Origin of the sequence: Halomonas litopenaei (genome assembly GCF_003045775.1) — a bacterium.
Classification (GTDB): domain Bacteria; phylum Pseudomonadota; class Gammaproteobacteria; order Pseudomonadales; family Halomonadaceae; genus Halomonas; species Halomonas litopenaei.
Genome location: NZ_PXNS01000002.1, coordinates 57,672 through 115,342, shown reverse-complemented (window position 1 = coordinate 115,342; position 57,671 = coordinate 57,672). Strand labels below are relative to the sequence as shown.

Genomic DNA, 57,671 nt, shown 5'->3' with positions numbered 1-57,671 from the left:
AGGATCGCAAGGCATTTGATCGCGTTCGGGTATCATTTGACACCATCGAATGGGAATCAGGAATCGATCTTGACCCAGAGTTTGTCTATGCCAAAAGCCAGCGTACTGACGTGCCACATGGAGAGACAAGCGAAGAACAGGGCACACACAGCTAAGCACGCCACCAGGCCAGACAGCTGGGCTGTCCATGTGCAGATAAAGAACACTCGCTCGGGAATACCTTCCTAATCTTCCGAGTCCCGAGCCACTCAGCGACCCACTTCAAACTATCCTGGAGGGCCGCGCTCGGGCACGCCAGCACTCCCCCGCACCCCTATTGGCTCCCCTCGAACATGCGATGCCGGGCGTTGTCGATATGGGCGCGCATGGCGGCTTCGGCGCGCTCGCCATCCTTGTCGCTGATCGCCTCGACGATCGCCAGGTGCTCATCCTGGACCAGCTTCAAGCGCTCCTGAGAGGCCATCAATGACAGCCCCCGGGTCAGGTTCATGCCTTCCTTGATGCTCTCGTTGAGCGACTTCAGCACGGTGATGTAGTAGTGGTTGCTGGCCGCCTCGGTGATCGCCAGGTGGAAGCGATAGTCCTCGTCGGTGGCCAGATCGTGGCGGGCGTTGGCCTCATCGATGATGTCGTAGCAGCGACGGATCTGGTCGAGCTGGTCCTGGGTGCGTCGCAACGCCGCCAGGTGCGCCGCCCGCGCCTCGACATTGGTACGAAACTCGAAGCAGCGCTGGATATCGGCGATGCTCGAGATCGGCGCGAACTTGAGCACCGCACTGTCGGGCTGACGGATCACGAAACTGCCGGAGCCCCGCCGGGATACCACCAGCTCGTCTTCCTTGAGGCGCGCCAGGGCATCGCGCAGCACCGGCCGGGACACTTCGTAGCGCTGGCACAGTTGCGCTTCGGTCGGCAGCTTCTTGTTGACCGGATACTGGCCCTCGATGATCGCTTCCAGAATCTTCTCGTAGACCGCCGAAGCCAGTGAAAATTTTTCGTCTTGTGCCATCTTGCCCTGCTCCGGTTCTCTGTTCCCTGGAAGCCGCCTGGCTTGTACCATCAGGCGCCACCTCCCTTTTACCACTGCAAAAGGCGCCCCGCATTGGGCCTTTAGGCCACACAGGGCGCCTCTCGCCTCTTCCTGCCCTATCCGGGCGGATCACCACCGCCTGCGGATCAGGATGCCTCGGTGGTGACTCCGCCGCCCTTGCCGGCCTTGCGGCCCTTCCACACGCCGTTGGCGATGATCAGGGTCCAGGTCAGGATCGCCAGCCCCGCCAGCACCATGGCGATGGGTCGGTCGACGAAGGCCATCAGGTCACCGTCTGACTTGAGGATCGAGCGCATGAAATTGCTCTCGATGATCGGGCCGAGAATAAAGGCCAGAATCAGCGGGCCCAGCGGGAAATCATTCTCCATCAGGAATACGCCGACCAGTCCCAGACCGAGCATCACCCAGACATCGAACATGCTGTTATTGGCGGAGAAGGCCCCCACGATACAAAACATCAGGATCAATGGGTAGAGAACGCCAGTGGGCACGGCCAGCAGCCTGCCGGCGCCCTTGATCGCCATCAGCCCCAGCGGCAGCAGCAACAGGTTGGCCAGCACGAACACCATGAAGATGGCGTTGACCAGAGCCCCCTGCTCGGTGAAGACGTCGGGGCCCGGGGTAATGCCCTTGGTGGTCAGCACGCCGATGATGATGGCGGTGACGGTATCCCCCGGAATGCCGAACACCAGGGCCGGGATATAGGCGCCGGACAGGGCCGCGTTGTTGGCGGCGCTGGCCGAGACCAGCCCTTCCGGATGGCCGGTGCCGTACTTCTGCGGCTCCCGCGACAGCTTGCGGCTGATGGCATAGCTGATCCAGGAGGCGATGTCGGCGCCGGCGCCCGGCAGTGCACCGATCATGGTGCCGAGCAGCCCGCCGCGGGCGACGCCGCCCTTGTAGCGCCAGGTGGTACGGGCCACGCCGTCGAGCAGCTTGCCCTTGGGCGTTTCCACCCTTGAGGCGCGCTGCCCGGCGTTGGGCAGGCTGCGCAGCAGCTCGGTGATGGCGAACAGGCCGATCAGCACCGGCAGCAACGAGATACCCGCGAGCAGGTCATAGCTGCCCATGGTGAAGCGCATCTGGCCGGATACACTGTCCATGCCGATCATCGCCAGCGACAGGCCGATCAGCATCGAGATGGCGCCCTTGAGCGGATCACCGCCGGCGACCAGGATCGCACAGGACAACCCCAGCAGCGCCAGCCAGAAGTACTCGTCGCTGGTGAACTGCAGGGCAAATTCGGCGATCCGCGGGGCAAACAGCGCCAGCACCGCGACCCCGATGATGCCGCCGAGCATCGAACAGGTGACGTTGATACCAAGTGCCAGGCCAAGCTTGCCCTTCTTGCCCATCAGGTAGGCTTCGTCGGCGTAGACCGCCGACGCTGGCGTCCCCGGCATGCGCAGCAAGGCACCGGGAATGTCACCGGCGACGATCGCCATGGCGGTGGCGGAGACGATGGCGGCGATGGCCGGCAGCGGCTCCATGAAAAAGGTCACCGGCACCAGCAAGGCGGTTGCCATGGTGGCGGTGAGACCAGGGATAGCTCCCATGAAGAGTCCGAACAACGAGGCGGCGACAATCACCAAAAGCACCTCGCCGTCGAGCACCATGGCAGCGGCTTGCATCAATTCATTCATCAGTAGAGCACCCGTTCAAGCAGTCCTGCCTCCAGCGGCACGTGCAGAAGCTGTGCGAACAGCATCCAGATCACGGTCGTGGCAATCACCGCGATCAACAGCGCACGCCCCCAACCACGACGGTGATAGGCGCGAAACAACAGCGTCAGAAGCGCCACCGCAACGATCGGAAAACCCAGCAGCGGCGTGAGCACCACGTAGGCGATGACACTGGTGACCACCGCCGCCAGCGCCAGCACAAACGCTCGGCCGGTTACCTTGGAGGTCCACCGCGCCCAGGGCTGGCGTTGGCGCAGGCCCTTGAGCACCAATAGCCCTCCCATCAACAGCAGCAGGGCCCCCACCACCTTGGGGAAGGTGCCGGCGCCATAGACCTGGCGCGGCAGCGGACTCAAGTCCGCGGAAGCGACGATGAGGGCGGCCCCGAGGGCCGCCGCCATGGTTCCCGATACCGCGTCACTGGTACGCATGATGACGATCTCCCGGGCGTTACCGCACCTTTGTCAGTGCGCCGCCGATGCGGCGCTCAATCGGGTGTATTGCAGACTGTGCCAGCCGACCGCTCGATGAGCTTTCTGTCACCGAGCGGTCTGTCACTGGGCTCTCGTTTACTGGGCCTTCAGTTTCTGGACTCTCGGTTACTGGGCCAGGCCAAGCTTGTCGATGATGGAGGCGTTGTTGGCATCCTGTTCGGCCATGAATGCCTCAAAGCCTTCCGGTCCTTCCCACACGGCGCCGAAGCCGCGGCCTTCCATGAACGACTGGAAGTCCTCGGAGTTCCACACCGTCTCGGCGGCGCTCAACAGGCGCTCGGAGATGTCTTCAGGCAGTCCCTCGGGGCCGACCAGGCCACGCCAGGACCCGTGGGACCAGTCATCACCGGTCACCTCGCCGGCCGCCGGGATATCCGGGAAGGCTTCTTCGCGTTCACTGGACAGCACCGCCAGAGTGCGGACGCGATCGGATTCACGCATGGACTCGGTTTCCGGCAGCGACGAGAAGACGATGTCGACACCGCCCGCCGCCAGCTCCTGCAGGCCCGGCGCGGCGCCTTCGCTGGGTACCAGATTGACGGTATTCGGATCGATGCCCTGCTGGTCGAGGAAGCCTGCGAACGACAGGTGGTAGGCAGCACCTGGCGCAGAACCCGATACGGTGTACTCGTTGGGTGACGCGGCCAGGTCGGACAGGGCGTCATCCAGGTTCTGCCAGGGCGACTCTGCGTTGACAGTGAAGGCCGCATAATCGAGGTTGAGCAGCGCGATCGGGGTAAAGTCCTCATAGGACAGGTCGGCGGTGCCGATATGGCGATAGGTCGCGATCTCGGCGGTGCCCAGGCCCAGGGTATAGCCATCGGGACGCGCCATCTTCATCGCCATGTGGCCGACCACACCGGAGCCACCGGTACGGTTGACCACGTTGACCGGCTGCCCCAGCTCTTCCTGCAGACCGGCGGCAAACTGACGACCGACGGCGTCGGTGCCGCCACCGGCGGACCAGGGCACGATCAGGGTGATCGGCTTGGAGGGATAGTCGTCACCGACGGCAACCGTGGAGGTGGCCACCAGCAGGGAGGCGCAAAGCAGGCGTGGGAGCGTTCGCATGAGTTATCTCTCTTGTCGTCGAGCGTCTGGGGATCCGGTCAAGGTCGTGGCGACCCGCCACCGGAAAGAACGCTTGCAAGAGTGCCGCCACGGCGCCAACTAGACAAGTTATTACAACTTATACTTTATGCTAACGGGCCCCGTAGACGAGCCGTCACCGCCACCTGTCGAGAGGAAAAATCGATCGCCGACACCCCGCTAAAACCTTTTATTTACAAAGATTTAACAAAACTCTCAATCGTAAGCACCGAGCTTTCCAAAGTTCTCTTTGACAGCAGCTCCCTGCCCACAAGACCAAAGTACCATGCCCACTTGTTAGTATTTGTTTGAAGTCCATCAAGCGCTAGGCTAAGGTTTATCCCACAATCCCAGGCTGGTCGCGCTGCGCCCTCCTTTCTCCTATCAACATCCATGATGCGGCCTGTTGCAGGCCCGATTCGTTCAGGAGCACTTCATGTTCGCCGATCTCAACGACAAGACCGTCCTTATCACTGGCTCCACCAAGGGCATCGGTCGTGCCGCCGCGGTGGCCTTCGCCCGCCAGGGTGCCATCGTCGGCATCAACAGCAGCCAGAAGGACAGCGCCGCCGAGGAGCTGATCGCCCAGCTGGAGTCCGAGGGTGCGCGCTTCGCCTACTATGAGCGCGACCTGACCAAGAGCGGCGAGTGCGAGACCCTGGTCAACGAATTTGTCGATCAGTTCGGCAGCCTTGACGTGCTGGTGAACAACGCCGGCGGCCTCGGCGTGCGCAAGGGCCTCGAGTCCCTCGAGGACGACGACTTCAACCTGGTGATGGACCTGAACCTGCGCTCGGTGATCATGACCACCCGCTTCGCCATGCCGCACCTGAAGGCCTCCGCCGAGAAGCGCGGCGAGACCGCCAGCGTCATCAGCACCGGTTCTATCGCCGGTCGCGAAGGCGGTGGCCTCGGCGCCTCCCTGTACGGCGGCTCCAAGGCCATGCTGCACAACCTGCATCGCAACTGGGTGAAGGAATTCACCAAGGACAACGTGCGCTTCAACATCGTCGCACCGGGCACCATCGACACCGCCTTCCACGCAGACAAGAGCGCTGAGGTGAAAGAGAAGATCGCCTCCACTATCGCCATGGGCCGCCTTGGCACCTCCGAGGAGGTTGCACCGTCCTTCCTGTTCCTGGCCTCCCACGCTGCCAGCGGCTACATCACCGGCCAGGTGATCGACGTCAACGGCGGCCAGATGTGCCCCTGAGGCATATCGCAGCATCCCGGGCCACCGGCGTGACGGCGCTATCGACGTCTACCCCTTGAGCCCCGAGCGGCCGGACATGCTTCCGGCCGCTTCGCTATCCACTCCCCTACTCGGCGTTCGTGCGCGTCGACCCCGGTTTGGCAGCGGCCGCCCCTTGCCACCTTTCATCATCTTCACTGCGCAATAACAGGAGTCCCCATGACACTCGAAGGTCATCATCTGATCGGCTTCGCCTCGGTGGCCGGTGCCACCGACGGACGCACCATCTCGGCGGTCAACCCCGCCTCCGGCGAGACCCTTGCCCCGGCCTACCCCCTGGCGGGCCAGGCCGAGGTCGAGCGCGCCTGCCAGCTGGCCGAGGACGCCTTCCTGGCCTACCGCCGCCTGCCGCTTGCAGACCGCGCGGCCTTTCTCGAGGCGGCAGCCGACAATATCGATGCCCTCGGCGATACCCTGACCGAGCGCGGCATGGCCGAGACCGGCCTGCCCAGGGCACGTCTTGAAGGCGAGCGTGGCCGCACCTGCGGACAGCTCAGACTGTTCGCCGAGGTCCTGCGCAGCGGTGACTATCTCGACGTGCGCATCGAGGACGCCCTGCCCGAGCGCGCGCCCATGCCACGCCCCTCCCTCGCCCAGCAGCAGGTGCCGCTGGGTCCGGTGGCGGTGTTTGGCGCCAGCAACTTCCCGCTGGCGTTCTCGGTGGCCGGCGGCGATACCGCCGCCGCGCTGGCCGCGGGCTGCCCGGTGATCGTCAAGGCCCACTCCGCCCACCCCGGCACCTCGGAGCTGGTCGGGCGCGCCCTGCAGCAGGCCGCCAAGAGCAGCAACATGCCCGAGGGCGTGTTCTCGCTGCTCTACGGCAGCGGCAGCGAGCTCGGCCAGGCCCTGGTCAAGGACCCGCGCATCCAGGCGGTGGGCTTCACCGGCTCGCGCAACGGCGGCACCGCCCTGCTGCGCACCGCCCAGGCACGCCCCCAGCCGATCCCGGTCTACGCCGAGATGAGCAGCATCAATCCGGTGCTGCTGCTGCCGCAGCACCTGGAAGCCAACGCCGAGGCCCTGGGCGACGCCTTCGTCGCGTCGCTGACCATGGGCGCCGGTCAGTTCTGCACCAACCCGGGGCTGATTCTGGCACTGTCCGGCGCCGCGCTTGAGCGCTTCGTCGAGCAGGCCGGTGCCGCGGTACGCGAAGCCGCCCCACAGCTGATGCTGACCCCCGGCATCCACGCCGCCTACGAGCAGGGAGTCGCCCAACTCGTCGACCAGCCGGGCGTCAGCCTGGTCGCCAAGGGCAAGGCCACCGGCCATCTGGCCTGCCCCTGCCAGCCGCACCTGCTGCGCACCAGCGCCAGTGACTTCATCGGCAACGCCGCTCTGCATGACGAGGTCTTTGGAGCCTGCGCGCTGATCGTCGAGTGCGACTCGGTAGCACAGATGCAGCAGGTGCTGACCGCGCTGGAAGGCCAGCTGACCGCCACGGTCCACCTCGAGGAAGCCGACTACGCGCTGGCCGACCAGTTGCTGCCGCTGCTTGAGCGTCGCGCCGGTCGCATCCTGTTCAACGGCTGGCCCACCGGCGTCGAGGTGTGCCACTCCATGGTCCATGGCGGCCCCTGGCCCTCGACCTCCGACTCGCGCACCACCTCGGTGGGCAGCGCCGCGATCCAGCGCTTCCTGCGTCCGGTGTGCTACCAGGCGATGCCCGAGGCCCTGGCCCCGGACAGCCTCAAGGCCGACAACCCTCTGGGGCTGACCCGCCAGGTGAACGGCAAGCGCTAGCCCAGCGTTCTTTCTTTTTCTCCTTCTCTCCTTCTCTACTTCTCTACAACAGGCGACGCCAGCCCACCGGCGTCCCTGGCGCACCATCAACGAGGCCCTCGCCACCGGCGAGGGCCTTTTTTGATGGTGTCGATCTACTCTCCAGCGGGCCCCGACTTGTCGCGTCTGCCCAGAAATGCCCCCAAGATGCCCCTGAGACACCCCGGAGATGCCTTCAAGGAGCAAGCTCGCCTAGGCTAGGCACATCCTTTACATACAAGAGGCTCGCGACGATGCGCAGAGGCTACGTCTTTCCATCCAACCGTTCCCAGGCGGTACGCCAGCCAGAGGCAGCCGCCTTTGCCGAAGACGCAAATAGAGGCGGTATCGTCTCCACAGCTCAAAGAGGCGCTCGCACTCCTGCCGACAAGACCTGGGACGACTGGTTTGACGCGGAGGGAGCGAGCGAAGACTTCATGGAGGATCGTGGGCAACCAGGCCACTCGCCCGACCCTTCCGCTCGGCATCATGAACAAAAAAAAGCGCCTGACCCGGGCGATATGCCGTCGGACAGGCGCTGAAGTTTCCTGCTCTGGAATCTGTACGGGCCTCAGGTCGTGTTCTGGCTACCCTTCAACTGCACCGGCTTGCGGATCGCCAGGAAGTACACGAACACCCCGGTCAGCACGATGAAGAACAAACTGTCGGGCTGGGTCACGAAGACCGTCAGGTCACCGTTGGACAGGGTCAGGGAACGGCGCAGGTACTCCTCGAGGCCCGGGCCGAGGATAAAGCCGAGCAGCAGCGTTACCACCGGATAGCCGTGCTTTCTCAGGTAGAAGGCCAGTACCCCCATGACCAGCGTCATCATCATCTGGAAGGTCGAGTAGGTGGCCACGTAGCTGCCCACCACCGCCAGCATGGCGATCGAGCCAAACAGCACATCACGGCGAATGCGCACGATGCGGATAAAGTATGGCCCGAGCAGGTACATGGTCAGCGGAATCAGGATCAGCGCGCTGAAAATCAGTGCCGCCAGCATGGGCGCGATCAGCCCAGCCTGGGATTCCATCAGCTGCGGCCCCGGCTGGATGCCGTTGATGACCAGCACACCGAGCACGATGGCGGTGATCGGGTCGCCCGGGGTACCAAAGGTCAACATGGGCACCAGGGCGCCGCCGCAGACCGCGTTGTTGGCGCTTTCCGCCGCCGCGATCCCCTGGGGATTGCCCTTGCCGAAGCTGTCCGGCTCGCGCGAGGTACGCACCGCTTCCACGTAGGCCAGAAAGCCACCCATGGAGCCCCCGGCCCCGGGCAGCGTGCCTACCAGATAGCCGATGGTGGAAGACTTCAGATAGCAGGCCGCGCCGATACGGCGGATCGCCGAACGCGACGGGATGAAGTCGCGGCGACGAATCTTCGCCACTCCCTTGAGCTTATCGCGAATGGCCTGGGCCTTGTCGTTCTCGGCAAGCTGGGTCAACAGCTCACTGATGGCGAAGGTACCGATGATCACCGGCATCAGGTCGATCCCCGCCGCCAGGTCACCCATGCCGAAGCTGAACCGGGCCACCGGCACCATGGCGTCGAGCCCCACGGTGGCAAGCATCAGCCCCAGACAGGCGGCGATAGCCGCACGGCGGACATTGCCCCGCTGGGCGATGACGATGACGATCAGCGCAAACAGGATCAGCGCGCACTTGCCGGTGGTCTGCACCAGCAGCGACAGGTCGGCGATCAAGGGCGCCAGCAGCACCAGCAGTACCGCCCCGAACACGCCGCCGATCATCGAGGCGAAGGAGGCATGGCCCAGCGCCAGAGGCCCTTCGCCGCGCTGCTGCATCGGGTAGCCCTCCAGCGCCGTCATCATCGACGAGGGTGCACCGGGAATATTGATGGTGGTAGCGGTGATGCTGCCGCCACACATGCCGGCCATATAGATGCTGGCACAGGCCATCAGCGCCGTGGTCACGTCCAGGCTGTAGGTCAGCGGCAGCAATAGCGCCAGCGCCAGGGTCGCGGTCAGACCGGGAATCGCCGAGAACACGGTGCCGATCAGAAAGCCGGCCACCACATAGAACAGCACCGTGGGATTGAGCAGCAAACCGAAGCTCGCCAGCACCTGGGTCAGGAAGTCCATGGGTCACCCCCGGCGTGTCGCCCGGCAGCGAGCGCCGAGCGGGTTGCATCAGTCATCATGGCTCACCCCCAGAGTGTCGGTAGACGGACGTTGAAGACCTGGTTGAATAGCACGAAGCCCACCGCGGTAATGGCCAGCGCGATCAGGGCCTTGCTCAACCACTTGTCGAGCCCCGAGAACAACAGCATCACTCCCAGTACATAGACCAGGGTGGACAGCACATAGCCGAGTGTCTGAAACACCAGTACATAGACCAGAGTCGCCAGCATCAGGGTCAGCTCCGGCGAAAGACGACGGCCCCTCGGCCTATCGCCTTCATCGGCCGCGTTGTCCCGATCCAGGGCAGCGGCGCTGCGCACCGAGGACCACCACTGCAGCACGCACAGCACGGTGGCCAGCACACCGATCAGCAACGGAAAGAAGGATGGCGTCAGCTTGCCGGCCTCCAGCGGAGGCCCCATCGCCAGGCCACCGATCAGGTAGCCCAGGGCCAGCAGCGCCAGCACGCCGTGGAAACGGATCGCGCCAGCACTGGAGCCAGGGCCAAGGCCAAGCGCACGCGCCAGCAGAGATGAAGATGAACGAGACATGCGAAACCTCTCTCGGCCCCCAATGGCGGGAGACCGACAACACAGTGTTCGTTGGAAGGGAAGTGAAGCGGGCCGGCAGAGGTGGGAGCTCTACCCGCCCGCTCCAGATGATGGCAGGAGGCGGAAGGTCGCCGTTCGACAGTCAGGCGCTTTCCGCCCGGGGATTACAGGTCCAGCTCATCCATGGCGGCGAAGGTCCGCTCCTGGTAGCTGCCGATCCACTCGTTGACTTCCTCGCTGCCGAGCCAGCCCGGGGTGACACCGATACTGGTGACCCACTGCTGGAACTCGTCGCTCTGGTAAGCCTCGTGGTAGGTCGACTCCAGGGTCTCGATGGCGTCTTCCGGGGTATTGGCCGGCGCCGCCAGCACGATGAAGCTGCCGGTCTCGAGATCCACGTCGAATTCGGAGATCGGCGGCACCTCGGGATAGGCCGGGTTCTGCGAACCGGACAGCTCGACCACGCCAAGGGCGTCACCCGAGGACAGGATTCCGGAGAAGTCCCCCAGGCTCGAGATGGCGGCGTCGATCTCGCCGGACAGCAGCGCCTCGGCCTCGGCGGTGGACGACCCCGGATAGGAGATCACGTTGAAGGTGACCCCGGTGGCCGCCTCCAGGCGACGTACCGCCAGGTAGGGGCCAGAGCCTTGGGGCGCCACACCGATGCGCACCGTGCCGGGATTTTCCCTGGCCGCCTCGATCAGCTCCTCGTAGGAGGTGAAGCCCGACTGCTTGGATACCACGATGGCGTCGGCTTCTTGGGTCACGCGGGCGAACGGCTCGAGCTTGTCCAGCGAGTAGCCGGGCACCATGTTGCCCCGCGGCAGGGTGACGACGCTGTCGTAGGTCAGCACACCGATGGTGTGGCCGTCGGGACGCGCCTTGGCCAACTGCATCAGGCCGGTGGCGGTCACCGCCCCGCCGATATTCTCGACGTAGATCGAGGTCGGCAGCGACTGCTCGGCCAGGTTGCTGATCTTGCGCGAGATGGCATCCGCGCCGCCGCCGGCGGGCCAGGGCACGATCATGCGGATGTCACGCTGGGGGAAGTCGGCCTGGGCCGTCGGCACGGCGACGACCGCGGCCAGCGCCACACCGGCCAGGGTAGCGCCGGTCGCGCCCTTGATCAGGCGCTTGCGCAGGGTCGTGCTGAGGGTGGCGTTGAGGGGAGTGAGAGCAAACATGGCGACTCCTGGAATTATTTTGTGATTGTGTGGGGATAGATGAGGCGGCGCTTGTCTGGCCGCGCGACTCCTGCTTCAGCCGCGAGACTTCTGCTCGCGCAGGTAGGCCTGGTACTCCTCCTGGGCCTGTTCGTTGGGCGGATAAAGACCGATGACCGCCGCGCCGTTGTTGACCTTGTCCAGCACGTAGGCTTCGAAGGCCTCCATGCCACTGGCTTCTTCGGCGATCTCGTCGGCCAGCTCGAGCGGCACCACCATGACGCCGTCGCCGTCGCCGACCAGCACGTCGCCGGGATAGACCGGCACGCCGCCACAGCCGATGGGCTGCTGGATATCCACCGCGTGGTGCTTGGTCAGGTTGGTCGGGGCGCTGGGCTTGGTGCAGAACACCGGCATCGACATGCTCTCGGCGTACTCCGAGTCACGCACACCGGCGTCCGACACAAAGCCCGCACATTCGCGCACCTGCAGGCGGGTCAGCAGAATGCTGCCGGCACTCGCGGCGCTGGCATCCTGACGGCAGTCGGATACCAGTACGCGGCCAGGCGGCACACTTTCCACGGCCAGACGCTGGGGGTGCTCCGGATCACGGAAGGCGGCCACCACGTCCAGGTCCTCGCGGGCCGGGATATAGCGCAGGGTGTAGGCCTGCCCCACCATCTTGACCTGGCTCTTGTTCATGCGACCGACGTTCTGGATATAGGTGTTCTTCAGACCCCGCTTGTGCAGCAGGGTGTGCAGCGACGCCGTCGAAGCCCGCATCAGTCGCTCGCGGGTCAGGTTGGACAGCTCTGCGTGGGGGTAATCGTTGATGATGCTCATGGGCTCCGCCTATCGCTGGCAAACTGGGTTGTTCGTTGACGGAGTCACTATAGGAAGCGCCGGAAGGCTTTTCAAACAACTTTTTACAACTTGGCTTTTATCTTGACCTTTCTACGGCACTCTAGACCACATCGATAACCCGAAACAGTCAATTTAATCGTTACCTTTCAATTATTTGAAAAACAACTTCCACTCAGGATCGATCAATATGCCTACCCCTTAGACATAGGTCTAATAAGAAAGAATTTGTCTTTAGAAGGTACAAGATGTGGTCGAGACGGAGCACTGCCATCCGCACGATGCCCCTCCCCGGCCTTTCCCGCGCCCGGGATGCCCACTAGGCTGATACCCCCCGTTGCTATACATGCCTGTCCGATCACTCAGGAGATTTTCGATGGCTGTACTGACGACCTTTGCACTCGACGGCAAGACCGCCCTGGTGACAGGCGCGAGACGCGGCATCGGCGCGGCCATGGCGCTGGGCCTGGCCGAAGCCGGTACCGACATCATCGCCGTCAGCGCCAACATGGCCGCCGACGGCGGCGACCTGGGCGAGCGAGTTCGCGCCCTGGGGCGAGACTGCACAGGGATCGCCTGCGACCTGTCGGACCGCAGCGCGCTGATGGCGATGGTCGAGCAGCTTGCCGACCGGCGTATCGATATCCTGGTCAACAACGCCGGCACCATCGAACGCGCCCCCGCCACCGAGCACACCGATGCGCTGTGGGACAGGGTCATCGACGTCAATCTGAGCGCCCCCTTCATGCTGACCCGGGAGATCGGCAGGCAGATGGTCGCGCGAGGCAGCGGCAAGGTGATCTTCACCGCCTCGCTGCTGTCGTTTCAGGGCGGCATCACCGTGCCCGGCTACGCCGCCAGCAAGGGCGGCATCGCCCAGTTGACCAAGGCCTTCGCCAACGAATGGGCGGCCCACGGGGTCAACGTCAACGCCATCGCTCCGGGTTACATCGCCACCGACAACACCCAGGCACTGCGCGACGATCCCGAGCGTTCCCGCGATATCCTCGCGCGCATCCCCGCCGGTCGCTGGGGGGACGCCGCTGACTTCAAGGGACCGGTGGTGTTTCTGGCCTCCAGCGCCTCGGACTATATGCACGGCAGCGTGATGACCGTGGACGGCGGCTGGATGGGGCGATAGGCAGGAGGACGCACCATCGCGCCCTCCTACGCAAACGCCCCCGACGAAGACGTCGGGGGCGTTGGTTGTCAGGGGCGCAACGTGTCCCCTTGCCTGCTCGATGCTAGGGCTTGTCTGAAAAGTGCCTGCGCTCGGTAATACGGCGTTAAAAATCGGATCAAAATGCTCATTTACACCCCGTAAACTGCGCTTACTCACCGATTTTTGCCTTGTCTAACCTTCGCTCGTCGACTTTTCGGACAGCGCCTAGCGATAGATCAAGGTCGGCAGCCACAGCGAGATGGAGGGCACGAAGGTGACCAGCATCAACACGATCAACAGCGGGATCAGGAACGGCAGGGTCGCCGAGGCGCAGCGTTCGAAGGGCACCTTGGACACCTGCGAGAGCACGTAGAGCACCAGTCCCACCGGTGGCGTCAGCAGGCCAATCATCAGGTTCAGCACCATGACGATACCGAACTGCACCGGGTCGACGCCCAGATTGACCGCGATCGGCAGCAGGATCGGCACCAGGATGGTGATCGCCGCGATGGTTTCCATGAAGCAGCCCACCACGAACAGGATCAGCGTCATCAACAGCAGGATGATGGTGGGGTTGGAGGTAACCGCCAGCATCCAGTTGGCGAAGTTCTCGGCCACATGATGACTGGTCAGCAGCCAGGAGAAGATCGACGAGGCGGCGATGATCATCATGATGATCCCGGTGGTCTCGATGGTCTCCATGGTGACCGCCAGCAGCCTCTTGAAGGTCAGGGTGCGATAGACCACCGCCCCCAGCAGCATGGCGTAGATCACCGCGGCGATGGCGGCCTCGGTCGCGGTGAAGATGCCAAGCACGATGCCGCCGACGATGATCACCGGGGTCAGCAGCGATAGAAAGGCACGACGGAAGGTCAAGGCGATCCAGCCCAGGGCGAAGCCGACGTCACGCGGATACTGATAACGCACCGCGTACCAGGCCACCATCAGCATCAGCGAAAGCGCCATCAACAGTCCCGGGACCAGGCCGGCGGCGAACAGCTGACCGATCGAGGCCGAGGCCATCACGCCGTAGATGACCAGCGGCAGGCTAGGCGGAATGATCGGCCCGATGGTGGACGAGGCAGCGGTGATGCCCACCGAAAAGCCCGGATCATAGCCCGCCCGGCGCATCGCCTTGATCTCGATCGCGCCGAGCCCACCGGCGTCGGCCACCGCGGCACCGGACATGCCGGCAAAGATGACCGAGGCGCCGACGTTGACGTGGCCGAGCCCCCCGGGCATCCAGCCCACCAGGGCCCTGGCGAAGTCGAAGATACGACTGGTGATGCCGGCGGAGTTCATCAGCGCACCGGCCAGGACAAAGAAGGGAATCGACAGCAGCGGGAAGCTGTCCATGCCGCCGACCATACGGTGCAGCACGATAAAGTCGGGGACGCTGCCATCCACCAGGATCGCCGCCAGCGACGAGGCGCCAAGCGCCACCATCACCGGGAAGCCCATCACCAGCATCAGCAGCAGGCCGCCGAACAGGACCAGTAGCGTCATGATGCCTCCTCGCCGGTGGTCTCAGCTCGCTGCGCCGCCAGCCACTGTTTCGGACCGCTCGCCCGCACCAGCTGCCAGGCCTGACGCAGCGCCATGATGGCGATGCTCAACAGCACCACGCTGTAGAGTGTGTCCATGCCGACCGCCATCGAGGTCATCTTCTGTGCACTCATCAGCGGCAGGATCTTCCAGGTGACCCACCCCAGCAGCACGAAATAGACGAGCTGGCCCAGGTCGACCAGCCAGATCATCGCCGCCGAGGCACGCAGGGGAAGGTAGCGATACAGCAGTTCGAGGCGGATGTGGCTGCGCTTGCGCACCCCCACGGTCGCCGCCAGAAAGCCGACGCAGATCAGCAGATAGCGGGCGACCTCCTCGGTCCAGCCCAGCGGCGAGCCAAGCACGTAGCGGCTGAAGAACTGGGCGAACACCACCGCTGCCATGGTCCAGAAGACCACCAGGGTGAGCGCGTCCTCAAGCCCGATGTCGCGCCAGGCGAAGGTCGGGCCGTCGTCGTCAAAGTCGATATCCGGGCCTTGCGGCCCCTCACGGGCATCCTCCCGGGATGCCCGTGCGGAGCCCATAGCCTCGCTGTCAGTGTGGTTCATAATGTTATTCCCGAGGCGTTACAGCGCCTGCAAGCGATCGAATTGTTCCTGGGTCCAGGTCGCCTCGTCGCCGTTGAGCACCGGCAACGTCTTCTCGCGGAAGGCCTCACGCTCTACCTCCAGCACCTCCACGCCCTGCTCCTTGAACCAGTCGATGGAAGCCAGCTCCTGCTCGCGCACATCGTCGGAGACCTTCCTGGCCACCTCGCCGAGCACCTCGCGGAAGATCTGCTGATCCTCCTCGGACAGGCCGTTGAAGAAGGGACCGCCGGCAACGATCAGGTTGGAGCCGGTCACGTGGCCGGTCAGGTTGATGTAGTCCTGGACCTCGTAGAATTTCTTGGCGCGGATGGTCGGCAAGGGGTTCTCCTGGGCGTCCACCACCCCCTGCTGCAGGGCCAGATAGACCTCGGAGAAGGCCACCGGTGTCGGCTGGGCGCCGACCGCACGGGGGAACAGGCTGTAGATCGGCGCATTGGGCACCCGAATCTTGAGGCCTTCCATGTCTGCGGGCTCGACGATGGGGGTATTGGAGGTCACGTGGCGCTGGCCGTAGTAGCAGTCACCCAGGATCACGTTGCCGCCGGAGGCATCACGGTAGCCGTCGGCGAATTCCGCGAACAGCTCGCTGTCGGCGTAGGCCTTCCAGTGCTCGTAGTCACGGAACACGAAGGGGGCGTCGGACAGCGCCAGCGGCCCGTAGGTCTGGGCGGCGAAGCTCTGGCCGGTGTAGATGATGTCAACGGTGCCGAGCACCAGCCCCTGGTTGATCTCGACCTCCTTGCCCAGGGTCGAGGCGGGGAAGACCTCCACTTCGTAGCGACCGTCGGTGCGCTCGGCGATCTGCTCGGCGCCCCACTCGGCCCAGTGATGGTAGGCCTCGGAGGGTTCGTACACATGGGCCCACTGGACGGTGTCGGCAGCCTGGGCAGCACTGGCTGCGGCGGCGAGACCTACGCTCAGGGTCAGCGGCAGAAGAGTCAGGCGTGTCATCGGATGCTCCTTTTTCATTGTTGCTATTGGTTGCTGTCGGTTGCTGTCGGTTGCTGTCGGTGCTTGAAAATCCGTTCAGTAGATCAATGCATCGCCGCCCCGGTGGCCTTCGCCTCGGGCGCTGCAGCGTCGCGCCGGGCGTCCTGGCCCAGGCCGGCATCCTCGCCGATAAAGTCGGCGCAGCGGCTGCCCAGCATCATCGCCGGGGCGGTGGTGTTGCCGGCGGGTATATCGGGTACCGCGGACATGTCGCAGACCCTCAGCCCGCGCACCCCACGGACCCGCAGTCGTGCGTCGAGCACCGCCATGGGGTCGTCATCGGCACCCATGGCCGCAGTACCGGCCGGGTGGTAGTTGGTCTTGACGAAGCGTCGGCAGTGTTCGAGCAGCTCATCGTCGCTGGCGCCGCTTCCGGCGAAGGGCAAGGCCACACCGTGCAGGTTTTCCTTGAGCGGTGACTGTTCGAAGGCGCGCAGAAAGAACTTCTGCCCTTCCACCATCGCCTGCATATCGTCGGGATGGCCGAGCAGGTTGGGCGACACCCGCGGCATGTCGCCGGGGTCGGCCGAGCGCAGAAGAACGCTGCCTCTGGCCTTGGGCTTGACCACCACGGTGGTCACCGTCAGGCCGTAGTCGTCCTTGAGCGCGTCCCGGGTATCCCGGTCCAGGTAGACGATGGGTACGCAGAAGGCCTGGATGGTCGGTGCCGCCTGAGGATCGACGGGGTTGACGAAGGCGCCCGCCTCGACCCCGGCCGAGGTCACCGGGCCACTGCCGAACAGCTTGAACTGGAGCCCGTTGGCCAACATCCGCCAGCCGACGCCCTGGCGATAGTAGCCACACGGGGTCCTGGCGTAGGCGGTGATCGGCACCTCGGGGTGGTCGATCAGGTTCTGCCCCACCCCCGGCAGGTCCGCCTTCACCGCAATGCCGTGCTGCGCCAATTGCTCGGCCGGCCCGATACCCGAGAGCATCAGAAGCTTCGGGGTCACCAGCGCACCCGCCGCCAGGATCACCTCGCCCTGCGCGCGCACCCGGTGCACCTTGCCCTTGCGGTCGCGGTACTCGACGCCCACGGCACGTCCGTCTTCGACCAGCACCTGCTGGACCTCACAGTCGAGCGCGACCTCGAGCCCCGGGTGCTCGCGCAGCGGCTCTACGTAGGCGTAGGCGGCAGAGCAGCGCTTGCCCGCCCGATTCATGAACTGATAGAAGCCGACCCCGGTCTGACGCTCGCCATTGAAGTCGCCGTTGTAGGGCAGCCCCGCCGCCTGGGCGGCCTGGATAAACCAGCGCGAGGCCACATCCACATGACCGGGATCAGAGACCTTGAGTGGCCCGCCGCGCCCATGGTGTTCATTGACCAGACGGTCGTTGTCCTCCATCCGGCGAAAGTGCTCGAGCACCCCTTGCCAGGACCAGTCGGCCCTCGCCGCGTTGCCGGCGAGTCGCCGATCCCAGTCGTCGTAGTCCTCGGGCCGCCCGCGCATGTAGACCTGGGCATTGACCGAGGTGCCGCCGCCGAGCACGTGACCCTGGGGAATGTCATGGACCCGTCCCCCCAGATGAGCCTGCGGCTCGGTCTGGTGATAGCGCATGAACTTCGAGCCATTGATCATCTTGAAGATGCCCGGGGGCATGTCGAGCAGCGGGTGGTGGTGGGACGAGCCCGCCTCCAGCAGCAGCACCCTGGCACCCTGCTCGCGCACCAGGCGGGCGGCTACCACGCACCCGGCGGCCCCGCCCCCGACAACAATATGATCGACGTCGCTCACTCGTTCTCTCCTGCAAAGAAGGTGCTGCGCACAAACTCCCATGAGGCCTCGAGGTGATCGACCAGGGCGCGCTCCGCCGCGTCGGGATCACGCATCAGGATGGCCTCGTAGATCGCCTGGTGGGCCAGGAAGTTGTCGTGATTGCGCTGCTCGCTGCGTGGCATCCGGCTCCACTGGGGCGCCAGCCACTCGACAAAGCCTGCGTGAATGGCCGGATAGGCCGGGTTGCCCGAGATGGTGTAAAGCACCCGGTGAAAGGCCACATCGGTGGCGTAGAAGCGCTCGGAATCGCAGATCGCCGCCTGGTTGTCGTCCAGCGCATCCTTCAGCCGCTTGAGGTCGTCCTTGCCCGCCCCGGTGGCGGCGTCCCGCACCAGCACCCGCTCGAACAACACCCGCACCTGGTAGAGGTCATGTACGCCCCGGGAGTTATCGAGCAGGTGCTTGATCACCCCTCCCGCCGCCTGCATCGCCGAACTCGCATCCGGGCGACAGACGATCGGGCGATAGCGCGGACGACTCTTCAAGAATCCCTTGGCGGTGAGCGCGGTGATCGCCTCGCGAATCACGGTGCGACTGGCGCCGTACTGCTCCATCAGCGCCCGCTCAGCGGGCAACGGACGTCCTTCCTCCAGCTCGCCGGCAACGATGGAGCGCTCAATATCCAGAGTGATCGAGTCCGCACTGCGTCCGCTCATACAACACCTCGTTTATCGTCGTACCAAACTAATCATTAAATTCTCGCCCAACAACTACAACCAATGGCTAATATCGCCATAACAACCAACCAAATTGTTATTTTTCATAAACTTGAAGAAAATATAGACAATGGTCGTAGCACCTTACGCTTGCCAGCCACCTCGACCACCAACAGTATATGGTCGTACCAAACGTCATTTCAGCGTTATCCAACAGACGTTCTGACCACCCCAACGTTGTTCTGGCGTTACCCAATCATCGTTCTGGCCTTACCCAACAGAGGACGCCCCATGGATTTCCAACAGTTCGGTGCCACCCCCCTGGAAGGCCGCATGTGGGTCGACGGTAGCTGGTTTGAGCATGCCGGCTCCCACGCCATCGAGGTGGACAACCCGGCCAGCGAGGCGCTGCTTGGCCAGGTCCCCGCCGGTGACGCCGCCGCCGTGGACGCCGCCGTCGCCGCGGCCACCAGGGCTCAGTCCGACTGGGCCAGGCGACCGGCCAACGAGCGTGGCAAGCTGCTGACCCGCTGGGCCGAGGAGATCGATCGCCATCTCGAACCCTTCGCCCGGCTGATTGCCCTGGAGCAGGGCAAACCCCTGTCCCAGGCTCGCGGCGAGGTCGGCGCCTGCAGCGAATTTCTGCGCTACAGCGCCCAGTGGGCCAGACGCATCGAAGGCGACATTCTGCCCTCGGACAATCGCCACGAGGAAATTCAGATTCGCTCGCTGCCGCTCGGGGTGGTCGCCGGACTGACCGCCTGGAACTATCCGGCGGCCCTGGCCACGCGCAAGGCCGGCCCCGCCCTGGTGGCGGGCAACACCTTTATCCTGCTCGGTCACGAGATCACCCCCTTCGCCGGACTTTATCTGGCGGCGCTGTCCGAGCGCGCCGGGTTTCCGCCCGGCGTCTTCAACGTGGTGACCGGCCAGGGCCCGGTGGTGGGCCAGGCGCTGGTGGAGCATCCCGACACCGATCTGATCACCATGACCGGCAGCACCCGGGCGGGGCGCCAGATCTTTCGCAGCGCCGCAGAGGAACTCAAGATCGTGCGGCTGGAGCTCGGCGGCAAGGCGCCCTTCATCGTGATGGAAGACGCCGACGTCGACGCCGCGGTGAAGGCCGCCGTCACCGCGCGCTATACCAACTGCGGCCAGATCTGCACCTGCAGCGAGCGCATCTACCTGCATCGCCAGATCGCCGACGAGTTCATCGACAAGTTCATCGCCGCCTCGCGCGCACTGAGCATCGGCAATCCGCTGGATGACCCCGACATGGGCCCCAAGGTCAGCCGTGGCGAACGCGACAAGGTCGCCGCCATGGTCCAGCGCGGTATCGCCCAGGGCGACCGCGTGCTGCTCGAAGGCGGCCCGCTCGACTCAGGCGACTACGCCAAGGGCTACTGGATCGCCCCGACCATCGTCGAGACCCGGGACAATCGCTCGCCGCTGATCGACGACGAGGTGTTCGGACCGGTGGTGCCGATCCAGCGAGTCGACGACTTCGAGCAGGCCCTGGCCTTCGCCAACGACACCTCCTACGGCCTTTCGGCCTATGTCTTCACCCGCGACCTCAAGCGGCTGATGCGGCTGCCCTCGGAGCTGCGCTTCGGCGAGATCTACTTCAATCGCGCCAACGGCGAGCAGGTCCACGCCTATCACTCGGGCTGGGGCCACTCCGGCGTCGGCGGCGAGGACGGCAAGTACGGTTTTTCCGCCTACTTCAAGAAGCAGACGATGTACGTCAACTGGGGCGATTGAACGCCCCCTCCCTGCAGCACGGAGCACTGCCGACGCGGTGCTCTTTTGACAACAAGCACAATAGCCCAGGAGAACACGATGCCTTCGACCCACCACTCCCCGACTGCCCGTCACCCCCGCGCCCGCCGCCTGGCGGGGCTTGCCACCGCCGCCCTGCTGGGACTTTCCGCCATGCCCGGCTGGGCCCAGCAGTTGCCGCCGCTGGAACAGAAGGACAGCTACCGGGTGGGCTTCGCCCAGATGGAAAGCAACAACCCCTGGCGCATCGCCGAGACCCAGTCGTTTCGTGATATCGCCCCCGAGTGCAACTGGCAGCTGACGGTGACCGACGCGGCCGGTTCCGCCGCCAAGCAGGTCGCCGACGTGGACAGCATGATCGCCCAGGGCGTCGATGCGATCTTCCTGCCCCCGCGCGAGGAAAAGGCGCTGATCCCGGCGGTGATGAAGGCCCGTGCGGCAGGCATCCCGGTGTTCCTGGTCGACCGTATCGTCGATGACGAGGTCGCCAAGGCCGGTGAGCACTATGTCAGCTTCCTCGGCTCCGACTTCATCGAGCAGGGGCGCATCGCCGCCCAGTGGCTGGTCGACAACTTCGAAGGCGAACAGGCCCACATCATCGAGCTCGAGGGCACCACCGGCGCCTCCTCGGCCAATGACCGCAAGGAAGGCTTCGATGCGGTCATCGCCGAACAGGACAACATGGAGATCATCGCCTCCCAGTCCGGCGACTTCGCCCGCGATACCGGCCGTCAGGTGATGGAGACGCTGCTCCAGGCCCATCCTGAGGTCAACGTGGTCTACGCCCACAACGACGAGATGATCATCGGTGCCATCCAGGCGCTGGAACTGGCCGGACGCACCCCAGGCGAGGACGTGCTGCTGGTCTCCATCGACGGCACTCGCGACGCCCTGCAGGCGATCCTCGACGGCAAGCTCGGGGTCAGCGTCGAGTCGTCGCCGCGCTTTGGTCCGATGGCCTGCGACGTGCTCAACCGCTACGCCGCCGGCGAGACCATCGAGCCATGGGTGCGCGTCGAGGACCGTGTCTTCACCCAAGACAACGCCGCCGAGCATATCGACGACGCCTATTGAGCCACGCCGGTTGATCCCGACCTGACATTCCAACCAGGTACCACGTCATGACAGCGCTTATCGACATGCGCGACATCCACAAGCGGTTTGGAGGCACCGTCGCCCTCGACGGCGCCTCACTCACGATCGCGCCGGGTGAGGTGCACGCCCTGATCGGCCAGAACGGGGCGGGCAAGTCCACCCTGATCAAGGTACTGACCGGGGTCTACACACCGACCAGCGGCCAGATCCTGCTCGACGGCGAGCCTGTGGCCTTCTCCGGCCCGCGCCGGGCGCAGCAGGCTGGCGTTGCCACCATCTACCAGGAGCTCAACCTGGTGCCGCTGCGCTCGGTCACCGAGAACATGATGATGGGCTTCGAGCCGCTTCACTGGTGGGGCGGGATCGACTGGCCCCAGGCCCATCGACGGGCCCGCACGGTGTTCGAGGAGCTGGGGCTGGACATCGACGTCCGCCGTCCGCTCAGCGAGTACTCCACCGCCATCCAGCAGCTGGTGGCCATCGGCCGAGCGGTGTCCCAGCAGGTCAGGCTGGTGATCATGGATGAGCCGACCAGCTCGCTGGACGAACGCGAGGTCCAGCGGCTGTTCGAGGTCATCCGGCTGCTCAAGTCCCAGGGCACCTCGGTGCTGTTCGTCTCGCACTTCCTCGAGGAGCTCTACGCGGTGTGCGACTGCGCCACCATCATGCGCAACGGCGCCACGGTGGAGCAGCGCACCCTCAGCGAGACTCCGCGCCTGGAGCTGGTGGCCTCCATGCTTGGCCGCAAGACCTCGGACATCCAGGCAAGCGGCACCACCAGCTTTCGCGAGATGGAACTCGACACCGACGAGACGCTGCTCGAGGTCGAGTCCCTGGCCACCGACAAGGGCCTGCGAGGCGCCTCACTGGAGGTGCATCAGGGCGAGATGGTCGGCCTCGGAGGCCTGCTCGGGGCCGGTCGCAGCGAGCTTGCCCGCGCCCTGTTCGGGCTCGATCGCAGCACCCGGGGCAGCATGCGGCTGGCCGGCCAGCGCTACGCCCCCCGCCACAGCCGCGACGCCATCGCCGCCGGGGTGGCGCTGCTCAGCGAAGATCGCAAGGTCGAGGGCATCATCCCCGAAATGAGCGTGCGCGAGAACATGACCCTGCCCCTGCTCGGCACGCTGAGCCGTCGCGGCGTCATTCAAAGGCGGCGCGAGCGCGAACTCGCCGCACACTTTATCGAGGCGCTCAAGATCAAGACCGCCTCCATGGAACAACCCATCGGCCAGCTGTCCGGCGGCAACCAGCAGAAGGTACTGCTGGCACGGTGGCTGGCGACCCAGCCGCGACTGCTGATCCTCGACGAGCCGACCCGTGGCGTCGATATCGGCGCCAAGCGCGAGATCCAGCGCATCGTCCAGGACTATCAGGCCCAGGGCGGCGCGGTGCTGATGATCAGCTCGGAATTCGAGGAACTCGCCGAGGGCGCCCAGCGGGTGGTGATCATGCACGAAGGCCACTCGACCCGGGTGCTCGACAACCCCGGGCTCAGCGAAGACGCCCTGGTCACCGCTATCGCCACCGCCCAGCACGACCGAGCCGACGGCGCGGCCCGTGACGACGAGAGATCCCCCGCTACCGCCACCGACCACCAGGAGACCGCACCATGACGTCGCTCCACTCCTCCCGTCAGGCGACGCCCCGGTCGGCCAGCCCGCGATGGCGCCAGGCCATGCCGGTGAATCCCCGCAGCCTGGCGCTGCTCGTCGCCCTGCTGGCACTGATCCTGTTCAATGTCGCGATCACCCCCAACTTTCTCGAGTGGCAGACGCTGTCGGTCAATGTCTCCCAGGTGTCGACCATCGCCATCGTCGCCATCGGCATGACCCTGGTCATCGCCACCGGTGGCATCGACCTGTCGGTGGGCGCGGTGATGGCCCTGGCCGGTGCCCTGGCGCCGCTGATCTTTCTGTCAGAGTTCGGCCAGCAGGCGCCGCTGGCGATGACCCTGGTGGCCATCGTCGTGGCCCTGGCGGTCGCTGTGGCCTGCGGGCTGTTCAACGGCGTGCTGGTCAGTCGCTTCGGCGTGCAGCCGATCATCGCCACCCTGGTGCTGTTCATCTCCGGCCGCGGGCTGGCCCAGGTGCTGACCAACGGCAACCTGCAGACTTTCGACAATCCCGCCTTCGAGTTCCTCGGCGCCGGTCGGCTACTCGGCCTGCCCTTCCAGGGCTGGCTGGTGGTGGTCATCGCCCTGGTGGTGGCCTGGGTCATCGCCCGCACCCGCTACGGCCGCTACCTGCTGGCCACCGGCGGCAACCCCCAGGCGGCACGCATGGCCGGGGTCCCGGTGACCCGCGTCAAGCTCGCAGCCTACACCAGCTGTGCCCTGCTCGCCGGCCTCGCCGGGCTGATCACCGTGGCCATCAATTCCGCCTCGGACGCGGCCAAGAACGGCAATCTGATGGAGCTCGACGCCATCGCCGCGGCGGTGGTCGGCGGCGCCCTGCTCAAGGGCGGCAAGGCCCCCATCGCCGGGGTCATCCTCGGTGCCGCGATCATTCAGCTGGTGCGCTACACCCTGCTCGCCAACGGCGTCGCCGACGAGGTGGCGCTGGTGGTGAAGGCCGCCATCATCGTGCTGGCGGTGTATCTCCAGACGCCCAGAGGAGCCCACTGACATGACCACCGTCTCCTGGCGCCAGCGCCTTGCCGACAATGGCCAGGCCACCGGGGTCTGCGTGATCCTGCTGGCACTGGTCTGCCTCGGCCTGATCCGCTACGACAATTTCGGCAGCGCCTACAATCTTTCGTCCTTTCTCAACTACAACGCCATGTTCGTGCTGATCAGCCTGGGCATGTGCCTGGTGATCATCACCGGCGGCATCGACCTGTCGGTGGGCACGGTGGCGGCGCTGTCCTCGGTCACCGCCGCCTACGTCAGCCCCTACGGTCTGGTCCCGGCGCTCCTGGCGGGACTCGCCACCGGACTGGCGGCGGGTCTGGTCAATGCGGTGATGATCACGCGCCTGCATATCCCTCCCTTTATCGCCACCCTGGCGAGCCTGCTGGCGGCCAAGGGCACCGCCCTGATCATCAGCGGCAACCAGACGGTGCCGGTGGACTGGGCCAGCGGCTTTACCCGACTGGGGATGGAGTCGATCGGCGGCCTGCTGCCCTGGAGCTTCGCCATCACCCTGGTGGTCGGCGCCGGTCTCTGGTGGCTGCTGGAACAACGCCCCATCGGCCGCACCATGCTCGCGGTGGGCGACAACGAGGAAGCCGCCCACCTGATGGGCCTGCCCGCACGCAAGGCCAAGACCCTGGCCTACCTGATCAGCGGTGGTTGTGCCGGGCTCGCCGGGGTCTTTCTGGCCTCGGGCTTCGGCGCCGGCCAGCCGCTGGAGGGACTAGGCTGGGAGTTGACCGCCATCGCCGCCGTCGTCGTCGGCGGCACCCTGCTGACCGGCGGCAAGGGGTCGCTGGTGGCGACGCTGATCGGCGCCTTGATGCTCGGTCTGATCTTCAACCTTTTGAACTTCGAAAACGGACTCGGCACCTTCAACCTCAGCGCCTACTGGCAGATGGTCATCCGCGGCGCCTTTCTCTTCGTCGTGATCGCGATCCAGGTGCAGATCACGCGCACACGCAACACAGGATAATCCTCCCATGTCGACGATCACCTCCATCGAGCTCGACCTCTACCGACTGCCGCTGAGCGAGCCCATGGGCGATGCCAAGCATGGCGTGCACACCGACTTCGAGGTCGTGACCGCCACCGTCACCACCGCGGATGGCCACAGCGGCACCGGCTACACCTACACCGGCGGGCGCGGCGGACACGCCATCCTGGCACTGCTCGAGCACGACCTGGCGCCGATGCTGCTGGGGCGTGACGCCGGTGACATCGCCGGCTGCTACGACGACATGCTATGGCATATCCACTACGTGGGCCGCGGCGGCATCGCCGCCTTCGCCATCTCGGCGCTGGATATCGCGCTGTGGGACCTCAAGGGCCGCCGCCTCGGCCAGCCGCTATGGCAGATGGCCGGCGGCCAGGGCCGCCAGTGCCAGGCCTACTTCGGCGGCATCGACCTCAACTTCTCCCTCGAGCGGCTGCTTGCCAACGTTCAGGGCTACCTCGACCAGGGCGCCGAGGCCATCAAGATCAAGGTCGGCCGCCCGACGCTTGCCGAGGATGTCGAGCGGGTGGCGCGGGTACGCGAAGTGATCGGCCCCGAGCGTCCCTTCATGGTGGACGCCAACTACGCGCTGAGCGTCGATGGCGCCATCGAGGCCGCCAGGGCCTTCGCGCCCTACGACATCACCTGGTTCGAGGAACCCACCCTTCCCGACGACTACCAGGGCTATGCCCGTATCTCCGAGGCGACCGGCATGCCCCTGGCCATGGGCGAGAACCTGCACACCTCTCACGAATTCGGCTACGCCTTCGAACAAGCGCGGCTATCCTTCATCCAACCCGACGCCTCCAACTGCGGCGGTATCAGCGGCTGGCTCGATGTCGCCCGCCAGAGCCGCCACTACGGCCTACCCATCTGCAGCCACGGCATGCAGGAATTGCACGTAAGCCTGGTGTCGGCCCAGCCCAACGCCGGCTGGATGGAGATCCACTCCTTCCCCATCGACCACTACACCCGACGTCCGCTGGTCCTCGACCAGGGTCGCGCGGTGGCCCCGGACAGCCCCGGCATCGGGGTCGAGTTCGACCGCGACCGGATGGCCCCCCATCGCACCGGCGGTGCACGGCTCGGCAGCGACAGCGGTGCCGAGCGCCAGCAGCACAGCGCCTGAATTCTCCCTCTTCACAACGCCCCGACGACACGAGGAACCCCCATGGAAGCACTGGTCTATACCGGCCCCCGCCAGGTCGAGGTCACCGAGGTGCCGGAGCCCGCCGAGCGGGCCGGCGCCGTCAAGGTTCGCATGCTCTACTGCGGTGTCTGCGGCACCGACATCGGCATCTATTCGGGCAAGCACCCGCGCGCCCAGGCGCCCCTGGTGCTGGGCCACGAATTCGTCGGCCGAGTGGAGCAGACGCCGCCGGACTCGCGCTTCGCGGTGGGCGACCGAGTGGTGGCCTACCCATTGATCTCCTGCGGCGACTGCCACCCCTGTCGCAACGGCACCCCGCATGTCTGCGCCAACCTGCGCCTGATCGGCATCGATCGTGACGGAGGCATGACCGACCATCAGTGGATCGACGAAAGCGTGCTGTTCAAGGTGCCGGACAGCCTGTCCGATGAGGTGGCGGCGCTGGTGGAGCCCCTGGCGGTGGTGGTCAGGACGCTGCACCAGGCACGCTTTGCGCTGCTCGACAGCGCAGTGGTGATGGGCGCCGGCCCCATCGGCCTGTTGACCGCCATCGTGCTGCGCCACTCAGGCGCCTCCCGGGTGATCGTCTCCGACGTCGACGAAGGCCGCCTGGGACTTTGTCGCCAGCTCGGCTTCGATACCGTGGACGTGCGTAGCGAGAGCCTGGTCGAGCGGGTGGCCAGCGCCACCGGCGGCGACGGCGCCGACGCCGTGTTCGAGTGCTCCGGCGTCGAGAGCGCGGCGCTGGAGATGACCAAGGTGGTGCGCGTCGGTGGCACCATCTGCCTGACCGCCACCCACAAGGCGGCCCACGCGGTCAATCTGATCGACGTGAACTTCAAGGAGCTGACCCTGATCGGCTCCCGGGTCTACACCCACAAGCAGTTCGGCGACGCCCTGACTCTGGCCGACACCCTGGCCGATGAACTGCGCCAGACCATCACCCAGGTGGTGCCGCTGTCCGACGCGGCCGGTGTCTTCGAGATGATCGCCACGCCCTCCCTCAACACCGTCAAGGTTCTGGTGGACTGCCAATCATGAAGCTGTTCGATCTACACGGCCGCAAGGCCATCGTCACCGGCGGAACCCGGGGCCTCGGCCTCGGCATGGCCGAAGCCCTGCTCGAGGCGGGCGCCGAGGTCGTCATCCTGGGCTCGTCGGACAAGGTCCATGAGGTCGCCTCGGGCCTGTCCACGTCGACCAGCGCCTGTCATGGCGTGGTCGTCGATCTGGCTAGCCGCCAGCAGCGCAGCGAGGGCTTCGACGCTGCCCTTGCCAAGCTCGGCGGTCGCCTCGACATCCTGGTCAACGCCGCCGGCGTCCAGCGCCGCCACCCTTCCGAGCACTTCCCCGCCGATGACTGGGAGGCGGTGCTCGAGGTCAACCTCACGGCGGTGTTCGAGCTGTGTCAGCTAGCCGCCCGGCATATGCTCGAGCGCGACGTCGAAGGGCCCGACGGCCAGGGCAAGATCATCAATATCGCCTCGCTGCTGTCGTTCTTCGGTGGTATGACGGTGCCGGCCTACGCCGCCAGCAAGGGCGGCGTGATGCAGCTGACCAAGGCCCTGGCCAACGAATGGGCGGCCAAGGGCATCAACGTCAACGCCATCGCCCCGGGCTACATGGCCACCGACATGAATAGCGCTCTGCTGGCCGACGAGGGTCGCAACGCCGAGATCACCGCACGCATTCCCGCCGGGCGCTGGGGCAATGGCGACGACATGAAAGGACCGCTGCTGTTTCTGGCCTCCCCTGCCTCGGACTATGTCCACGGTGTCACCCTGCCCGTCGATGGCGGCTACCTCGGCCGCTGACAGGAGACTTGCATGAAGATCGTCTTTACCGACCTCGATCACGCCAACTACGACGTGGAAACCGAGATCTTCAAGCGCGCGGGCTTCGATGTCCCGCTGCTTGAATGCCAAAGCGAAGATGCGCTGATCGAACAGCTCCAGGGCGTCGATATCGCCCTGAACCAGTACGCCCCCTTCACCCGCCGGGTATTCGAGGCCCTGCCCGATCTCAAGCAGATCGTGCGCTACGGGGTCGGCGTCAACAACGTCGACCTCGAGGCCGCCAGCGCCGCCGGGGTCCAGGTCTGCAACGTCCCGGACTACGGCATGCACGAGGTCTCCGATCACGCCCTGGCGCTGAGCCTGGCGCTGATTCGCAAGCTGGTGCCGATGAACGCCGGCTGCCAGGCCGGACGCTGGGAATACGCCGATGCCATGCCGATCCGACGCCAGACCCGGATGACCGCCGGGGTGGTCGGCCTGGGTCGCATCGGTCGGCTCTACGCCCGCAAGATGGCGGCGCTGGGCTTCAATGTCATCGCCCACGACCGCTACCATCAGCCCAACGCCGAAGACGGCACCGACCAGCTTCGCTGCCTGGAACTCGATGAGTTGTTCCGGGAGGCCGACGTGATCGGGCTGTTCTGCCCCTTGACCGAGGAAACCCGCCATCTGGTGGACGCCGCGGCGCTGGAACGGATGAAGGACTCGGCCTATCTGATCAACACCTCTCGTGGCGGCATCATCGACGAGACGGCCCTGGCCCAGGCCCTGAAGGAAGGCAGGCTTGCCGGCGCCGCCCTGGACACCACCGAGCAGGAACCCTTGCCCGCCGACAGCCCGCTCAGGGGCATCGACAACTGCCTGATCACGCCGCACATGGCCTGGTATTCAGAAGACGCCGCGCAAGAGCTCAAGCGCAAGGTGGCCGAGGAAGCGGTGCGCTTCGCCAGTGGCGAGAGGGTGCTGTGGCCAGTGAACCGACTGCCTGCCTGAAGGCCTCGCCGGCCACCGAAAAGCCTGCCTGGAGAGAACGCGTGGAGAGAACACGTGGAGTGAACGCCCGGACACCGCTCCGGGCGCCTTGGGCGTCGTCCGAAAAGTCGACGAGCGAAGGCCAGACAAGGCAACAATCGGTGAGAAAGCGCAGTTTACGGGGTATAAACGAGCATGTTTACCGGACTGACGCACCAGCCGATTTTTAACGCCGTGTTACCGAGCGCAGGCACTTTCTCAGACAAGCCCTAGTAGTCGACCCCGGTCATCACCCATACCACCCGGGTCTCGATATCGCCGGGGTTGCGGATAAGGTGGGGCTGGTCGCCGGTGATGGAGAAGCTGTCGCCCGCCTCCAGCAGATGGCATTGATCACCGATGGTGAGTTCGAGCTGCCCGGCTTCGACGTAGCCGGCCTCTTCGCCCTTGCGCTGCCTGGGCACCTCACCGCCACTGCCGCCTGGTTCCAGCCGCGTCATGATCAGAATCAACTGGCCGCTGAGACGCGGCGACAGCAGCTCTTCACGGACGCCGATGCCTGAAAATTCCATGGCCCGGCGGCCGGAGGCGCGCACGATCACGTCCCGCTCGTGCTCGGGCACGTCATTGTCGGCCTCGAAGAACCAGCTCACCCGCACCCCCAGCGCCTCGCTGATCGCCTGCAGCACGCCGATGGGCAGCGACGACGCGCCCCGCTCGACCTGGCTCAGATAGCCCACCGAGCGGTTGACCCGTTCGGCAAGCTCGGCCAGCGTCATCTGACGCGCCTTGCGCAGATCGCGGATCTGCTGACCGAGCCGCAGGGCGTCCTGACCCTCGCGGGTATCCCGGGTGGCCTCCTTGCTGGCGTCCTTCGTCCTGGCCATCGCTTTTCCCATCATTATTGGCGTGGACCTAGACTACCAGAGGCTCGACCGGGGGCTAAGGCATCGCACGGCGACTAAGGCGTCAACTGGGGTCAAAGGCGGGACGCTGCTTGCGAAACGCCTGCTTGCGGGTGATCTTGCCATCTCGCACGCTGAACAGATCGACCCCGTCCGCCTCGACTCGCTTGCCGTCTGGCTGGGTGGCGACGAAGGTCGACTCGGAGACGATACGCTCGCCGCCAGCGCCTGGCCCATCGCTGCCACCGTCGGCGACGCCGGCCATGACAAAGTAGTGCCTGCCGTTGATCCACTGCACGTCAGGCATGGTGCCCCAGGTGTTCTCGAAGGCCGCCTTGACGGCCTCCCAGCCCTCTATGCGGGTGCCATGGGCCTGGTCCCCGGCGACGGTATCGAAGACGATATCGTCGGCAAAATAGCTCATCACCGCGTCGATATCGTGGGCGTTGAAGGCCGCGAAGAGGCGATTGAGTGTCTCGTTTGTCATTGTCGTCATGGGGTTTGTCTCCTGTCGGGACATGTTGGCCGCTGTGTGTAGCGGTCGTTACGAGTCACGGTTGTGCGTAGCAGTTGTCGTGAATCGTGGTGGTGAGAAGAGGACGCCCGGCCCTCCATTGCCATGGCTATCGCAGGCTGTCGAGCACCTGGAAATACCGGTAAAGGGCACGCTGGCCCAGACGACGCACCGGCCTCAGCGGGTGCCCGGGCAAGGGCGAATTGAAGATCGGCAGGTCGGCCTCCTTGAGCGATTCTCCGGCGATCAGCGCCGCCATCTTTTTTGAGGCGTAGGCGGAAAATGCCACGCCATTGCCGCTGTATCCCTGGGCGTAGAAGATGCTGCTGCCGGGGTCCGGCTGCACGATCCTCGGCATCATGTCGTGGGAGATATCCATCCAGCCGTGGGAAAACCAGGGCGTCTCGATACCGGCGATGGCCGGGAACTTTCGTGCGATGGCATCGTGGACCACCTTGAGGTGTCGCGGGTTCTGGGCGTCGGCACCGCTGATCGCGCTACGGGTGCCGATCTGCAGGCGCCTTTCCGGCAGAAAGCGATAGTAGTAGCGCAGCTTGCGGGTATCGGTGGTCAGCACAGTGGAACGAAAGCCGCAGGCCTCGACCTCGTCGTCGGTCAAGGTCCGGGTCCACACCGAGTTGGCCATGATCGGCATATTGCGGTAGGCCGTGACTCGGTGCAGCTGGGGGCTGGTATAACCCGCGGTGGCGATGCCCACGGCACGCGCCCGCACCACACCCCCCGGGGTCCTGAGGTGATGCACCCCACCCTCGGTGGTCCAGCCCTGGACGGGGCTTGCGGTGTGAATCCTGGCTCCGAGCCGCCGTGCCACCCGGGCGTAGCCGTAGGCCAGCTTGAGCGGCTGAACGGCGATTCCCACCGGCTCCAGCATGGCGCCCTGGGCCTCCTGGTCGCCGATGTAACCCTCGAGCACATCATCGCGGCCGAGCACTCGAGTCGGGTAGCCCAGCAGCCGATTGCACAGCCGTGACTCCTCCTTGAGTCCATCGAGTGCCTTGGCGCTGTGAGCGATCAACAGGTTGCCGTGGTTCTGCGGCTCGCAGTCGATCTCGGGGTCCTCGGCCATCGACTGGAACACCTCGAAGCCCTCGAGGCTATTGGCGTGAAGACGCCGGGCGACGTCCTGGCCCCAGCGCTTCACCCACTGGCTGCGACTCAGGCGGCCCCAGGCGAGATGCCCCTGGCCGCCATTGCGGCTGGTGCAACCCCAGCCGATCTGGTTGGCCTCCAGCACGGTCGCCTTGATGCCGTACTCACGCGCCAGAAAGAGCGCAGTGGCAAGGCCTGTAAAACCAGCGCCGATCAGCACCACGTCGACGTCCATGTCGCGATCCACCGGGCCGTCGTCCTGCGGTGGAGGCCCGGCGTGATGGCGCCAGTAGCTCGGCGCGTAGTCCCGCCCGACACCGGGAGTGGCGTCTTTCAACGGGTCATAGCTGGGGTCGAACGGCGTGAGTACTGACATCAGACACTCCTCCTCGATGGTTGGCGGCAAAGGACGACGACACGGGGTTCAAGCTCGATCATCACTATGCCTCTCGCCATTGGCTCCCTGGCGGCCGATCTTGTAAGGCACCATGCCTCGGTAGAAGACGCCGATCCTGTCGTTGTGCACACCGCCTTTCTTGGCGGACTTGAGCATCCGGTAGACCGACACCATGTAGGCGATACCCACCACAAAGAACGGAGCACCGACCACGATGGCGAGGCTTCTGATCGCGTCGAAGCCACCGGTCAACTGGAACATGATGCCGGTGAACCCGATCACCACGCCCCACAGCAGGCGCATCGACACCTTGGGGTTTTCATCGCCGTTGGAGACCTGCATGGCGGCAAAGAAGGACGCCGAATCGGAGGTCGTCACCGCGAAGATGACGATATTGAAAAGCACCCCCAGACTCAGCCACCAGCCACCCGGCATGCTCTCGAGCAGGGCATAGATCCCCGACTCGGGCTTTTGCTGCACGCCTTCCCATAGAGGCGCGATACCGGTGACCTCGACGTAGCCGGCGGAGCCTCCCCAGATGCTGAACCAGCCGATTGCCAGCAGCATGGGCACCAGGATCACGCCGACGATGAACTCGCGCAGGGTCCGGCCGCGGGAAATCCGCGCGATGAAGCCGCCGCAGAAAGGGATGTAGGAGATGTACCAGAGCCAGTAGAACACGACCCACCAACCGAGCCATTCACGCTGCTCGAAGTTGCCGGCATCGCTCCAGAACTGCAGCGCAAAGACCTCGCCGAAATAGTCGCCGACCTGCTGGGTGGCAAGGTTCAGCAGATATTGAGTGGGCGCATGGCCGAAGAACAGCAGCGCCAGCAGAATCGCCCCAGCCATCACCATATTGGCCTGGCTCAGCACCTTGATGCCGCGCTCCACACCGGTGGCGGCGGAAATCACGTAGGCCACGATCACCACGATCATCACCAGGGCCTGGCCGACGGGACCAAGGTCCCATCCGAACAAGGTCGCCAGACCGTAGTTGATGGAGGCCACCCCGAGCCCGATCATGGTGGCATTGCCGCCGATCGTGCCGATGATCCCCAGGGCATTGGCCAGGCGCCCCCAGACACTGGTGTTGCAGCGCTCTCCCAGGATGCCATAGAGACCGGTGGCCACCGTCAGCGGCAGGCCCAGGCGGTAGGCCGGAAAGGCGATCGCCCAGGCGGCGATGGCAAATACCGCCCAGCCATGCATGCCCCAGTCCAGCAAGGTCAGCTGGACCGCCTTGGCGACCCCGGCGGCTTCTCCCGTCGCCCCCATGTCGATGACGTGGGAGGACTGATAGAGGTGGGTCAACGGCTCGGCCACGCTGAAGAACACGAAGCCGATGCCAAAGCCGCAGCTGAACAGCATCGAGATCCAGGCACCGTAGGAGAACTCCGGCACCTCATCGTCGGCGCCAAGCTTCAGATCACCATAGGGGCTGATCACCAGGTAGAGACAGAACAGCAGCGCGCCCCCCATCCCCAGCAGAAAGCCCCAGCCGAAGTTGAAGATCAGAAAGTCGCGGGTCGAGGACAACACCTGACCGGTCAGGGTCGGAAAGAACAGCGCGCAAGCCATGATCAAGCCGTAGATCAGCAGCACAGGCCAGAACAGCGAGCGATCATACTGGCCGAAGATGCGGCTGACCGGTCCCGCTGGCGGATGGCTTTCGACATTCGTTATCGATTGTTGGGTCATCGAAAACTCCTTGGTGGGTGACACCCGAAGGCGGTGGCGCGCCGCCAGGCCGCAATCCCGGCCTCCGCGACAACGCCGCCGACTTCGAGCAATAGCTGGCGTAAAACGCTTTGACTTCACAAAAATGAAAAATAGCAGCTATTTTTTCACCAACAAGAAAATAATGGATTTATTTTAAGAATCTCGACCAAAGTTCTAGCCTGGCGTCCATCACTCAGATGCCATCCAGCGCGCCAGGAAAGCGGCCCATATGCCGGAACATCAGCACCTTGGCGAGACAGGCGCGTCTGTCCCCAAGCGCTGTACGAAGCGCAGACGAAAACGCCCCCGACGAAGTCCGTCGGGGGCGTTGGTGTTGCAGGCCATCGGCGCCTGGCCGTTACACCGGCGCCGGTGGCAGGGCTGATCAGCCCTTGGCTTTGGCCAGCTGAGCCCTGCGCGCGTGCAGTTTCTTGTAGCTCTCGATCAGGCGCTGGTGCTTTTCCAGCCCTTCGAGCGCCATGCTGGTCGGGGTAAGGCCAGGGAAGCGTAGCTCGCCGCTGACCGCGTTGACCACGCTGTCCATGGTCTCGTCCCCGAACATGCGGCGCAGGTTGTAGAGGAAGTCATCGAGCATTAGCTCGTCGTCCAGGGTGATTTCCAGCACCGCCCGCACCGCCTGGTAGTAAAGGCCACGCTCGACGGTGTTGTCGTTGTACTGCAGGAACATCTCGACCCGATCCAGCGCCTCCTCGTGCTGGCCGAGCGCCAGGTGAAGCATCAGCTTGAGCTCGAGGATCGTCAGCTGGCCCCACACGGTGTTCTCGTCGAACTCGATACCGATCAGGGTGATGATGTCCATGTGCTCGTCGATCTGGCTCTCTTCCAGGCGCTCGAGCAGATCAGCGAGCCGGTCGTCGTCGAGACGATGCAGATTGAGGATGTCCTCGCGGTAGTCCAGCGCCATGTTGGTGTTGTCCCACACCAGGTCCTCGACCGGATAGACCTCGGAATAGCCCGGCACCAGGATGCGGCAGACCGGCGCGCCCAGGTCCTCGTGGACCATCATGTAGGCTTCCTTGCCCATCTCCTCGAGGATGCCGAACAGGGTCGCTGCCTCCTCGTCGTTGCTGCCGGAGAAGTCCCACTCGACAAACTCGACGTCGGGCCTGGCGCTGAAGAAGCGCCAGGACACCAGCCCGGAGGAGTCGATGAAGTGCTCGACAAAGTTGTTGGGCTCGGTCACCGCCAGCGAGTTGAAGGTGGGCGGCATGAAGTCATTGAGGCCCTCGAAGCTGCGCCCCTGCATCAGCTCGGTCAGGCTGCGCTCGATGGCGACCTCGAAGCTCGGGTGGGCACCGAAGGAGGCGAACACGCCGCCGGTCTTGGGGTTCATCAGGGTCACGCAGGCCACCGGGAACTGGCCGCCGAGGGAGGCATCCTTGACCAGCACCGGGAAGCCCTGGGCCTCCAGCGCCTTCACCCCTTCGACGATGTCCGGATACTTCGCCAGCACCTCCTCGGGCACGTCTGGCAGCGCCAGCTCCTGCTCGAGGATCTGGCGCTTCACGCCGCGCTCGAAGATCTCCGACAGGCACTGCACCTGGGCCTCGGCCAGGGTGTTGCCGGCGCTCATGCCGTTGGACAGGTAGAGGTTCTCGATCAGGTTGGAGGGGAAGTAGATCACCTCGCCATCGGACTGGCGCACAAAGGGCAGCGCGACGATGCCGCGCTCGACATTTCCGGAGTTGGTGTCGATCAGGTGGGAGCCCTGAAGCTCGCCGTCGGGATCGAAGATCTCCAGGCAGTAGTCGTCGAGGATGCCCTTGGGCAGCTCGTCATTGGGCCCGGGCTTGAACCACTTTTCACAGGGATAGTGGACGAACTCGCTCGAGGCGATCTCCTCGCCGAAGAACTGATCGTTGTAGAAGAAGTTGCAGCTCAGACGCTCGATGAACTCGCCCAGCGCCGAGCACAGTGCGCTCTCCTTGGTCGAGCCCTTGCCGTTGGTGAAACACATGGGCGAGGCGGCGTCGCGGATGTGCAGTGACCAGACGTGGGGCACGATGTTGCGCCAGGAGGCGATCTCGACCTTCATGCCGAGCTCGGCAAGCATCCCGGTCATGTTGGCGATGGTCTGCTCCAGCGGCAGGTCCTTGCCCTCGATCCAGGTGCTCTGGCCCTCTTCCGGCTCCGCCATCAGCAGCGCCTGGGCGTCCTCGTCGAGGTTCTCCACCGTCTCGATCTGGAATTCGGGACCGGTCTGCACCACCTTCTTCACGGTACAGCGCTCGATGGAGCGAAGGATGCCCTGGCGGTCCTTGTCGGACAGGTCCTCGGGCAGCTCTACCTGGATCTTGAAGATCTGGTTGTAGCGGTTTTCCGGGTCGACGATGTTGTTCTGCGACAGCCGGATATTCTCGGTGGGGATATCCCGGGCGACGCAGTAGACCTTGACGAAGTAGGCGGCACACAGGGCAGACGACGCCAGGAAATAGTCGAAGGGGCTCGGCGCCGAGCCGTCACCCTTGTAGCGGATAGGCTGGTCGGTAACGACGGTGAAGTCGTCGAACTTGGCCTCGAGCCTCAGGTTGTCGAGAAAATTGACCTTGATTTCCATGGAGTCAGCACCGGAGTAATGGGTTTGGGTCGTCGGACACTCGCCACCGACAACGCCTTTGGGGCGCATTATCCAGTTTTCCCCCGGCGACGTCTTGGCCAGCCGGATGAAATTTGCTCGTGATGGCGTGGCGAGTCGACCTCCTGCCGCCCCCAGCCCCTCAACGCCTCAGGAGTCGCGAGATTATCAACTGACACACGGCCACGATCATAAAGAAGCCTGCGCCGAGCCAGGTATCGGCCAGCACCGCCAACAGCAGCGATACCAGCGCGACGTACCGCACCAGTCGCGGCGCCAGCTTGCGCGACGGCCCACCGCTGTCCGGCGTGGTGTCCGCGGCCACCGGGCGCTCCAGCCGGGCAAACAACTCGTCGACCTCTGCCTGGCGGGCGGCGCTTCTGGGCGGTGCATGGACGAAACGCGCCAGATAGACGAAACCCACCACGCTGACGACCTGCAGCACCAGCGAAACCGCCAGCTTGATATCGACCAGTTGGGAGGGATGGATCGACGGCAGGCCGAGCCATTGGCTGAACGCCTCGACGTCGAGCCACAGATAGCTCGTGGTGGTCACCAGGATACCCACCAGCACCCCGCCCCAACCGGCCCAGTCAGGGGCGCCGGTCCTGGCGATGGACAGCATGGCCGGCAGCGCCAGCGGCATCTGGAAGATCACTCCGAACATCACCATGATGTCGAACAGGCTGAGGTGGTGGACCTGGCCCAGGGCGATGGCCAACGTCACGATGATGACGGCACCGATCACCAGGGTGACGAAGGCCACCCGAACATCGAACACCGCGCCGAGAAACAGTGACACGCCATAGAGCGCGATGGAGGCGGTCATCAGGGTGAGAAGGATCTGGCTCACCACATAGAAGAGTTGGGTGACCCTGCCGTAGCTCATTCGAATATTGCAGACATACGACTAAAGACGTATAACTCGAAACCAAGAGATAAAACCCTATTTCACAATTTCTGGAATCTTGGCCCTATGGCTACTGAAGCGAAGGTCGACAACGTCACAGCGGTACTCAAGGTCATGGCGATCCTGGAGGCTCTGGATGAGGGCGGAGAATCCAGCCTGGCGATGCTGTCCCAACGCGCCGTGATGTCAAAGAGCACCGCCTATCGCTTTGTGCAGACGCTCAAGAACCTGGGCTACGTCGCCCAGAATCCGGAAAGCGAGAAATACCGGCTGACGATGAAGGTCTTTGCGCTTGGCAGCTCGGCGCTCGGCAAGGCCGACCTGATCAAGATGGCCGATCCCGACATGGCGGCACTGTCCGAACTGACCCGCGAAGCCGTGCACCTGGGCACCCTGGACACCTCCACCGCCGAAGTGATCTACGTGCACAAGTACAACTCTCACTTCAACCTGTGCATTCACACCCGCATCGGCGACCGTAGCCCGGCCTACACCAATTCCATCGGCAAGGCCCTGCTGGCCCACCTGCCCCCGGCGCAGCTCGACGCCCTGCTCGCGAACGTCAAGTTCGAACCACGCACCCAGAACACCGTGACCACCGAAGCGGCACTGCGCGAAGAGCTGGCCGAGATCGCCGAGAGCGAGCTGTCCGAGGATCTCGAAGAGATGGATGAAGGCGTCTGCTGCTTCGCCACCCCGATCTTCGATCACACCGGGCGCGCCATCGCCGCCCTGAGCATGTCGATCCCGAGCATCCGCTACCACCAGGACAAGACCTCGGAGTACAAGCGCATTCTGGTCGAGGCCGGTCGCAACATTTCGGGCAACCTGGGCTACCTGGCGCGGCGCTGACGCGACCTCCCTGCCCTGCTGCCTGCCATGACGAAAGAAGCCGCCCCTTGGGGCGGCTTCTTTGGTTGCGGCCTGTCCCTCGCATCAAGGGCAGGTGTCGCAACGGGTCAGTGCGAGTTGCGCCTCACACCAGGGTGCGGTGGCCCTTTTTCGCCTCACGACGATCGCGGGCAACGGCGCGGCAGATCAGCAGCAGCACGCCCAGGGTGAGCGCAGGCCAGATCAATACGTAAAAGCCAAAAAGCAGAGTCATGGGGAATCTCCGTCGGTGGGCGCCGCCAGCCTGCGGCGCCCGTCAAACAAGGGTTCAGCGCTGGGTCGCAAGCCCTGCCGGGGCGGACTTGGACGGGCGCTCGTCGGCTACCGTCACGGCCTCGGCGGCATCATAGTTGCCGACCCGCTCGGCGATGGTGTCGAAGTCGAACCGCTCGCGGCTGGCGAGGCTCATCACCACGCACACCAGGGTGCTGGTGCCGTAGGCGGTCAGCGACGCCAGCAGCACCGTGTACTCCCTGAGGAAACCGGTGGCGAACACCAGCATGGCGACAAAGGCAGCGAGCCCGGCGACGGCGCCGGCCACGCGGCCGAGGAAGCCGAACACCATCAGCGCGATGATGATGCCGCCACCGATGCTGGCCAGGAACTCGAAGCCAAGACCGGCCACACCGGTCATCGGCAGCCATTCAAAACGCGCCACGCAGAAGGTCACCATGGCCACCAGCACCGAGGTGGTGAAGGCCGCGTTGGTGACCCGGCTCCAGAAGCAACTGGCGATCACCGGGAAGACGATGGCCCCCCACAGTGCCCCGACGAAGACCAGCATCACCAGGATATCCAGCGAGAAGCTGGCGAAGACGATACCGATGGCGGTGGCCACGATCATGGTGATGCGCCCTACCAGCAGCATGCGGCGGGGGTCGGCCTTGCCTCGAGCGATGTTCTTGCCGTAGACGTCGGCCATCATGATCGCCGACAGTGCCGACAGGTCGGAATCGGCGGTCGAGGACAGCGAACCGATCACCAGAATAAAGAAGGCAGCGATGAACACCGGCGGCAGGTAGCTGGACACCATCTGCGGGATCAGGTTGTTCATGTCACCGTTGAGCGGCTCGACCCCCAGGGTCAACGCCATCAGGCCGATCATGCCAAGGCCGATGACGATGGCACCGTAGCCCACGGTGGCGGTGAGGAAGGTCGGCTTGATGTGATCCTCGTTCACCGCGAACAGACGCTGGGAGATGGTCTGGTTACCGATGGCATAGGCCAGCACCGCAACGAAGAAGGGTGCGCCCTGATTGAGGATGGCGTCCATCGAGAAGAAGTTGGCCTGCTCGGCGGTGAGGTTGTCGAGCCCGGCCACCAGTTCAGTGGGCCCGCCCATGGCGAAGAACACCGCCGGGATGATCACCACGGCGATCGCCATCAGCGCCACCAGTTGGGCGAAGTCCGTCAGCACCGAGGCGCGGAAGCCCGACCATAGCGTGTACAGCAGCACCCCGACACCGGCGATGATGACGCCGGCCTGGAACGACAGCGGCGACAGCACCGATACCAGCGCCCCGGCGGCGGTGAAGTTGACCATCAGGCTGATGATGCTGCCCAGCAGGTTCGATAGCGCCAGGATCAGCTGGCTGGAGGAGCCGTGGCGAGCGTGGATCAGTTCGCCCAGGGTGTGGGCGTTGGGCGCCAGCCGCCGGAAGCGGCGGCCGAACGGATAGATGAACAGGATCATCAGCGCGCCCCACAGCCCGTAGTGGATCGGGCCGGACACACCATAGGTATAGCCGGAAGTGGCAGCGGCGTAGAAAGAAGCGGCCCAGATCCAGGTGGCCGTCATGCTGGCGGCACCGATGCCGAAGCCGACCCGGTGGTTCGAGACCATGAAGGCGTCGGCGTCTTCCTTCTTCTTGCGGATGCTCAGGGTCAGCAGGTAGGTGCCGCCATAAAAAGCGATCATCAACAGGATGACCGTCAGGGTCGAAAACTGGTGGAGGGAGGCGCTATTCAAGGGCAATTCTCTTGTTGGTGGAACACAGGCGAGCGACGGTTCATGCGAACGCATGCCGGCACTTCACCGCGAAAAACTCACTAGACGAGCACGACAACGCCACAGGAATTCCGCCCACGAAAAGGACGAAGCTTCCTCGGGATCATTGAAGTCTCAAGGGCCGAAATAAAACGGATTACTGCCGCTTTTTCGGTACAGAAAGGCGTCGGGACGCGCCGCAGCACATGGCCAGCCATTGCAGCAGAGGCAGGCGGGCCGACATTGCGACAACCGGCGGGGCGTATCGAAGACGCCAGCAGACCACTGGTGGGTCAGGGAGGCGGGCGGCGCGGCATGCAGCGGCCCTGGTCGGTGTAGTGGGGCGACATCTCGGTCCTCTCCAGCGACAACGCAGGAACAGCATTAGACAAGACAAACAGGTCCCCGCCGGGCCATTGGCCCCGGGGTAATCCAGTCGGGAAGGTGCTACATCCATCCAGCGATGGCACTTCTCCTGGCGGTATAACGCCAGCTTGGCATCGGATCGCGAGCCAGGATAAGGGCTCGGCGTCCAGAGCGACGTGACGCCTGTAAAAGGCGGGATAAAACCATCGCTGCGGCGCACATACCCTACTGTGCTGTGCAGAAAATGTCCAACCTGACGGACGAAGGATAATTTACCCATTTTCGACCAGACGTCAAGATAGCGAAAATCCCGCGGCTCGCGACGTAACCTTTCCTGCATTAAACCCAGTAACGCCCCCCTGAATCTGCTTCGGCAATAGACGGATACACCAGAAAAAATCAAGCGAACGATAGCGTTGAATTCGATGCTCCCAGGACGATTGCTCGCACGCGACAGAATACCCGCTTGGACCTGGTACGCATCGGTTACGGCCGCGAGTTCGACCAACTACGATGCTATGGAGTCGTCGTCGGGTCAGCGTGCTGGACGGCCAAGATGAGTTCGGGCGTTCGTGGCAGAGCATCAAACGATGCCTTGCCGGCAACAACATGGCGCCCCTTGCCGATCAGCGGTACGCCGAACACACTGACGATTAGCGGCGGCGGCGATGGACCGGCGCCGCGGTACCCCAGCCGACAACAGACTTCCGTCGCCCCCTCCCCCGGACAAGCGAGGCCGCCGTGACCACATCGACTCCCACTTCCACCCTGTCGGCGGCCTGGAGCCTCTGGGCGCTGCTGCTCGGCGTCGGCCTGCTGATGCTCGGCAATGGCCTGCAGGGCAGCCTGCTCGGGGTGCGCGCCGCCGAGGAATCCTTCGGCAACACGGTCACCGGCCTGGTGATGTCGGCCTACTTCGTCGGCTTTCTGGCCGGCTCCACCCTGACCCCACGCAAGCTTCGCGACGTCGGCCATATCCGGGTGTTCGCCGCCCTGGCCTCGATCACCTCCATCGCCATCCTGGTCCACGTCATGTTCATCGACCCCTGGGTGTGGGCGGCGATGCGGTTAATGACCGGCTTCGCCTACGCCGGGCTCTACGTGGTGACCGAAAGCTGGCTCAACGGCCACGCCAGCAACCACCTGCGCGGGCGACTGCTGGCGTTCTACATGGTCATCAGCTATCTCGGCATGGGCGGCGGCCAGTTGCTGCTGAACGTGGCCGACCCCAGCGGTATCCTGCTGTTCTTGATCGTCTCGATACTGATGTCGCTGGCGCTGGTGCCGATCCTGTTGAGCTACACCCCGCAGCCGGACACCAGCCAGCCCGAGGCGATGAACCTGCTGCGCCTGTATCGACTGTCACCGCTGGGCACCCTCGGTTGCCTGCTGACCGGGATCGCCAACGGTACTGTATTCGGCATGGGCGCGGTGTTTGCCGCCAACCATGGCCTGGAAACCCACCAGATCGCCGCCTTCATGGGGGCGTTCATCCTCGGTGGGGCGCTGTTTCAATGGCCGCTGGGCAAGCTCTCCGACAAGACCGATCGCCAATGGGTGATCCTCATCGTCGCCGCCCTGGCCACCGCCTTCTCGCTGGCCGGGCTGCTGTTCGACCAGGGCGCAAGCCATGCGCTGACGCTGCTCGGCGTGCTGCTGGGCGGCACCACCCTGACGCTCTATTCACTGTTTCTCGCCTGCGCCAATGACGTCCTGACGCCGCAGCAGACGGTGTCCGCCAGCAGCAGTCTGGTGCTGGCGCTCGGCATCGGCGCCATCCTCGGCCCGCTAAGCACGGGGCTATTGATGGACCTGCTGGGCTCTGCCGGCTTTCTGTGGGACCTGGCGCTGATCCACGCGCTTATCGTGGTCTTCGGCGGCTACTGCCTGTGGCGCTATCCGAACCAGCCGTCGGACACCCACGGCCACTATGTTGCGGTCCCCGCCGGCACCGCCTCCCTGGGGGCGACCTGGGTCGAGGAAGCGGCCGACGATCCGGTGCAGCTCGACCTGGAACTCATGGAAGCAGACGAGGAGTCCTCCCTGGAGGAAGGCCCGGCGAGCGCCGCCGAACCCGGGCGCAGCTGACAGGCCCCTGCCGAACGCGCCCGCCAAAACACGCCTACCGTCGTCTTTTCCTGCCGGCGCCTTGCGCTGGCGGGCCTCGCATCACCGCCGATTCCCCTTCCCACCTCCAGCGGCGTCTTCTACTGCCGGCCGCCTTCTGCCAGATCGTCGTCTTGCCTGGTCGTCGCCGCGCCTGGTCGTTAGCCATCTGCTGCTTGCCTGCCTCTCTGCCTCTCTGCCTCTCTGCCTCTCTGCCTCTCTGCCTCTCTGCTTCTTGCCCGGCCTGCTCTTCTTTCCTGACCTGCTCGTTCGCCCGGCCTGCCTGGCGAAGCGCTCCGCCTCTGCGCCACGCATACGTTGTCTGTGCATGCCGCCGCTGAGGAAGGCGATATCTACTCGGCCCCTGCACCAGGCCAATGGTGCCACTTCGCCAAAAAGTTCTGCCGTTTTGTGCATTTGTGGCATCTCGCATAGACAACTTGGCAGCGCTCATAAACACCCGCCAATGGAAACGTGAATAATTTGCATTCTTAAAACATAAACAGGGAACCCCTTTCGTGCCGTACCATTCCGCTCCCCTCACCTGCCTTGTTCCAAGCCGTCTCGTTCCTGGCCACCTCGTTCCTGGCCGCCTCGTTCCTGGCCGCCTGGCTATCGCCATTGCCCTGGCCTCCGGTGCCGCCCTGTCGACCCCGGTGCTGGCCCAGGACGCCGAGCAACTCGCCAGCATGACCGTGGTCGGTGACGATCTGCGTGCCACCACCGAATCGACCAAGAGCTACCAGGTGGCCTCCAGCACCAGCGCCAACGGCCTGACGCTGACGCCGCGCCAGACGCCACAGTCGATCAGCTTCCTGACCCGCCAGCAGATGGACGATGAGGCCATCACCAGCACCACCGAGGCGGTGGAACGGCTGCCCGGCGTCTCGGCGATCCGTCTGGACGGCACTCGCACCAGCTTCCAGTCCCGCGGCTACACCATTCGCAACTTCCAGTTCGATGGCCTGCAGAGCAATACCAGCGCGTTCTGGCCGTTCGGCGACGCCGAGTGGGATACTGCCATCTACGACCGGGTCGAGGTCGTGCGCGGCGCCACCGGCCTGATGACCGGGGTCGGCGATCCATCCGCCACCGTCAACTTTGTGCGCAAGAAGCCGCTGGACGAGGCGGCGGGTAGCGTGACTGCCGTGGTGGGCCGCTGGGACCGGGGGCGCGGCGTGGTCGATGTCAGCACTCCGCTGGACAGCGAGGGGCGCGTCGGCGTGCGCTTCGTGGCGGCCAAGGACAGCTCGGACAGCTTCATGGACGGCGTCGAGAACGACCGCGAGACCCTTTACGGGGTGATCGCCGCCGAGCTGACCGACAACACCGAGCTCAGCGTGGGCATCGAATACCAGCACTACGACCAGGATGGCGCCTACATCGGCGTACCGCAGTACTACCTGGACGGTGGCCGTACCGACTTCGACCGCTCCACCGCCAACAACACCGACTGGGCCAACTTCTTCACCGAGAACACCCGCGCCTTCGTCGACCTGACCCACCACTTCGACAATGGCTGGTCTGCCCGCGCCGCCTACAGCTACGGCGACGCCAACTATGGCCTGACCTACAACTACCGCGGCGGCTATCCGGATCGCGAGACCGGTGTGCTCTACTACACGCCCAGCTACGCCACCGAATCCTACCTGGTCGACTATCGCGGCGATCGCACCCAGAAGAATCTGCATGTCAGCGCCGAAGGTCCCTTCACCCTGTTCGGCCGCGAGCATCAGCTCGGCTTCGGCTACATGGACCTGCACGAGGACTACCAGATCAACAGTCGCGGCCCGGCCGGCGACGTGCCGGCGCTGGGCAGCTTCAGCGACCGCAACGACCCGGCCCTGGCAGAACCGGTCTGGGGCGAGTGGGGCCTTACCGATAACACCGTGACCGAACAGCAGGGCTACTACGCGGTATCCCGCTTCTCGCTGGCAGACCCGGTGCACTTTATCGTCGGCGCGCGCATGACCGACTGGAAGATCGACCAGGACTATCGCGGCGAGCGTGAGTACGAATACGACAACGAGTTCACCCCCTACGCGGGTCTGATCGTCGACTTCACCGACGACCTCAGCGCCTACGCCAGCTACACCGAGATCTTCAACACCCAGAGCGAGCGCTCGCCCAGCGGCGCCCTGCTGGATCCGCTGGAAGGCATCAACTACGAGGCCGGTCTCAAGGCCGAGCTGTTCGACGATCGTGCCGACGTGTCCTTCGCGGTGTTCCACAGCCAGCAGGACAATCTGGCGGTGGAAATCCCCGGGGTCTTCGTGGCGGGCACCACCGACCAGGCCTACACCACCACCGACGGCGCCGAGGTCGAAGGCTTTGAGCTCGAGATCGCAGGCGAGGTGGCCGACGGCGTCAACCTGTCCGCCAGCTACGCCCTGGTGGACGCCGAGGACGCCGACGGTGAGCAGCTCAACACCAGCTATGCCCGCCAGCAGGCCAAGCTGTTCGCCAGCTGGCAGCTGCCTGGCCGCTGGTCGAACCTGACCCTCGGCGGCGGTGCGCGCTGGCAGGGTGACACCTACCGCGACAACGACACCCCCAACGGTACCGAGAAGATCGGTCAGGGTGACGTCTTTGTCGCCGATGCCATGGCCCGCTATCGCATCAACGACAGCATGAGCGCCCAGCTCAACGTCACCAACCTGTTCGACGAGGAGTACTACTCGCAGCTCGGCTTCTATAGCCAGGGTATCTATGGCGAGCCGCGCAGCGCGCTGCTGAGCCTGACCTACGACTTCTAGTGCCCTGGAAGCCTAGGGCTTGTCTGAAAAGTGCCTGCGCTCGGTAATACGGCGTTAAAAATCGGATCAAAATGCTCATTTACACCCCGTAAACTGCGCTTTCTCACCGATTTTTGCCTTGTCTAACCTTCGCTCGTCGACTTTTCGGACAGCGCCTAGCGCCCTGGAACGCCGAAACCTCGACATCCGCGTCGGGCGCTGTGCGCCCGACCGGCACTCGCGACACCAATGTCAAACCGGCTCTCCTGCGAGAGCCGGTCATCGCCTCTCTAAGGAAGACCCCATGCCCCTGATCCACCCACGCTGGCCGCTCGGCCTTGTGTTACTCGCCGCCGTCCAGCCTGTCCTCGCCGCTGGCGACGATGGCTATCCGATCGAAATCGAGCACGCGCTCGGCGTCACCGTGATCGAGGAAAAGCCCGAACGGGTCGCCACGGTGGCCTGGGCCAACCACGAGGTGCCGCTGGCACTGGGAGTGGTGCCGGTGGGGTTTCCCGCCACCACCTTCGGCGATGACGATGGCGATGGCCTCTGGCCCTGGGTGGAGCAGCGTCTTGACGAGCTCGACGCCGCCCCCCCCAACCTGTTCGACGAAGGCGATGGCATCGACTTCGAGGCGGTGGCCGCGAGCCAGCCCGACGTTATCCTGGCGGCCTATTCCGCCCTCAGCCGCTCCGACTACGACACCCTCAGCAAGATCGCCCCGGTGGTGGCCTACCCCGAAGCGCCCTGGTCGTCGGGCTGGCGTGACATGATCCGACTCAACAGCGCAGGCATGGGCATGGCCGAGGAAGGCGAGGCCTTGATCGCACGCCTGGAGGCCCAGGTGGAGCAACAGATCGCCGAGCACCCGGAACTCGCCGGCAAGAGCGCCATGCTGATCAGCCATATCAAGCCCACCGACCTCAGTCAGATCAACTTCTACAACGACAACGACGCCCGGGTGCGCTTCTTGCACGAGATCGGCCTGACCTCGCCCCAGTTCGTCACCGACAGCTCCGTTGACGGCCGTTTCGCCGGCTCCATCAGCGCCGAGCGTATCGACGAGATTGCCGATGTCGACATCATCATTACCTATGGTGGCGAGCCGCTGGTGGAGCGACTCAACGAGCATATGCTGACCTCGCGCCTGCCCGCGGTGGAACAGGGCTCGCTGGTGCTGCTCGGCAACAATCCCACCGGAACCGCAGCCAACCCGACGCCGCTGTCGATCCCCTGGGTGCTCGACGACTACGTCGAACGACTGGCCGAAGCCGCTCGCAAGCGTCAGCAACCCTGAATCAAGCGTCAGCAACCCTGAATGGAGCGTCTGGACAGGATGGATACGCACAAATGAGCAGGAAGAAAAGGATATGAAGGCAAGGCCGCTGGCGCCTGGCAGGCCACGCCATTCGGGCCCGACCGGCGTCTATCTGCTGCTGGCGGCGCTGGCCGCCAGCGTCATGATGTCGGTGGTCATCGGCGCCAGGCCGACGGATCTGACCGCGCTCATGGGTCTGCTGGATGGGCGTATCGACTCCATCGACGAAGCGGCAATCGCCAGCCGTCTGCCCCGCACCCTGCTGGCGTTGCTGGCGGGGGCCGCGCTGGCCGTGGCCGGGGCGACCATGCAAGGCCTGACCCGCAATCCTCTGGCCGATCCAGGCCTGCTCGGGGTCAACGCCGGCGCCGCGCTGGCAGTCGTCATCGGCATCGCCTGGTTCGATATGCAGCAGGCCTCTGGTTACATCTGGGTGGCCATCGCCGGCGCCGGCGCCAGTGCACTGCTGGTCTACCTGGTGGCCAACCTCGGACGAGGCGGCGCCACCCCTCTCAGGCTGGCGCTGAGCGGCGCGGTGGTGACCGCCGCCCTGACCTCGCTGACCTCCGCCGTGATTCTGCCCCGCGCCGACATCGCCGGGCTGATCCATTCCTGGCTGATCGGCGGCGTCGGCGGCGCTACCCTCGATCGCATCACCCCGGTGCTGCCCTTCCTGGCCCTGGGCCTTGCCGCGTCGCTGCTGGCGGCGCGCAAGCTCAACCTGATGGCGCTGGGCGATGAGGCGGCGACCGGCCTAGGCGAGCGCGTGGCCATGGCCCGAGCGCTGGCCGCGGTGGGGGCCATCCTGCTGTGCGGGGCGACCACCGCGGCCTGTGGTCCCATCGGATTCGTCGGTCTGGTGGTGCCCCATGCGCTGCGCCTGCTGGTCGGTGCCGACTACCGCCGCCTGCTGCCGCTGTGTGCCCTCGGCGGCGCCCTGCTGGTCATCCTCGCCGACACCCTGGGCCGGGTGCTGGTCCGTCCGGCCGAACTCGACGTCGGTATCGTCACCGCCCTGCTCGGCGGTCCGGTCTTTATCTGGATCGTCCGCCGCCACACGCTGAGGTCACTGTGACGACGACACCGACCACCTCCCCGCGAGCGACGCCCACTCAAGCCATGTCCTGCCGAGCGACGTCCTCTCAAGCCATGTCCTGCCGAGCGACGTCCTCTCAAGCAAGGTCCACCCAAGCAAGGCCCACGCCGTCGACCGTCAGACAGCTGCGACGGCAACGCCAACGCCAGCGCCGGCGGATCATTGCGCTGCTGCTGTGTGCGCTGCTTGCCGGGGTCTGCCTCACCCTGATGCTGGGCCAGTCGTGGATCGACCCTGCCACGGTGATCGCGGTGCTGTCCGGCGAGCAGGTTCCCGGCGCCTCCTTCACCCTGATGGAGTTGAGGCTACCCCGGGCGCTGATTGCCGTGCTGGCCGGGGCCTGCTTCGGCCTTGGCGGCGCCGCCTTCCAGACCATGCTGCGCAATCCGCTGGCCAGCCCCGACGTGATCGGTATCAGCGCCGGCGCCAGCGCAGCGGCGGTCTTCGCCATCGTCATGCTGTCGCTGCGTGGCGCTCCGGTGGCACTGGTGGCCATCGTCGGCGGTCTTGGCGTCGCCGTGCTGATCTATGCCCTGTCGTGGCGCCGCGGCGTCGCCGATACCCGCCTGATTCTGACCGGCATCGGCCTCGCCGCCATGCTCCAGAGCGCCATCGCCTACCTGCTGACCCAGGCCCCGGCCTGGCCACTGCAGGAGGCCATGCGCTGGATGACCGGCAGCCTCAACAGCGTGCACCTGGATCAGAGCCTGCCCCTGCTGCTGGCGCTGATCGTGCTTGGCCTGCCGCTACTTCACTTCGCCAGGGACCTGGAGGCGATGCGCCTGGGCGATGACATGGCCCGGGGGCTCGGTGTCAGGCTGTCGCTCACCCGCCTGGGCATCGTGGTCGCGGCGGTGGGGCTGGTCGCCTTTGCCACCGCGGTGACCGGGCCGATCGCCTTCGTCGCCTTCCTCAGCGGCCCGGTCGCCGCCTGGTTGATCCGTCACAACGGCTCGGTGCTGATCCCCGCTGCCCTGGTCGGCGCCCTGTTCGTGCTGCTGGGTGACTTTATCGGCCAGCATCTGCTGCCGGCCCGCTATCCCGTGGGGGTGGTCACCGGCGTGATCGGCGCCCCCTACCTGATTACCCTCGTCATGCGCGACAACGCCCGAGGATCCACCTGATGACGCCTACCCGGCTCAGTGCCCGAGGCCTGACCGCCGGCTACCGCGACCGAGCGGTCCTCGACAACATCGATCTGGAGGTCAAGCCAGCGGGTATCACCGCCATCGTCGGCGCCAACGCCTGCGGCAAGTCGACGCTGCTGCGTTCGCTGTCACGCCTGCTGGCGCCGCAGCGCGGCCAGGTATTGCTCGACGGACACGACCTGCACCGGCTGCCCGCCAGGCGCCTGGCCCAGCGCCTGGGCCTGCTGCCTCAGGCGCCACTCGCCCCTGAAGGCATCACCGTGCTGGAGCTGGTCAGCCGTGGCCGCCACCCCCACCAGGGCATGTTTCAGCGCTGGAGCCGCGAAGACGATGACGCCGTCAGCGAGGCGCTGGAAGCCACCGACACCACCGGCCTCGCCGAGCGTGTGCTGGAGGAACTGTCAGGCGGCCAGCGCCAGCGGGTATGGATCGCCATGGCCCTGGCCCAGCGCACCGACGTGCTGCTGCTCGACGAACCCACCACCTATCTCGATATCCACCACCAGGTCGAGGTGCTCGATCTGCTCGAGGACCTCAACCGCCAGCGCGGCACCACCATCGTCATGGTGCTGCATGAGCTCAACCTTGCCGCGCGCTATGCCGATGAGTTGATCGCCATGGCCGCCGGTAAGGTCTACTCAAGCGGCCCGGCCAGTGAGGTGATGACCACCACCATGGTCAGGGAGGTATTCGGACTGGACAGCCACGTCTTCGCCGATCCCGTCAGCGGCCGCCCGATGATGGTCCCGCTGGGTCGACAGGACCGCAGGCCACACTCGCAGGCAAGGGCAGTGCACAAGGATCATCGATCGACGGTCCCCGACACCGAAGCGTCATCATCGTGACATGACCTCGGCAGCACGCTGGGACTCGCGGTGGCGACGGTCGGCCGCCCTGATCACGATGCTGGCCATGATGTTGGCCAGGATACGGGCCAGGGTGCCGACGCGATGCTGGCGCGATGGTTGAGCAGCGCCGTCGCGGCACGTTAGGGTCCCGGATTGTCAAACGCCCAGAGGCAAGCGCCCAATGGCCTTGCCAGGCGCTACGCCCAGGCGTGCCGCGACCGTTCCTTTTCCCAGACAGGAGCACGATGATGAAGACCATTCTGATCACCGGCGCCGGCAGCGGACTCGGCGAAGGTACGGCACTGGCCCTGGCCAGGGCGGGACACAAGGTCATCGCTACCACGGAGATCTGGCCCCAAGTCACCTCGCTCAAGGAAAAGGCCCGGCAGCAGGAACTGACGCTCACCGTCGAAAAGCTCGATATCACCGACAAGCGCGACCGCGACGCGGTGTTTTCCAGCTACGGGCACCAGGTCGATATCGTGGTGGCCAACGCCGCCATCGGCGAGACCGGTCCGCTGGCCGAGATCCCGGTGGACCGGGTACGCCGAGTGTTCGAGACCAACGTCTTCTCGACCCTGGAATTCGTGCAGCCCTACGCCCGCGAGTTCGTCGAGCGAGGCAAGGGCAAGATCGTACTGACCTCCTCCATCGCTGGTTTCACCACCTTCCCCTACCTCGGTCCCTACGTCGCCTCGAAGCACGCCCTCGAAGGCATGGCGCAACTGCTCTACGAAGAGCTCGCCCCGCTGGGCGTCAAGGTGGCCACCATCAACCCCGGCCCCTTCCGCACCGGCTTCAACGACCGCATGTACAACACCCTGGACCAGTGGTACGACCCCGACGCCTGCTTCACCCCTGAAAAACCGATTCGCTCGGTGCAGCAGCAGTTTGCCGGCGACGACCTGCAGCAGGACCCGGCGGCGATGATCGACGAGATGGCGCGACTGATCCCGCTGGACGAGCACCGCTTCCGCAATGTCTACCCGGACAGCTTCGAGGCCAGTGCCAGGGAGTATCAGGATGGGCTGTGGGATCGACTCATCTGAGGCTTTCCCGAGAAGTGCCTGCGCTCGGTAATACGGCGTTAAAAATCGGCTTATAGTGCTCATTTACACCCCGTAAACTGCGCTTTCTCACCGATTTTTGCCTTGTCTAACCTTCGCTCGTCGACTTTTCGAATAAAGCCTGGGCGCCCCTGTTGATCGTGTCCCGGGGCCTGTAAGGTTGGTTGCCCTGCTAACGACCAACCCGGGACACCTTTCTTCAGGAGTAGAGGCCGACATGCCCACATCCCCAGATAGCCACGACAGCGACACCACCATCACCGTCGACATCGTCTCCGACGTCGTCTGTCCCTGGTGCATCATCGGCTACCGCCAGCTCGCCGAGGCGGCGCGCCAGAGCGGGATCGACATCGAGGTGCACTGGCACCCCTTCGAGCTCAATCCGCAGATGGGCGAGGAAGGCGAAAACCTGCGCGAGCATATCGCCGCCAAGTACGGCACCAGCGATGAGGACTCGCGCAGCGCACGGGAACGGCTCACCCAGATGGGCGCCGACCTCGGCTTCACCTTCAACTACGCCGATGACATGCGCATGGTGAACACCTTCCGCGCCCACCAGTTGATCGACTGGGCAGAGCAGCGCTCTCCAGACGAAGGCCACCGCATGAAGCAGGCCCTGTTCAGCGCCTTCTTCACCGAGCGCCGCGACCTCCACCGAATCGACGTACTGGCCGATGTGGCGGCGAGTCTCGGCCATGACCGCGACGAGGTCGTGGCGATGCTCGAGTCGGGCGAGCGCGGCGAATCGGTGCGACAGCGCCAGGCCTTCTGGCAACAGCAGGGCATCAGCGGGGTACCCGCCATGGTGTTCAACCGCCGCTACCTGGTCACCGGCGCCCAGGGCGTCGAGAACTACCAGGAAGTCCTTGCGCAGGTGGCCGCCGAGCGAGCCGAAGTGACGTCATGACGACAACGCCGGGTGCCAAAGCACCCGGCGTTTTTGGTCAGGCCCGCGGGCCTGACCCAACGTTCTGACGAACGGAAAGGTCAGTTCAGCTCTTCCCGGGATCATACACCTAGATGGCTCTAAGACTCTTCGAGCGGAAGATCGACCGAGGCATGTAGAAGGACACCACCCAGTTGGGCTGATCGACGATCTCGCTGACCCGTAGCCGCCCTGCCACGCTGCAAAGCGCGTAGGCCAGCTGCTCATCCATGCCGGCCTGACGGTGCAACCGATCGATCATGAAGCGCACCGCGTCACGGGCGCCTTGCATCAGGTCCGGCCCCACCCCGGTGGTCACCAGAAAGCCCGCATCTTCCTCGCTCGACGCTCCCGGCGGCACGTCGAACATCGGCGCAGGAATATTGCCCGCCTTGTGCAGACGCAATGTGGCCGTGGCGGCCATGCGGGTCTCTACCGCGGTTCCGCAGACCTCTCCGTCGCCCTGGCAGGCGTGGGTGTCGCCGATGCTCAGAAGCCCTCCCTTGACCTGCACCGGCAGGTACAGCCGAGCTCCCTTTACCAGGTCACGGATGTCGAGATTGCCGCCGCAGATGCGCGGCGGCACGATGGAGTGCTGCCCCGGCTCGGCAGGCGCGAGCCCGATGGTACCGGCGAAGGGCCGAAACGGAATCACGATGTCCTCGTCGAAGTACACCGACTCGCTGTCGTACTCCGACACCTTGAGCCAGGGCGAGGTGAAATCGTCGGCCAGCAGCCCGAAACCCGGGATCAGCCCCGTCCAGCCCCACTGCCCCGGTTCGAAGTCGACCAGTTCCACCTCGATCACATCGCCGGGTTCGGCATCCTCCATATAGAGGGGGCCACACACCGGATTGAGCTCCCCTGCCGGCAGCCGGGTCAGCGCGTCGGCCTGGCTGTGTCGGGTAATCAAGCCACCGCTGGCATCGAGAATATCGAAGCGCCGAGTATCACCGGAACTGATCGTTTCCTGCGGCTCGAGGGCGTGGTCAAAACAGTGATGAACGTCGTGTATCGTCTTGATCTTCATTCTTGTGTCTCCACCTCGAGGCGCCGGTCGTCTCCGCCGACCGACGCCTCGAGTGTTTTCAATTGGCCCTGGGCGCTGTTCTCAACATCGACGAGCGCAGGCACTTTTCAGGCAAGCCTTAGATTTCTATCTGCACGGCACGTCCACCGCGCTTGGCAAAGGCGTAGACGCCGACACCGACAACCGCCCATGCCAGCCCGATCAGCACGGTATAGGACTCGAACCCGCTCCAGATGTAGCCGACCACGGCCAGGCCAAGCAGCGGACACAGGATATGCAGGAAAGGATTGGCTGCCTTCTTCTTGAACACGAAGTAGTAGAGCGTGGTGATGTTCAGAATGATGAAGGCGGTCAGGGCGCCGATTGTCACGATGGAGGTCAACAACGCCAGCTGCTGCATGAAAGCGATCCCCGCGACGATGGACACGGCACCGACCAGCAGCGCACTGACGTAGGGCGTCTTGAAGCGCGGGTGAACGCGAGCCAGCGGCGCCGGCAGCAGCCGATCACGGCCCATGCTGTAGAGGATTCGCGCGGTCGCGATCTGGGCCACCAGGGAGTCAGCGACGCCCCAGGCGATAGCGGTGGTCGCGGCGGTCAGCACCGCCAGCCAGCCGCCCCCGGCGATACGTGCGGTTTCATAGAAGGCGGTGTCGAGATTGTTGAACGAGGCGGGATCGGGCTGGATCAGCGCCGCCACCCAGGTCTGGGCGATGAACAGGCCACCTATGATCAACAGCACCAGGAAGATCGCCTTGCTGACCGCCTTGCCACCGCCCTTGGCCTCTTCCGCCAGGGTGGAGATGCCATCGAAACCCAGAAAACTGAGCACCGCGATCGGCACCGCAGAGATGATCAGCCCCAGCGAGAAGTCATCGGCATCGTAGACCGGGGCCATCGAGAAGACGGCACCGTTGACGTTGTTGCTGATGGCCACCACCCCCACCACCAGAAACACCGCCAGCACCAGCAGTTCGGCCACCAGCATCCAGCGGTTGAAGGCGGCGGTAAAGCTGATGCCGCGAATATTGATGTAGGTGTTGAATACGACGAAGGCCACCACCAGCAGGATCGGTGACAGCGACGGGAAGATGTCGTGAATCGCCAGCGCCCCCACCACGTACAACAGCGCCGGAATCAGGATGTAGTCCAGCAGCATGATCCAGCCCGCGACGAAGCCGGCAAAGCTGCCCGCCCCGCGGGACACGTAGGAGTACACCGAGCCTGCTACCGGGAATTCCTTGGCCATCTGGGAGTAGCAGATGGCGGTAAACAGCATCCCCACCAGTCCGATGACATAGGCGGTGACGATCATGCCACCGCTGGCGCTCATGACGTGGCCGAAGATACCGAAGGGAGCGATCGGCACGATGAAGATCAGGCCGTAGATCACCAGATCTCTCAGCTTGAGCGTTCGTGAGAGTTCCTGGGTGTAGCCCAGACTCTCCAGGATATTGTCACTCATCGGTGATTTCCTCTTGTTCTAGTTGGCAAGGCGGGGATCTCCCGCCATCGAGCGGTCGAAGACGTCCACCGGGTCGAGGCTGCCTGCGTGGCGACACTGGGCGGCCTCTTGCTGTGCATTCCCTTGGCCGGTCAAGAATCTGACGGCGCCGTGTATACTCGAACCCGCCAGCAGACCCGGACGCGGTTCGCGACCTGCGACAGTGCGCCGGACACAGCGACGTTGGCCGCTTCATTTTTAGAAAATCACACTTAAAGGTATTGTGACAATACCTTTTGGAGAGAACCCTATGATTGAACCGTCTCGAACCGACCTGCCAGGCGCCGGCGGCGCCCGCTCGGCCACCCAGGAGCTGGCGGACCGGATCGTGACGGCGATCGCCATTGGCGCTTACTCCCCCGGGGATCGCCTGCCGCCGGAGCGCGACCTGGCGGAGCGCCAGGGGGTCAGTCGCGTCACCGTCCGCGGCGCCTTGAAGATCGTGGGCGAGCTTGGCCTGATCGAATCCCGCCGTGGTCGTGATGGCGGTACCTTTGTCACCTTCAAACGGGTCGACGAGGCCTCGCCCAACACCGCCCAGCGTATCCTCGGACAGGAGCTGCCCCAGCTCAGGGACTTCTTCGACTATCGCTGTCTGGTGGAGGGGCTGGTGGCCAGAACCGCCGCCGAGCGTCACGACGAGGCCCAGGCCAAAACGTTGCAGGCGCTGCTGGACCGCTTCTGCGACACCGACGACGCCTCCGTCGCCCGCCAACTCGATGAGCGCCTTCACGACTGCATCATGCAGATGGCCGACAATCACCATCTGGTCGCGCAGTCACGCCAACTGACGGCGCGAGCCACCCTGGGATTCGGCTCTGAACCCTACCCCGCCGAATCATTGCCAAGGGCAAGACGGGAACATCGTGAACTGGTCCAGGCCATCCTCGAACGACGCGCAGACGACGCCTTCAGCGTCGCCCAGCATCACTTCACACTGACGCTTGCGATCATGGAACATTCACTGGATGGGCGACCGCTCTAGCCCGACTCCCGGGAAAGCGGCTTTGGTGAGGGGTTTGATGAAGGGCTTTGGCGCAGAGCTCAGGCGTAAACGAAGGGGGAATACTGGCCAAGCGGTAGGGACGTCGCACTAGCCTCAATGGCACCTCCCTGGTGGGGCTCCACCTCCACCATTGTCATGGTGACGAGATGGAACCCTGGTCGTTTGAAAACGTTCTTCAAACAGAAAAGTCGGTCGACTTCATGACCACAGATGGCCGTACCACCCAGGGACGACGATAGCGAAGCGGGCCGGCGACGTCGCCTTTTCTCCCATCGCGTCTTCGGGTACGGCCGGTTGCGCACGGCCCTTCAAGGCAATGGGCTAGCCGGAGGCGTCGTCGATCCAGCTATCGACCAGATCACGATTGTCGTTGATCCAGTCCCGGGCACCCTCTTCGGGATCCCCTGTTTCCTCTATCCGAGCCATCAGCGTTCCAAGGCTATCATCATCCATATGCCAGGCATTGAGCACCGATGTCAGCCAGGGATCATCCTCGTCCAGACCGGGGCGTGCCATCCAGTAGATGTCCTCGTTGTCACCATAGATCCCCTTGGGATCCTCGAGGTACTTGAGGTCGTACTCGGCGAAGGCCCAGTGAGGACTCCACAGCGTCACCACCATCGGCTCTTCGCGGCTGTAGGCACCATCAAGCGCCGCCATCATCGCCGGTCCAGAGCTATTGATCTGGTCAAAGGGCAAATCATAGGCGCTGATCACGTCGTCGGTCAGGCCCGCAATGGCAGCCCCCGAATCGATGCCAAGAATTGAGGGGCCGCCCTGATACTCGTAACGCTCAGCCTGTTCCTTCAGCTCGGCAATGCTGTCGATATCGGCGTAGCTTGGGACCACCAGCCCCAGGCCAGTCCCGCGATACCAGACATCGTGGACGTCGATGCGATCGCGGTATGGTTCCAGAAAGGGCGCATCGGTGGTCGGCAACCAGATCTCGAGTGAAAGGTCGAAGTCGCCACTGGCAAGACCACTGTAGAGCACACTCTTGCCGACATCCGACAGCTCGATGTCATAGTCATGCTCCTCCTCGAGGAGAATCTTCCACATGTTGGCAACGGCGATGTTTTCGGCCCAATTGTTGGTGCCGATGGTCAGTGACTTGTCGTCGGCAACGGACACATTGCCAGCAGACATGACACCCAGCGCCAGCAGAGTTACGGAAAATTTCTTCATGAAAACTCCTTCTTCTGATTGTCGGCAAGGCAAGTGGAAAAGCCTAGCATGAGACGATGCTGATCAAGCCGACGCATTTCTCATACCTTGCATGAGTTAACGGAATGCGCCACCCACGATCGGTGGCGCATCCTGGGGATCGTCAGCCCAGCAGACGGGCATCGAATGGATAGTCCGACAGCAGCTCCACCTGGCCGTCTTCGCGGACGTATAGCTGTTCTTCGAGCTTCACCCCTTCGCCCCCAGCTTCATGACCGATGAAGCTCTCGACACACAGGGTCATGCCGGGTTCGATAACGCCGTCGTAGCCCTTGTCGTCGATGTCCTCGCGGTGCACGATGTAGGGATACTCGCCATTCATGCCGACCCCGTGAGCCAGGGCAAAGTAGCGGCGAGACTTGTAGGCGGGAGGAATCTCCCAGGCACGCTCGGCGTATTCCTTGAAGCTCACCCCAGGCTTGAGATTAGCCATGTTGGTCTGAATCTGGTCGTACGCCATGCGATACAGATCTTTCTGCGTCTGAGATGGGGCATCACGCCCGCACAGGAAGGTGCGCGAAAAGTCGGCGTAGTAGCCGTAGCGTCCGACCACATCGGTATCCAGCGCTACCAGCTCTCCTGACTGGATACGGCGGTCGGAACACTCCTGAAACCAGGGGTTGGTTCTCGGCCCGGAGTTCATCAGACGCGTCTCGATAAAATCCGCATCGGTCGCGACGATATGCTGGTGCAGCTTCGACCAGGCTTCGTTCTCGGTCACGCCGGGCCGAATGCTGGCCTCAAGTTGACGCACGCCCTCCTCCACAGCACGCAACGACGAGCGGATCATCTTGATCTCATTGGGCACCTTGTAGGCACGGGCCTGCTCGAGTGGCTCCTGGGCATCCAGCACCCGGTAACCACGCTCCTTCAGCGCAAACGCCGCCTGGGAGGTCGCGCTCTCCAGTGCCACCTTGCCGCCACCGCCGCACTGGCGCTGAATCAGGTCGTCGATTTCATCGGCCCAGGCCTCGGTGACCGCGTGGGTATTACGCTCGTTGAAGTAGTACGAGATCGCCTTCGCCGGACGGATCTCGTCGATCGTCGGCAGATGAGAGGCCA

Annotated in this window: 48 protein-coding genes (2 of these 48 cut by a window edge); 23 read left to right on the top strand and 25 right to left on the bottom strand. The window is 64.5% G+C overall.

The genetic code is table 11. The features are described from left to right. A protein-coding gene (locus C6W88_RS05050) for a DUF2442 domain-containing protein (protein ID WP_108131746.1) crosses the window boundary here: on the top strand, window positions 1-155 show its 3' portion. The gene continues 127 nt to the left of window position 1, outside the view; 155 of the gene's 282 nt are visible here — the last part of the coding sequence; the start codon falls outside the window, past its left edge; the stop codon is at window positions 153-155. Window positions 156-313: 158 nt separating this feature from the next. Here the strand turns inward: C6W88_RS05050 and C6W88_RS05045 are convergent, their stop codons facing one another. From C6W88_RS05045 to C6W88_RS05030, 4 genes are all read right to left on the bottom strand, one after another. After that, window positions 314-1,009: a FadR/GntR family transcriptional regulator gene (locus C6W88_RS05045; protein ID WP_108131721.1), complete on the bottom strand. Its 696-nt coding sequence runs from the start codon at window positions 1,007-1,009 to the stop codon at window positions 314-316. 167 nt (window positions 1,010-1,176) lie between these two features. Then, window positions 1,177-2,694: a tripartite tricarboxylate transporter permease gene (locus C6W88_RS05040; protein ID WP_231498536.1), complete on the bottom strand. Its 1,518-nt coding sequence runs from the start codon at window positions 2,692-2,694 to the stop codon at window positions 1,177-1,179. Then, entirely contained in the window at window positions 2,694-3,164 is a 471-nt protein-coding gene (locus tag C6W88_RS05035; protein ID WP_108131720.1) for a tripartite tricarboxylate transporter TctB family protein, read from the bottom strand. Before C6W88_RS05035 ends, C6W88_RS05040 begins: the two co-directional genes overlap by 1 nt. A gap of 168 nt (window positions 3,165-3,332) precedes the next feature. Beyond that, window positions 3,333-4,298 (bottom strand): Bug family tripartite tricarboxylate transporter substrate binding protein, encoded by a 966-nt coding sequence (locus tag C6W88_RS05030; protein WP_108131719.1) that lies wholly within the window; start codon window positions 4,296-4,298, stop codon window positions 3,333-3,335. A 454-nt stretch (window positions 4,299-4,752) separates the two neighbouring features. On the opposite strand from C6W88_RS05030, the gene C6W88_RS05025 reads away from it, so the two are divergent. Together C6W88_RS05025 and C6W88_RS05020 are read left to right on the top strand one after the other, a co-directional pair. Then, on the top strand, window positions 4,753-5,529 hold the full coding sequence (locus C6W88_RS05025) for an SDR family NAD(P)-dependent oxidoreductase (protein ID WP_045994118.1): 777 nt from the start codon (window positions 4,753-4,755) through the stop codon (window positions 5,527-5,529). Window positions 5,530-5,727: 198 nt separating this feature from the next. Continuing rightward, on the top strand, window positions 5,728-7,308 hold the full coding sequence (locus C6W88_RS05020) for an aldehyde dehydrogenase (NADP(+)) (RefSeq protein WP_108131718.1): 1,581 nt from the start codon (window positions 5,728-5,730) through the stop codon (window positions 7,306-7,308). Window positions 7,309-7,897: 589 nt separating this feature from the next. On the opposite strand, the gene C6W88_RS05010 is transcribed toward C6W88_RS05020, so the two are convergent. From C6W88_RS05010 to C6W88_RS04995, 4 genes are all read right to left on the bottom strand, one after another. Beyond that, the gene (locus C6W88_RS05010) at window positions 7,898-9,427 is read right to left on the bottom strand and encodes a tripartite tricarboxylate transporter permease (protein ID WP_108131717.1); all 1,530 of its coding nucleotides are present in this window, start codon (window positions 9,425-9,427) and stop codon (window positions 7,898-7,900) included. Between the two features lie 62 nt (window positions 9,428-9,489). Further along, window positions 9,490-10,017 carry a tripartite tricarboxylate transporter TctB family protein gene (locus C6W88_RS05005; protein WP_108131716.1) on the bottom strand — a complete coding sequence of 176 codons (528 nt, stop codon included), beginning with the start codon at window positions 10,015-10,017 and terminating at the stop codon, window positions 9,490-9,492. A 164-nt stretch (window positions 10,018-10,181) separates the two neighbouring features. Continuing rightward, window positions 10,182-11,201: a Bug family tripartite tricarboxylate transporter substrate binding protein gene (locus tag C6W88_RS05000; protein ID WP_083970552.1), complete on the bottom strand. Its 1,020-nt coding sequence runs from the start codon at window positions 11,199-11,201 to the stop codon at window positions 10,182-10,184. Between the two features lie 75 nt (window positions 11,202-11,276). Beyond that, window positions 11,277-12,023, bottom strand: a complete 747-nt coding sequence (locus C6W88_RS04995) for a ribonuclease activity regulator RraA (protein ID WP_045994114.1) — start codon at window positions 12,021-12,023, stop codon at window positions 11,277-11,279. A gap of 394 nt (window positions 12,024-12,417) precedes the next feature. Here C6W88_RS04995 and C6W88_RS04990 point away from each other — a divergent pair, with 394 nt between their 5' ends. Beyond that, entirely contained in the window at window positions 12,418-13,182 is a 765-nt protein-coding gene (locus tag C6W88_RS04990; protein ID WP_108131715.1) for an SDR family NAD(P)-dependent oxidoreductase, read from the top strand. 246 nt (window positions 13,183-13,428) lie between these two features. Here C6W88_RS04990 and C6W88_RS04985 read toward each other — a convergent pair whose 3' ends face one another. From C6W88_RS04985 to C6W88_RS04965, 5 genes are all read right to left on the bottom strand, one after another. Further along, window positions 13,429-14,709 carry a TRAP transporter large permease gene (locus C6W88_RS04985; protein ID WP_108131714.1) on the bottom strand — a complete coding sequence of 427 codons (1,281 nt, stop codon included), beginning with the start codon at window positions 14,707-14,709 and terminating at the stop codon, window positions 13,429-13,431. Beyond that, window positions 14,706-15,317 carry a TRAP transporter small permease gene (locus tag C6W88_RS04980; RefSeq protein WP_146164636.1) on the bottom strand — a complete coding sequence of 204 codons (612 nt, stop codon included), beginning with the start codon at window positions 15,315-15,317 and terminating at the stop codon, window positions 14,706-14,708. The genes C6W88_RS04985 and C6W88_RS04980 overlap by 4 nt, the downstream gene beginning before the upstream one ends. Before the next feature lie 18 nt (window positions 15,318-15,335). Continuing rightward, window positions 15,336-16,310 (bottom strand): sialic acid TRAP transporter substrate-binding protein SiaP, encoded by a 975-nt coding sequence (locus C6W88_RS04975; RefSeq protein ID WP_231498535.1) that lies wholly within the window; start codon window positions 16,308-16,310, stop codon window positions 15,336-15,338. Window positions 16,311-16,393: 83 nt separating this feature from the next. Continuing rightward, window positions 16,394-18,085: a GMC family oxidoreductase gene (locus C6W88_RS04970; RefSeq protein ID WP_197037069.1), complete on the bottom strand. Its 1,692-nt coding sequence runs from the start codon at window positions 18,083-18,085 to the stop codon at window positions 16,394-16,396. Beyond that, complete coding sequence (locus C6W88_RS04965; RefSeq protein WP_108131711.1) at window positions 18,082-18,783, bottom strand: FCD domain-containing protein; 702 nt, start codon at window positions 18,781-18,783, stop codon at window positions 18,082-18,084. Before C6W88_RS04965 ends, C6W88_RS04970 begins: the two co-directional genes overlap by 4 nt. A gap of 291 nt (window positions 18,784-19,074) precedes the next feature. Between C6W88_RS04965 and C6W88_RS04960 the strand changes: the two genes are divergently transcribed. The 9 genes from C6W88_RS04960 to C6W88_RS04920 all read left to right on the top strand — a co-directional run bounded on the left by C6W88_RS04960 (window position 19,075) and on the right by C6W88_RS04920 (window position 29,222). After that, a complete protein-coding gene (locus tag C6W88_RS04960) occupies window positions 19,075-20,544 on the top strand; it encodes an aldehyde dehydrogenase family protein (protein WP_197037068.1) in 1,470 nt (489 codons plus the stop codon). A 78-nt stretch (window positions 20,545-20,622) separates the two neighbouring features. After that, window positions 20,623-21,636, top strand: a complete 1,014-nt coding sequence (locus C6W88_RS04955) for an ABC transporter substrate-binding protein (protein ID WP_108131710.1) — start codon at window positions 20,623-20,625, stop codon at window positions 21,634-21,636. A 47-nt stretch (window positions 21,637-21,683) separates the two neighbouring features. Next, a complete protein-coding gene (locus C6W88_RS04950) occupies window positions 21,684-23,270 on the top strand; it encodes a sugar ABC transporter ATP-binding protein (protein ID WP_197037067.1) in 1,587 nt (528 codons plus the stop codon). Then, a complete protein-coding gene (locus C6W88_RS04945; RefSeq protein ID WP_197037066.1) occupies window positions 23,267-24,280 on the top strand; it encodes an ABC transporter permease in 1,014 nt (337 codons plus the stop codon). The genes C6W88_RS04950 and C6W88_RS04945 overlap by 4 nt, the downstream gene beginning before the upstream one ends. A gap of 1 nt (window position 24,281) precedes the next feature. Further along, window positions 24,282-25,262 (top strand): ABC transporter permease, encoded by a 981-nt coding sequence (locus C6W88_RS04940; protein WP_045995138.1) that lies wholly within the window; start codon window positions 24,282-24,284, stop codon window positions 25,260-25,262. Window positions 25,263-25,269: 7 nt separating this feature from the next. Continuing rightward, complete coding sequence (locus tag C6W88_RS04935; protein ID WP_108131709.1) at window positions 25,270-26,412, top strand: mandelate racemase/muconate lactonizing enzyme family protein; 1,143 nt, start codon at window positions 25,270-25,272, stop codon at window positions 26,410-26,412. A gap of 42 nt (window positions 26,413-26,454) precedes the next feature. Next, entirely contained in the window at window positions 26,455-27,474 is a 1,020-nt protein-coding gene (locus C6W88_RS04930; RefSeq protein WP_108131708.1) for a zinc-dependent alcohol dehydrogenase, read from the top strand. Continuing rightward, on the top strand, window positions 27,471-28,247 hold the full coding sequence (locus tag C6W88_RS04925) for an SDR family NAD(P)-dependent oxidoreductase (protein WP_108131707.1): 777 nt from the start codon (window positions 27,471-27,473) through the stop codon (window positions 28,245-28,247). Before C6W88_RS04930 ends, C6W88_RS04925 begins: the two co-directional genes overlap by 4 nt. 12 nt (window positions 28,248-28,259) lie before the next feature. Then, window positions 28,260-29,222 carry a C-terminal binding protein gene (locus C6W88_RS04920; RefSeq protein ID WP_108131706.1) on the top strand — a complete coding sequence of 321 codons (963 nt, stop codon included), beginning with the start codon at window positions 28,260-28,262 and terminating at the stop codon, window positions 29,220-29,222. A gap of 248 nt (window positions 29,223-29,470) precedes the next feature. Here the strand turns inward: C6W88_RS04920 and C6W88_RS04915 are convergent, their stop codons facing one another. The 6 genes from C6W88_RS04915 to C6W88_RS04890 all read right to left on the bottom strand — a co-directional run bounded on the left by C6W88_RS04915 (window position 29,471) and on the right by C6W88_RS04890 (window position 37,334). Beyond that, window positions 29,471-30,088 carry a type II toxin-antitoxin system RelB family anti-toxin gene (locus C6W88_RS04915; RefSeq protein WP_181248553.1) on the bottom strand — a complete coding sequence of 206 codons (618 nt, stop codon included), beginning with the start codon at window positions 30,086-30,088 and terminating at the stop codon, window positions 29,471-29,473. A gap of 82 nt (window positions 30,089-30,170) precedes the next feature. Next, the gene (locus tag C6W88_RS04910; protein ID WP_108131704.1) at window positions 30,171-30,602 is read right to left on the bottom strand and encodes a nuclear transport factor 2 family protein; all 432 of its coding nucleotides are present in this window, start codon (window positions 30,600-30,602) and stop codon (window positions 30,171-30,173) included. A 127-nt stretch (window positions 30,603-30,729) separates the two neighbouring features. Next, entirely contained in the window at window positions 30,730-32,106 is a 1,377-nt protein-coding gene (locus C6W88_RS04905) for an NAD(P)/FAD-dependent oxidoreductase (protein WP_108131703.1), read from the bottom strand. A 48-nt stretch (window positions 32,107-32,154) separates the two neighbouring features. Continuing rightward, window positions 32,155-33,828: a BCCT family transporter gene (locus C6W88_RS04900; RefSeq protein ID WP_052704185.1), complete on the bottom strand. Its 1,674-nt coding sequence runs from the start codon at window positions 33,826-33,828 to the stop codon at window positions 32,155-32,157. Between the two features lie 406 nt (window positions 33,829-34,234). Then, window positions 34,235-36,427, bottom strand: a complete 2,193-nt coding sequence (locus C6W88_RS04895) for an OsmC domain/YcaO domain-containing protein (RefSeq protein ID WP_108131702.1) — start codon at window positions 36,425-36,427, stop codon at window positions 34,235-34,237. A gap of 160 nt (window positions 36,428-36,587) precedes the next feature. Then, window positions 36,588-37,334 (bottom strand): hypothetical protein, encoded by a 747-nt coding sequence (locus tag C6W88_RS04890; RefSeq protein ID WP_108131701.1) that lies wholly within the window; start codon window positions 37,332-37,334, stop codon window positions 36,588-36,590. An 87-nt stretch (window positions 37,335-37,421) separates the two neighbouring features. Between C6W88_RS04890 and kdgR the strand changes: the two genes are divergently transcribed. After that, window positions 37,422-38,207 carry a DNA-binding transcriptional regulator KdgR gene (gene kdgR / locus C6W88_RS04885; protein ID WP_108131700.1) on the top strand — a complete coding sequence of 262 codons (786 nt, stop codon included), beginning with the start codon at window positions 37,422-37,424 and terminating at the stop codon, window positions 38,205-38,207. Between the two features lie 124 nt (window positions 38,208-38,331). Here the strand turns inward: kdgR and C6W88_RS21845 are convergent, their stop codons facing one another. Next, window positions 38,332-38,460, bottom strand: coding sequence for a putative transporter small subunit (locus tag C6W88_RS21845; protein ID WP_213228344.1), 129 nt, complete (start codon window positions 38,458-38,460; stop codon window positions 38,332-38,334). Between the two features lie 54 nt (window positions 38,461-38,514). Beyond that, window positions 38,515-40,164 carry a sodium:solute symporter family protein gene (locus C6W88_RS04880; RefSeq protein WP_375037759.1) on the bottom strand — a complete coding sequence of 550 codons (1,650 nt, stop codon included), beginning with the start codon at window positions 40,162-40,164 and terminating at the stop codon, window positions 38,515-38,517. 1,176 nt (window positions 40,165-41,340) lie between these two features. Here C6W88_RS04880 and C6W88_RS04875 point away from each other — a divergent pair. The 8 genes from C6W88_RS04875 to C6W88_RS04840 all read left to right on the top strand — a co-directional run bounded on the left by C6W88_RS04875 (window position 41,341) and on the right by C6W88_RS04840 (window position 51,827). Next, window positions 41,341-42,687 (top strand): MFS transporter, encoded by a 1,347-nt coding sequence (locus C6W88_RS04875; RefSeq protein WP_231498534.1) that lies wholly within the window; start codon window positions 41,341-41,343, stop codon window positions 42,685-42,687. Between the two features lie 536 nt (window positions 42,688-43,223). Further along, window positions 43,224-45,461: a TonB-dependent siderophore receptor gene (locus C6W88_RS04870; RefSeq protein WP_108131698.1), complete on the top strand. Its 2,238-nt coding sequence runs from the start codon at window positions 43,224-43,226 to the stop codon at window positions 45,459-45,461. Window positions 45,462-45,744: 283 nt separating this feature from the next. Then, window positions 45,745-46,740: an iron-siderophore ABC transporter substrate-binding protein gene (locus C6W88_RS04865; protein WP_108131697.1), complete on the top strand. Its 996-nt coding sequence runs from the start codon at window positions 45,745-45,747 to the stop codon at window positions 46,738-46,740. 73 nt (window positions 46,741-46,813) lie between these two features. After that, window positions 46,814-47,836: a FecCD family ABC transporter permease gene (locus tag C6W88_RS04860; protein WP_108131696.1), complete on the top strand. Its 1,023-nt coding sequence runs from the start codon at window positions 46,814-46,816 to the stop codon at window positions 47,834-47,836. Between the two features lie 230 nt (window positions 47,837-48,066). Continuing rightward, the gene (locus C6W88_RS04855; RefSeq protein WP_231498533.1) at window positions 48,067-48,981 is read left to right on the top strand and encodes a FecCD family ABC transporter permease; all 915 of its coding nucleotides are present in this window, start codon (window positions 48,067-48,069) and stop codon (window positions 48,979-48,981) included. Beyond that, window positions 48,981-49,850, top strand: a complete 870-nt coding sequence (locus C6W88_RS04850; protein WP_108131694.1) for an ABC transporter ATP-binding protein — start codon at window positions 48,981-48,983, stop codon at window positions 49,848-49,850. Before C6W88_RS04855 ends, C6W88_RS04850 begins: the two co-directional genes overlap by 1 nt. Window positions 49,851-50,101: 251 nt before the next feature. Next, window positions 50,102-50,902 carry an SDR family oxidoreductase gene (locus C6W88_RS04845; protein ID WP_108131693.1) on the top strand — a complete coding sequence of 267 codons (801 nt, stop codon included), beginning with the start codon at window positions 50,102-50,104 and terminating at the stop codon, window positions 50,900-50,902. A gap of 235 nt (window positions 50,903-51,137) precedes the next feature. Then, on the top strand, window positions 51,138-51,827 hold the full coding sequence (locus C6W88_RS04840; protein WP_108131692.1) for a DsbA family oxidoreductase: 690 nt from the start codon (window positions 51,138-51,140) through the stop codon (window positions 51,825-51,827). Between the two features lie 109 nt (window positions 51,828-51,936). Here C6W88_RS04840 and C6W88_RS04835 read toward each other — a convergent pair whose 3' ends face one another. Then, window positions 51,937-52,875 (bottom strand): acetamidase/formamidase family protein, encoded by a 939-nt coding sequence (locus C6W88_RS04835; protein WP_045990938.1) that lies wholly within the window; start codon window positions 52,873-52,875, stop codon window positions 51,937-51,939. A gap of 118 nt (window positions 52,876-52,993) precedes the next feature. After that, window positions 52,994-54,340 (bottom strand): APC family permease, encoded by a 1,347-nt coding sequence (locus C6W88_RS04830; RefSeq protein ID WP_108131691.1) that lies wholly within the window; start codon window positions 54,338-54,340, stop codon window positions 52,994-52,996. A gap of 289 nt (window positions 54,341-54,629) precedes the next feature. Between C6W88_RS04830 and C6W88_RS04825 the strand changes: the two genes are divergently transcribed. Next, window positions 54,630-55,364 carry a FadR/GntR family transcriptional regulator gene (locus C6W88_RS04825; RefSeq protein ID WP_045990940.1) on the top strand — a complete coding sequence of 245 codons (735 nt, stop codon included), beginning with the start codon at window positions 54,630-54,632 and terminating at the stop codon, window positions 55,362-55,364. A gap of 342 nt (window positions 55,365-55,706) precedes the next feature. Here C6W88_RS04825 and C6W88_RS04820 read toward each other — a convergent pair whose 3' ends face one another. Continuing rightward, window positions 55,707-56,570: a glycine betaine ABC transporter substrate-binding protein gene (locus C6W88_RS04820; RefSeq protein ID WP_108131690.1), complete on the bottom strand. Its 864-nt coding sequence runs from the start codon at window positions 56,568-56,570 to the stop codon at window positions 55,707-55,709. Between the two features lie 142 nt (window positions 56,571-56,712). After that, on the bottom strand, window positions 56,713-57,671 hold the 3' portion of the coding sequence (locus tag C6W88_RS04815) for a M24 family metallopeptidase (protein ID WP_108131689.1). It continues 292 nt past the right edge of the window; the window shows 959 of its 1,251 coding nt (coding positions 293-1,251); its start codon lies beyond the right edge, outside the window; the stop codon is at window positions 56,713-56,715.

What these genes read in the sequence shown, in the direction of transcription:
- C6W88_RS04950 (WP_197037067.1), top strand. Translation starts at nt 21,684, where the DNA reads ATGACAGCGCTTATCGACATGCGCGACATCCACAAGCGGTTTGGAGGC.
- C6W88_RS04960 (WP_197037068.1), top strand. Translation starts at nt 19,075, where the DNA reads ATGGATTTCCAACAGTTCGGTGCCACCCCCCTGGAAGGCCGCATGTGG.
- C6W88_RS04935 (WP_108131709.1), top strand. Translation starts at nt 25,270, where the DNA reads ATGTCGACGATCACCTCCATCGAGCTCGACCTCTACCGACTGCCGCTG.
- C6W88_RS04995 (WP_045994114.1), bottom strand. Translation starts at nt 12,023, where the DNA reads ATGAGCATCATCAACGATTACCCCCACGCAGAGCTGTCCAACCTGACC.
- C6W88_RS04835 (WP_045990938.1), bottom strand. Translation starts at nt 52,875, where the DNA reads ATGAAGATCAAGACGATACACGACGTTCATCACTGTTTTGACCACGCC.
- C6W88_RS05020 (WP_108131718.1), top strand. Translation starts at nt 5,728, where the DNA reads ATGACACTCGAAGGTCATCATCTGATCGGCTTCGCCTCGGTGGCCGGT.
- C6W88_RS04890 (WP_108131701.1), bottom strand. Translation starts at nt 37,334, where the DNA reads ATGAGCTACGGCAGGGTCACCCAACTCTTCTATGTGGTGAGCCAGATC.
- C6W88_RS04840 (WP_108131692.1), top strand. Translation starts at nt 51,138, where the DNA reads ATGCCCACATCCCCAGATAGCCACGACAGCGACACCACCATCACCGTC.
- C6W88_RS05025 (WP_045994118.1), top strand. Translation starts at nt 4,753, where the DNA reads ATGTTCGCCGATCTCAACGACAAGACCGTCCTTATCACTGGCTCCACC.
- C6W88_RS04985 (WP_108131714.1), bottom strand. Translation starts at nt 14,709, where the DNA reads ATGACGCTACTGGTCCTGTTCGGCGGCCTGCTGCTGATGCTGGTGATG.
- C6W88_RS04945 (WP_197037066.1), top strand. Translation starts at nt 23,267, where the DNA reads ATGACGTCGCTCCACTCCTCCCGTCAGGCGACGCCCCGGTCGGCCAGC.
- C6W88_RS04820 (WP_108131690.1), bottom strand. Translation starts at nt 56,570, where the DNA reads ATGAAGAAATTTTCCGTAACTCTGCTGGCGCTGGGTGTCATGTCTGCT.
- C6W88_RS04845 (WP_108131693.1), top strand. Translation starts at nt 50,102, where the DNA reads ATGAAGACCATTCTGATCACCGGCGCCGGCAGCGGACTCGGCGAAGGT.
- C6W88_RS04865 (WP_108131697.1), top strand. Translation starts at nt 45,745, where the DNA reads ATGCCCCTGATCCACCCACGCTGGCCGCTCGGCCTTGTGTTACTCGCC.
- C6W88_RS04925 (WP_108131707.1), top strand. Translation starts at nt 27,471, where the DNA reads ATGAAGCTGTTCGATCTACACGGCCGCAAGGCCATCGTCACCGGCGGA.
- C6W88_RS04900 (WP_052704185.1), bottom strand. Translation starts at nt 33,828, where the DNA reads ATGACCCAACAATCGATAACGAATGTCGAAAGCCATCCGCCAGCGGGA.
- C6W88_RS04850 (WP_108131694.1), top strand. Translation starts at nt 48,981, where the DNA reads ATGACGCCTACCCGGCTCAGTGCCCGAGGCCTGACCGCCGGCTACCGC.
- C6W88_RS05010 (WP_108131717.1), bottom strand. Translation starts at nt 9,427, where the DNA reads ATGGACTTCCTGACCCAGGTGCTGGCGAGCTTCGGTTTGCTGCTCAAT.
- C6W88_RS04830 (WP_108131691.1), bottom strand. Translation starts at nt 54,340, where the DNA reads ATGAGTGACAATATCCTGGAGAGTCTGGGCTACACCCAGGAACTCTCA.
- C6W88_RS04955 (WP_108131710.1), top strand. Translation starts at nt 20,623, where the DNA reads ATGCCTTCGACCCACCACTCCCCGACTGCCCGTCACCCCCGCGCCCGC.
- C6W88_RS04975 (WP_231498535.1), bottom strand. Translation starts at nt 16,310, where the DNA reads ATGACACGCCTGACTCTTCTGCCGCTGACCCTGAGCGTAGGTCTCGCC.
- C6W88_RS04930 (WP_108131708.1), top strand. Translation starts at nt 26,455, where the DNA reads ATGGAAGCACTGGTCTATACCGGCCCCCGCCAGGTCGAGGTCACCGAG.
- kdgR (WP_108131700.1), top strand. Translation starts at nt 37,422, where the DNA reads ATGGCTACTGAAGCGAAGGTCGACAACGTCACAGCGGTACTCAAGGTC.
- C6W88_RS04965 (WP_108131711.1), bottom strand. Translation starts at nt 18,783, where the DNA reads ATGAGCGGACGCAGTGCGGACTCGATCACTCTGGATATTGAGCGCTCC.
- C6W88_RS05035 (WP_108131720.1), bottom strand. Translation starts at nt 3,164, where the DNA reads ATGCGTACCAGTGACGCGGTATCGGGAACCATGGCGGCGGCCCTCGGG.
- C6W88_RS05045 (WP_108131721.1), bottom strand. Translation starts at nt 1,009, where the DNA reads ATGGCACAAGACGAAAAATTTTCACTGGCTTCGGCGGTCTACGAGAAG.
- C6W88_RS04980 (WP_146164636.1), bottom strand. Translation starts at nt 15,317, where the DNA reads ATGAACCACACTGACAGCGAGGCTATGGGCTCCGCACGGGCATCCCGG.
- C6W88_RS05040 (WP_231498536.1), bottom strand. Translation starts at nt 2,694, where the DNA reads ATGAATGAATTGATGCAAGCCGCTGCCATGGTGCTCGACGGCGAGGTG.
- C6W88_RS21845 (WP_213228344.1), bottom strand. Translation starts at nt 38,460, where the DNA reads ATGACTCTGCTTTTTGGCTTTTACGTATTGATCTGGCCTGCGCTCACC.
- C6W88_RS04990 (WP_108131715.1), top strand. Translation starts at nt 12,418, where the DNA reads ATGGCTGTACTGACGACCTTTGCACTCGACGGCAAGACCGCCCTGGTG.
- C6W88_RS05000 (WP_083970552.1), bottom strand. Translation starts at nt 11,201, where the DNA reads ATGTTTGCTCTCACTCCCCTCAACGCCACCCTCAGCACGACCCTGCGC.
- C6W88_RS04880 (WP_375037759.1), bottom strand. Translation starts at nt 40,164, where the DNA reads ATGATCGCTTTTTATGGCGGCACCTACCTGCTGACCCTGAGCATCCGC.
- C6W88_RS04920 (WP_108131706.1), top strand. Translation starts at nt 28,260, where the DNA reads ATGAAGATCGTCTTTACCGACCTCGATCACGCCAACTACGACGTGGAA.
- C6W88_RS04905 (WP_108131703.1), bottom strand. Translation starts at nt 32,106, where the DNA reads ATGTCAGTACTCACGCCGTTCGACCCCAGCTATGACCCGTTGAAAGAC.
- C6W88_RS04855 (WP_231498533.1), top strand. Translation starts at nt 48,067, where the DNA reads ATGCTGGGCCAGTCGTGGATCGACCCTGCCACGGTGATCGCGGTGCTG.
- C6W88_RS04895 (WP_108131702.1), bottom strand. Translation starts at nt 36,427, where the DNA reads ATGGAAATCAAGGTCAATTTTCTCGACAACCTGAGGCTCGAGGCCAAG.
- C6W88_RS04825 (WP_045990940.1), top strand. Translation starts at nt 54,630, where the DNA reads ATGATTGAACCGTCTCGAACCGACCTGCCAGGCGCCGGCGGCGCCCGC.
- C6W88_RS04910 (WP_108131704.1), bottom strand. Translation starts at nt 30,602, where the DNA reads ATGACGACAATGACAAACGAGACACTCAATCGCCTCTTCGCGGCCTTC.
- C6W88_RS05030 (WP_108131719.1), bottom strand. Translation starts at nt 4,298, where the DNA reads ATGCGAACGCTCCCACGCCTGCTTTGCGCCTCCCTGCTGGTGGCCACC.
- C6W88_RS04860 (WP_108131696.1), top strand. Translation starts at nt 46,814, where the DNA reads ATGAAGGCAAGGCCGCTGGCGCCTGGCAGGCCACGCCATTCGGGCCCG.
- C6W88_RS05005 (WP_108131716.1), bottom strand. Translation starts at nt 10,017, where the DNA reads ATGTCTCGTTCATCTTCATCTCTGCTGGCGCGTGCGCTTGGCCTTGGC.
- C6W88_RS04940 (WP_045995138.1), top strand. Translation starts at nt 24,282, where the DNA reads ATGACCACCGTCTCCTGGCGCCAGCGCCTTGCCGACAATGGCCAGGCC.
- C6W88_RS04915 (WP_181248553.1), bottom strand. Translation starts at nt 30,088, where the DNA reads ATGGCCAGGACGAAGGACGCCAGCAAGGAGGCCACCCGGGATACCCGC.